Raw genomic sequence first — 57,671 nt, 5'->3', positions numbered from 1 at the left:
TGTCATGCGTTCGCCAACCAATTCGTGTTTATAATCTGCGCCGAGCTGTTTTAGCAAAAGAGGTAAATCGCGAGTACCGAAATATTGGTCCACATCGGGAATTTCGCGCACCAAATCCGGCTTATAACGTTCGGAAAGACATCCGGTTACGAAAACTTTTTCTACTTCACCGCGGTTTTTAGCTTCTACAAATTCTAAAATGGTATTGATGCTTTCTTCCTTCGCATTGTCGATAAATCCACAAGTGTTAATGACCACAATATCACCTTTATCTTCGTGAACGACTTCCTTTCCGTTGGCCTGAAGCTGCCCCATAAGGACTTCAGAATCGTAGACATTCTTCGAACATCCTAAGGTTACAATATTTATTTTCTTTTTTCCGACTGATTTTGTGCGCATTATAAAATTTATTGGGCGCAAAGATAAGGATATAAAAGCGAAAAATTATTCAGATAAATCATGCTGTTTTTTAAATTTTTGAAAAAATCAGGTGTTTTAGCTCGATATTTTTTAAATGAAAGACTAAGCATCAATAGCACATTGGTTAGAAATTAATACCCTGTTTAGTACCGCACATTCGGTACTCTAAAACCGTTTTGGTTTAATGCTTAAAAGTTTACGGCACGGTGTATTAAGCAGAAAGTTTGAACTAAAAAAAAAGCACCTAAAAGATGCTTTTTTTTTAATTTTAAAATTTTTAGTCGACCAGGTTTTTCAGATAATCGCCGTAGCCACTTTTTCCGTATTTTTTAGCGGATTCCAGCAGATGTCCTTTATCTATAAAGCCTTTTTTATACGCGATTTCTTCAATGCAGGAAATTTTAAAACCCTGTCTTTTTTCCAGAACCTTGACAAATTCCGAGGCTTCGTGCAGAGAATCGAAAGTTCCGGTATCGAGCCAGGCTGTTCCGCGCGACATGACGCCGACTTCCAGCTGCCCTTTTTCAAGATAAATGCGATTTATATCGGTAATTTCCAATTCTCCGCGTACCGAAGGTTTCAAATTTTTAGCATATTCCACCACCGAATTATCGTAAAAATACAGTCCTGGAACGGCAAAATTTGACTTAGGATTTTCGGGTTTTTCTTCGATGGAAATGGCTTTTAAATTTTCATCAAACTCCACCACGCCATATCTTTCGGGATCAGACACCTGATAAGCGAAAACGCAACCACCTTTTACTGCAGCTTTGCTTTCCAGCAGCTGAGCCAAACCGGTTCCGTAGAAAATATTGTCTCCAAGCACTAATGCCACCGAATCCTCACCGATAAATTCTTCACCAAGAATAAATGCCTGCGCCAACCCGTCCGGACTTGGCTGAACTTTATACTGAATATTACAGCCAATGGAAGAACCGTCGCCCAAAAGTTTTATGAAACCTTCCTGATCATGTGGTGTGGTAATGATTAAAATATCTTTAATCCCCGCCAAAAGTAAGGTAGAAAGCGGGTAATAAATCATCGGTTTGTCGTAAACCGGCATGAGTTGCTTACTTACAGCAATAGTCAGTGGGTAAAGGCGCGTACCGGAGCCTCCGGCGAGAATAATTCCCTTCATATTAATTATATTGCTTTTCATAATATTTCTGGTAATCTCCGCTAGTCACGTGATCCAACCATTCTTTGTTTTCCAGGAACCAATCGATGGTTTTTCCTAAACCCTGTTCGAAAGTTACGCTTGGTTTCCATCCCAATTCTCTGTTTAATTTAGAAGCGTCAATAGCGTAGCGCTTATCGTGACCCGGACGGTCTTTTACGTAAGTGATTAATTTTTCGGAATATCCAGCTGGTTTGCCCAGTTTTTCGTCCATTTGTTTGATGAGTTCTTTCACTAAATCAATGTTTTGCCACTCATTGAAACCGCCGATATTATAGGTTTCACCAGTTTTTGCTTCAAAAAATATTTGGTGGATGGCTTTAGCATGATCGAGGACGAAAAGCCAGTCGCGTGTATATTTTCCGTCACCGTAGATTGGAAGCGGCTTTTCATTAATGATATTTGAAATACAAAGCGGAATTAATTTTTCCGGGAAATGATTCGGGCCATAATTATTGGAACAGTTCGAGAGGATAAAAGGCATTCCGTACGTGTTTCCGTACGCGCGCACCAAATGGTCCGATGCCGCTTTACTTGCAGAATATGGCGATTGCGGATCGTAAGCCGTTGTTTCCAGGAAAAAGCCGGTTTCTCCTAAACTTCCGTAAACCTCATCGGTGGAAACGTGGTAAAACAGATTTTTTCGCGTTTCATCCGGGAAATTTCCGTGCTGATGATCGGGATTTAAGCTCCAGAATTCGCGGGCTAAATTCAATAAGTTCGCGGTGCCGATGACATTGGTGTTGATAAAGGCATTTGGGTCTGTAATGCTTCGGTCAACGTGACTTTCAGCCGCTAAATGCACGATTGCGTCGGGATTATATTTCTCGAAAACGTTTCGTAATTCTTCAACGTTGGTGATATCGGCTTTTTCGAAAACGTAATTGGGTTCGTTTTCGATGTCTTTTAAATTCTCCAAATTACCGGCGTAGGTTAACGCGTCCAAATTTATAATGCGTGTTTCGGGGTGATTTTTCACAAATTCACGCACCACATGAGACCCGATAAATCCGGCGCCACCGGTGATAATAATATTCTTCATTCTTAAAATTCTAAAAATTGCGTGCTGCAAAGATAGGTTGAATTTTATCTTTGTCTGAAAGCACGATATCTGCCTGTGGTAATTTCCAGTCGATATTTAATTCTTCATCGCTGTAAATTACACCACCTTCTGATTCTTTATTGTAATAATTGTCGCATTTATAAGCAAAAACTGCTGTTTCGGAAATTACCGAAAATCCATGCCCGAAACCGCGAGGAACGTAAAATTGCAGTTTATTTTCAGCGGAAAGTTCCACGCCAAACCATTTACCGAAAGTTGGTGAATTCTGGCGTAAATCTACAGCAACATCCCAAACTGCGCCTTCCAAGCACGAAACAAGTTTTGCCTGTGCGTGTTCACCTTTTTGTAAATGCAATCCGCGTAAAACGCCGTAGGTAGATTTTGAGATATTATCCTGAACGAAATGACCATTTAAACCCGTTAAATCTTCAAATTTCTTCTCATTATATTTTTCAAAAAAATATCCTCTTTCATCCTCGAAAATTGTGGGCTCAATGATATAGCAGTCTTGCAATGGTGTATTTTTAATTTTCATTTAGATTCTTTAAGTACGGAGTTTTTTAAAATATTTAATTTTATAAAAATATAAAGCACTGTGGTTGGCAGCAATATAACTATATAAACAATCCAGTTTGGCAGTGGTGACAATATTACGAAAATATTCATTGACAGCTGAATGAACCCATAAAGCAAGCTAATTGCTAAATGTGATTGTTTCTTTTCATTAACAAAAAGTTGGTAGAGATGCCGGCGATGTGCTTCCAGAATATTTTCCTTGCGGCGGATTCTTTCAATAATCGTCATCACCGTATCTACACCGTAAAGGCTAAGGAAAAGCAGCCATTTAAAATCACCGGTTTTGATGATGAGCAAAGAAATTAATGAGATAATCCAGAAAGCGAGACCCATACTTCCGACGTCACCGAGGAAGCATTTTGCTCTTTTTCTGAAATTAAAAAATAGAAAAACCAAACACGCTAATGTGGGATAAACAATAAAATCTTCAACTACGAAAGGGATAATCTGCTGATTGACGTACCACAATGAAGTGAGCAGGAAAAAGCTGTAAATACCGGAAATTCCGTTAATTCCGTCCATGAAATTATAGGCATTTAAGATGCCAATAAATAATATATATACGAGCGGAATTGCCCAAATTGGGATCAGGGAAAATCCATTTAAAAAGTACAGCAGCAACGATACCGAAATTATATGGAAAAGCAAACGTGTCTTTGTAGAAAGATCGGTAAGGTCGTCCACAAAACTCAAAATGGTAAGGACTAAGAATCCGGCACCAAAAATAAAAAAGTTGGGTTCACCGTTGTCTTGCTGGATGGTTCCGGGACTTAAATACATTTCAGCGCCTATAAAAAGAAGAAATGCAATGGGAAAAATAATTCCACCGCCACGAACCGTGGTGTAAAAATGCGAAGTTCGATGGTTCGGCTGATCGATGATATTAAATCGGGTTGCGATTCTGAAATAAAGATGCAACAGCACGAATAAAATCCCGGTGACTATGAGGTACTCCATTATTTTTGAAAACTTTTGATGGTTTTCCGTAAACCTTGTTCTGCAGTTACCGGCAGGCGATCAATCTGCAGGGCATTTTTAATTTTTTGATTGGAAACAATATAATTTTCGGTCAGTTTTCCTAAACGCTCAGAATTTAGCGGCAAAGAAAAAATATCGCCTATTTTGGCTAAATTTTTAATTAAAGACGCATGGATTTCCCATAGTTTCACGCTCCTTCCACTTGAATCTCCGATAATTTTCACCACTTCTGTTGTTGACAAATTTTGATCATCCGCGAAATTATAAATTCCCGAGGGAATATCCGCATTTTGAAGCATTTTTAAAATTAAAAAATTTAGATTATCGATACTTAAAAAAGATCTGTGGTTTTCGAAAGCGGCCAAAGGCCAGGGAATTCCTTTTTTCACAACTTTATACAGCAAGTTCAGGTTGCCCTTATTGCTAGGCCCGTGAATCATACAGGGGCGAATAATGAAAACCCGCTTGTCTTCGGGCAGTTTTTGAGCAAGCAAGTATTCTTCAGCTGCACGCTTTGATTTACCATAAGGAGTCGCAGGATTTGCAGCGAAATTTTCATCTAAATGACCTTCAACGCTATCGGCGGCAGCTTTCACGGAGCTGAAATAGAAAAAATCCTTAGTTGATGATTTCAAAAACTCATTGAAAAGTTGAATGGTTAAATCGCGGTTAATTTTAAAATAATCATCCGCGTTTGCAGTTTTCCCCAAATCATGCGCAATCCCGGCAACGTGAATAATAGCGTTGGCATCAGGATATTGCCACGAATCTTTCAGTGAAAGACGGCCGACCGAATAATTATTTTCTACTAAATATGACGTGAGGTTTTTGCCAACAAAACCGTTTCGCCCCGTAATGTAAATCGTCTTCATTTATGGTTTATGGTCAGTGCTCAAAAATAGTAAATATTAGTTAAAACCCCAGATATTTGTGGTGGATTGGTTACGGGTATTAAATAAAACTCTGAACGGAAAAAAAGTACCTTTTACCCGAAATTTTTATTATAGCAACACCACTCTTCTTCTAGGTTGAAAACAAGTTTTTTACTTAAATAAGTTTTCGATTTCATTTCTTCAATCTATTTTTGATATCTATCTTCCTGTATCTCCTGTATATTTACAAGCGTGGTGAACTTTTTCAGACCTTCTTCAAAACTGGTTTTAGTTCAAAACCCAAAACGGATTTAACTTTGGAAAGATCGGCAAAACTGTGCCGAATGCTAAAACGGTTACGTTATAACTTTTTGCAATCAACTTTAATGTTAAATTTGATCTTATAAAACCTGCACCGCGGTTATAAGTATATTTTTCATTTTTCTGTATACTTTCATTTATTGAGCACTAAGGAAAAATACCTATTGAAGACCTAAAAAAATTACGCAAGAAAATTAGCTAACCTCTGCGTCGCGTAAAAGGAAGCAACTACAGATTATTAAACGTCAGAAGCTTCGTAAGATGTTTGTGTGCATGCTCTAAGTTTGTTATAGTGCTTTTTATTTGAACTGCGAAAGTGTAGTTTTATTTATTTCGTTTCTATTTTTATCAAAAATCCATCCCCATTTATTAAAATAAGCGATTCCGGACCTTATAAATATTTTGAACAGTCTTTTGTTTTTGTTTGCTCCAGATTCATAACCGTGAACGACCGAGACAAGAGGGAAATAAACGGTTTGATATTTTTGATACATTCTTCGCGACAGATCCCAATCTTCAAAATACATAAAAAATCGATCATCATACATTCCTACTTCTTTTATTGCAGCAACCCTTAACATGGTAAAGCATCCTGAAAGTATTGGAGCATTATAAATGCGACTTTTCTCAACAAATCGCAATTCATACTTGTCAATGAAAGGTTTGTAATAAAACTTTGGCGCTTTTATTTTACGCATTAAAACATCCATAGGTGACGGAAGCAATTTCGGGAGATTTTGAATAGACCCATCCTCATATAAAATCTGTGGCATCAACATTCCTACTTTAGTATTTTCTTCCATAAATTTCAGCATCGGTGCAATGATATCATTTTGAAACGAAACGTCAGGATTTAAAACAAAATGATACTTACTACCCGCCGATATTGCCATTTTAATAGCAATATTATGTGCGGGTCCAAAACCAGGATTTGAAGGGTTAGATATGTACTCTATATTCGGATGGTTAATGAGGGTTTTCAACTCATCGGTGGGTGAGTTGTCGATTAAAAACAAAAAAACAGGAAATGTTGTTTCAGAGTTAATAAAACTTAAAATAGAATCTAAAATAATTTTTCGATCATTTTTATAGCAAACTATACTTGCAGTGACCAGCATAATTAGGTATTTACAATTGAAATAATTTCTTCTGCCGCATGATTCCAGCTATATTTAGTTATCAACGTTGGATACTGGTTTTTGTAAAGACCCAAATTAAATTTACATTTTGAAATCATCTGCAATTTCTCACAAATATCGTCAACGGACAGGGGGTCTACGTATATCATTGAATTTGAAAATACTTCTCTCATTACAGGGATATTAGACACTAAAGATACTGTGCCTAAACTAGCAGCTTCTAAAGGTGGGAAACCAAAACCCTCATATCGACTAATATAAATATTACATAAGGCCTCTTTATATAATTTAGACAGCAATTGATCAGAAACATAATCTAAAAATATAACATTTGGCATATGGTTTTTTTTCGCATAATCCCTAAGTTGCAAACCATACTTATTTGCTTTCCCGATAATTATAAACGAAAAGTTTAAATTATTAAATTTTTTGATTGCTGATAACAAGTTAAATATGTTTTTATGTTCATACGAAGCACCAACCGTTATAAAGTATGGCTTTTTATTAGTCAGATTGTCAAACTCTTGTTCAGTTTTAGAATCCGGACTGTATTGTAAAATATTCGCTCCATTATAAACGACTTTAATTTTGTTCTCTTCCACCTTATAGAACTTTAGTACTTCAGATTTGGTAAACTCTGATATAACAACTATTTTTTTACTTGACCTTATTATGGATGGCAAAATAAACCTAAAATAATAATATTGAAATCGGTGTTGCTTTGGAAAATTAAGACAAATTAAATCGTGAATTGTAATCACCTGATTAGCAATAAACGGAGATCCGTGCGACGAAAAGGAATAAACAGTATTTTTACCAACTTTTAAAGGTAAAATGAAAATATTCCAAAAAATGCGATAAAGCGACAAAAGTCTGACATCTTTAATATATAAAAAAATGAAGTTTGGCGAAAGTTTTTTACTAAGCTCTTGTTTTAACTTGTTGGAATAAATACCCACACCAGTAGGTCTTCTGTTTAGCATAGATAAATTAAAAAAAAATTTCATAGTAAGAAAGGTTTTATAATGAGTTTTAAATCTATCTACACGCATAAGCAGAAAGAAATTATTGTTTTTCCAGGAAGTTTGTCCATTTTTTTAAAATATTTTGCGGATTGTATAATTCGGCATTTTTCCTTCCCTGCCGCCCCATTATTAAACGTAAATGATGATTATTTATTAAAATGCCCAATTTTTTATAAAAATCTTCTTCATTCTGAACCACAAAACCATTTACACCATCTTCAACCAAGCTATCTGTTCCTTCACAGGAATAGCCTAAAACCGGCAGTCCACAATGCTGTGCTTCTAAAATCACCATGGGCATCGCCTCATAATAGCTTGTCATGAGTAAAAGTGAAGAACTAAGATAAACTTCTTTTATATTTTTTACGGGGGTCATAATATGAACGTTGTTTGTAGGGCTATTGTTTAATTGAAGCCTTAACTTTTCTTCGTCTTCGCCTTGCCCATAAATATAGATACACCAATCCGGGTAATCCCGGCACATTCTCTCCGCTATAGGAATAATTCTGTCATAACCTTTTTCTTTGCTGATGCGGCCAACCAAAATTATTTTCTTTTCGACCAACCGTGACACTTCGTCGCTTGAAAATGGCAGTGTGTTTGCAATTATTTCAACATTGGGGTTTAAATGCCCTATTTTCCTTTTAGCTGTTTCGGAGAGCACAACTACAGCGTCCAGTTTTGGGTAAAACCACCTCATTGCCGCTTGTGAGAGTTTTGGGATCGATGTATAGTCAATGTGTTCAAGAGCAATTTTTTTTATCTCCGCAATTTTAAGTAGCGCCATAATTAAACTGATATTATGACCCGCACCAAAAATAATTTGTGGTCGGGATTTTATAAGATAGTTTTTTAGTGCATTATAGAATGATTTGTTCCATTTAGGTTTATGTGATACTTGTCTTGGGATCGATGGTAAGTTTAGAAACTCAAGCTGTACGAGCTCAGAAATACAGAAGAAAGGAGATCCTTTTTCTGAAATGCTTACAACTGTAATTAAATGTTCAGCACAAAGCATGTTCGCCATATTAATTATTGCGCGCTCGGTTCCACCCGCTTTGCGTATGTCTGCGATTACAATTGTTATCCTCATTATCTTTTTATTTTTTTGCGCCTCAGACTAAAAAACAATATTAAATAACACCAAATAAAATAACGGAAAAAGTAAAAATATTCAGCACGTGCCAAATATATTGCGTAAGAAATAAGAACTGAGTATAAAGTAAGTGATGTAACGCTGTTGTAAAAATTATTTTGAGAGAAATGTACAAGAAATCCTAAAAGGGGGAACAAAATGATGATACCTAAAAGGCCAAAAGCTAAGTAAACATCGGCCACTATATTGGTGCCTAAGCCCCAACTTCCCACCTCTCCCAAGGATTCTTTTGTCGTAATTAAAGCAGACCGCATCTTATCTTGGTCCAGATCGAATGTTGAGATTACCGCGGACTGCGCGAAGGGCAATGGTGCAAGAACTGGTGATAGCATAGATTCACCATAGGTAAATCCATTTTTATTTACATAGTCAATTACTACAAAGGTATTACGGTTATTTGCTATTAAGTCTAGGGCAGCATCGTCCATATGAATTTCTTTTTTCTCAGCAAGTTGGTTTCGCAAGATTCCTACCGCAGCGAGAACCACAAATCCCGCCAAAATATATATCACAAAACGTTGGAGTTTGATGGGGTAATACAATACTGCATGTAGTCCTACACATAATAAGAGGATTTGCAGCGGGATGGTTCTGCTACCCACTAAAAAAAACATCAGGAAGACCATTGCGGTTACTGCAACTCCAACCTTGTTAAGATGTTTCAACCTGAAATGTTCAGGGCTTTTAACCGTCATATTAAAAAATTCTGAAATAATACCAGAAATAAGAAAGGCGGGGAAAAACGCAAAAAAATAGCTGCCAAAACCACTGTCATTAGCTTGCAGCCCCCCACCCCCGATATACTCGTTGATAAGCATTTCATAACCGCCAACTACAACGTAAAGTACAACTAGTATAAACGCAGCGATAAACATCCAAGTAGTCCTAATTGGTTTGAAATTATCCGCATAATCCAGTTTAAGAGTACTTATTTCTTTATCTTTTAGCAGGAGAGAACCAAAAATATAACCAGAAATGCCTAAAACAGCTAATCCCGAAGCAAGTGGCAAGGTGTTTTTCTTAAAATAAAGCTGGTAAAATACATACCGGTAAGGATCTGTTTCATACATCACCACTGAGTAGTACAGGGTTACAAAGAAGTAAGTGATAAAAAAAATGCTGTCGAAATCAAAATAGTTTTTTTTATTTCGAATCAACATATAAACTACTACCTGCATCCAATATAACACGCCACAAAAGACCGAATATTCATGATCATATCGCTCGGGGGCAAGAAGACAAATAAAAATTGTGGTTACAAATACTATTAAACCATACAGTTTTGCCATTTAGTTTCTAATAATTTGATAAATTGTGGAAAAGCTTGTCCGCAACGCCATACTGAGCATCATTAATGTATCACTTTTATAAATTGTATTTACAATGGCAGGAACTTCAATTTCATATTCTTTAATCCGCAAATTACATCGGTCAAACTTAATAATACTTCTGCGCAACTGCGACCGTTCTTCTAGCGTTGCTCGGTCGTGTTTCCGGTACATTGATAATAATACGTATTTACTAAAAGAAGAGTACCGTGTATTAATGATTTTTTTAAGTTGTTCGTTAGGGAACCGGAGCAGCAGCTTTTTATATAGCTCGTATTCCTTTTCTATAAATAGCAACAATTCTTTGTAGGGATGGTGCTTTTTTGACAGGGAATTTTCCGAAATCCGGTTGTAGTTGTAGTAGCAGCGGTCAGAAAGAACGATCTGATAGACAAATTGCATATACTGCAAAGTAAAGATTTTGTCTTCACCATAATGTAATTGTGGATTAAACCGAATTTTATTATCATTGATAATTTTTGCATTGAAGATCTTATTGCAAGCGCCTCCGATGCAACGTTTTTTTTCAAGTAATACTAAACAGGCTGGCATTTGGTCTTTGCTATACAGTTGGTTTGGCAGGGTTTCCCGAATGGTTCTGTCTTTGTATTGAGAAGTAAAACTCTGGTATATTAAAGCGTCAGGGGTAATTCGGAGTAAATCATCATAAGTTTCCAGAAATCTGCTTTCAAGGTAATCGTCACTATCTACAAACAAAATGTAATTGCCCCTAGCCATAGTGATTCCTAAATTCCGCGCGCTGGCAACGCCGCCGTTCTGCTTAGAAATTAAGATAATTCGACGGTCCACTTTTGCCAGCTGTTCAAGCGTTGCATAGGTATTATCTGTTGACCCATCATTCACAATAATAATTTCGAAAGCTTTGCAAGTCTGCTTTAAAATGCTGCCCACACAAATTTTTATAGTGCTTTCGGCATTAAAGGCAGGAACAATAATCGAATATTTTGGTACAATTGGTGACATTTAACTTAGCTAAACATTTTCTTTATTCTTAAAAACTCTTCTAAATACCCTCTTCCGAATTTTAGATCCGGCTCCATGTAATTACCCTCACCCCATTCATTCCAGGACTTAATAAAACATATTTGTCTGTCCAAGGGTTTTTGACTTATACATTCAAAAATCTGCTGAAGATGTTTTCCAAATTTCTTTGGATTTGAATTTTGTAATACCAGTCCCGCTCTTCCACTTCTTGGCGTATGGTCCCAGTTAGGAAAAGCAGACGGAAACACATCGGGTCGGTATTCTAACTGTTGTACAAAACCTGAGGTAGCCTGCTCGTAATCAACTACAATAGGCTGATTTAAAATGGACCGTCTTACGCGGTTTACCATTCGAGCCGCACGGCTTCTATTCTCCAAAACATCACGCAATCTGGTGGTGTTAACGGCATCAAAACCCTGCATCTTAAACTTCTTGTAGTGCAATTCCGGTAACGAAGTTTGAGCAATAAAAAATATACCTTCCAAACCATTTTCTCGGGCTAATTTTTGCCATTGGTTCAGAAAATTAGTCACATCGTGAAAATCATCAGGTAAATATATTAAAAAAGCAGGTTTACCGTCAATTCTGATATATCTCGGATCTAGAAATGCTTTTAATACATAATTAAAATGATTAATGACGTCATCTTTATCGTCATACTTTTGCTCAATTAAGACCCTCTTTTCGACAGTTCCGTCATTTTTCCAAAACTTCGAGTGCCAACTTTCATTGGCCCAGCAAAGCATAAACGGGAAATCAGGCAAACCTGACTCTAGCACCTCGTTAAATGGACTCTCCAAAAGCTGCTGGCCACTAAACCAATAGTGGTAATAACAAAAGCCGTCAATCCCATATTTTTGCGCCATCTCTGCCTGCAATAACCTAGTCTCTTCCACTCGCAAATCGTAATATCCTAAATCAGCTGGTACTTTTGGCTGGTAATGACCTTTGTAATATTTTTGCGCTTTACCCACATTAGTCCATTCGGTAAATCCCTCCCCCCACCATTTATTGTTTTCTTTGATAGGGTGATATTGTGGCAGGTAAAATGCAAACGTTTTAATATTGTTTTGTTTCATGAATTCATTTATTGGCGATAAACCAAAGGCTTAAACTTAACTTTTATGACGACTGTTCACGAAGGTAGATGCTTTTCGGACAACTTGGTAGACATTGTTTTTTAAAAATTCATTTTTAAAAAGAAAAATCATTGTCAATAAATAGATAACACTGCTGAAGATTACCGTCAATATAATGACACTAATTGGACGGTCTGAAATATGCAGTACAATCCAGCGCACAGCGATAAATGACAAAGAGGTCAGAAAAGCATGTGCAAGTGTTCTATAAGGTAGAAAAATTCTCGTTATTTTTTTGCTGTAATACAAAAGCAGGGCTGCAACTACAATTTCAGTTATCAAACTGGCGGTTGCGCTGCCTGAACTTTCAAACAATGGTACAAGTAGGAAATTTAAACCTAAGCTAGTACATAGTCCAACAATAGCTGTACTTATCATAAGCCGCTCTTTGTTTAAAGGGAGTAGTACCTGATAACAAACAAGAGCGGTTCCGATTGGAATTATAATAAATGATAGTATCCTTAATGAGTCGATTGATGCTAAAAAATCTGTACCGGCGAAAACATGTACCAGTTCAGGTGACAATGTAAACAATCCTAATGCAATAGGAATACAAAAGAGGTATGTGAAAGAAAACGACTTATTTATAATTGATGCGGTTTGCTGATTATTTACCCCGATACTGCTTAAGGCAGGAATTAACACAATTGTTAGCGACGAAATTAAGGAAATAGGTAATTTGCTAATCCGCATTGACACTGTATAATAACCAACTTCTATGGTGTTTTTTAAAAAACCTAAAATTACAGAATCTAGAAGAACGTACGCATTTGTAAAAATTGACAGCGAAAACAGCATCAAAAGCGGCTTAAAATACTTTTTAAGGGAAAACTTGTTTAGACGTAATACCACAAAATTTCTGGCGTAATAAAAATTAATGCCTGCTGTCGTGACAACTGTTGCTAGCGAAACACCATAATATAAATTTTTGTCTTCAGGCACCTTTATAAAAATAAAAACAGCTATAACACTTAATATTCGAATAATCAAATTAACTTTAGTAATATAAGCAAACTCTTCTAAACCAGAATAAAACCAGGTAATAACAAACGAATTGGAGAGGATCAGTCCTGAACCAATCATGCACAAGGTAAACTCATCGCGAAGAGGTTTAATATTAAACCCCACTACGAGAAATAATAAAGCCAAGCCAAAAGACAATAAAACGTGTAATATTAATAGTTCGCTAAAAATCTGATGAAGTCTTTCCGGTGAGTTTCTAGCCCTTGCAATTTCCCGTGTACCATACAACGGAATTCCCAATGCTGCTACTACCATCAAATATTGTACAATGCTGTCAACAAAGTTCACATCGCCTAATCCCTTTGGCAATAGGACTCTTGTTACATAAGGAAACGTGACCAACGGTAAAACCAGTTGGCTAACCGACAAAATAGCATTATAAAAAAAGTTTTTCTTAATGCTCATCACTGTACTTCTTCCTTTTGGTCAACCGCCTTTTCCATACATTTCCTCCTGGTCCATGATGATGGTAACATTATCCTTGTAAACTTTTTTTGATCTCGTAAGTGTGCTTCTCTTGCAGAATGCATTGTAAGTTCTCATGTAATAAATTGCCTACAATCCATCTCTACTGCTCTTATATATCAAATATTATCATAGTGACGTATCGTCAAAGAATCAGCTATTAAAACCGAAGTATCACTCTGTGACTGATGATTTTATTTTTTCCTTTATTCAAACCAACTTTTTAATTTCAACCACCATCCTTGCTCTTCCGCCTGGTAACCATAACCGTACTTGTTGCCGTAGCCGAAATGGTTTTTATCAACGTCATTTAAAACAAAACCAACGTTTCTGATTTTTTTCGTGGCAATTTGCTTATTGGCGAAATCAATCAGTGGTTTTTCGGTAAAGCCAGAGCGTGTTACATAAATTGTAGCATCAGCCATGTCCGCGGAGAGTAAGGTATCGGTAACAAGCATCAACGGTGCGGTGTCGATAATGATGTAATCGTAGTGAGGTTTCAGCTGATCAACGAGATCTTCGTAACGGCCGTTCGATAATAATTCAGTCGGATTCGGTGGAATACTTCCGGAATAAATTATATCCAAATGCGGATTAAACGTAGACACGTGAATGATGTCCTCTATCTTTTCGTCGGGATTGTAAAGAAATTCGGTTAAGCCGTCCAATCCTTTTCTTTCTGGGTTATATCTTTGAAGCTGTGGATTTCGGATGTCTGCACCGATAATCACCACTTTATTTCGCGATGATGCCAATGTTAAAGCAAGATTCACCGAGGCAAAAGTTTTACCTTCACCTTTAATGGTGGAAGTAACAAAAACCACTTTTCCCTTTTCTTTTTTCGGCAGCATAAAATTCATATTGGTAATAAGAATTCTGAAAGCTTCCGACATCGGCGAAAGATCGTTCAATTGTACAATTTCGCTCTGGCCTTTTAAAACGCGTGGCAATTCACCCACCACAGGCGTTGAAGAAAGTTTTTCAAGGTCGTGTTTCGAGCGGATCTTATTATCCAAAAGTTCTTTGACATAAATAAATGCGAACGGAAGTAAAAGACCAAGTGCTACTGCACCACCTAAAAACAGCATTTTTTTCGGAGCAACCGGTTTTTCAGAAGCATACGCCGCGTCCAGGACCCGGGCTTTAGGCGCAGTCATTGCTAGATTTATGGCTGTTTCTTCCCTTTTTTCTAAAAGAATTAAATAGAGATTTTCCTTTATTTGCTGCTGTCTTTCAATACTTCGAAACATTTTTTCCTGCGCCGGTACTTTCGAAATCTTTGCGGAAATGGAATTTTGCTCCGCCTGAATTTCATTAATGGAAGTTTGCAATCCTGTGCGCGATTTCACCAAAGCGTCCATTACAGAAGCGCGCAGATTATTAATTTGCTTCGTGAGATCACCAATCACCGGGTTTTGCGGCGTAGCGTTTTCCAAAAGACTGTTGCGCTCTAAAATCAACTGGTTATAAGCATTAATGTTCACAGAAGCCGTTGGGTTGCTCAAGCCGACGCTTGATGGCAAAGTTTGGTTACTTCCCAATCTCGACATATAAGAAATCAGATCGTTAGTCAGACTTAATTCCGTTTCTGCTTCTAAAAGTTTCTGACGGCCTTTTGCGGAAGTTTCCAGGTTTAAGGAAGCTTCGGTTGGAATATCCGTAATGTTATTCGCACGTTTGAAATTTTCTTTTTGAGACTCAACATCGCCTAATTCATTCGCGATGATCGCAATACGGTCATCAATAAAGTCCTTCGTTTTTTTAGACTCGGAATTTTTATCGTTTGTCGCGTCGTTGTTATAAGATTCTATGAGCTTATTGAGCAGATTTTTCGCTTTTTCCTTTACAGGATATTTCATCGATAATCCAATGACAGTCGCATCTTTGTCAACTAAATCAACCATCATATTTTCCTGAAACTTGTTTACCGCCGCTTCCAAAGTTTCGTAGGTAAAATATATCTGACCCAAATCTTTAATTTTTGACGGCTCTGCGGCCATATTTTTCCGAATTAAAATATTGGCATACGGCAAACTGATTGTCCGGTTATAAGTTGTAACAATTGGCGCCGAAAATTCGGGTGAATTCAAGGTTATTTTATCACCATCCAAAACTATTTCAACCGGATTTTTTACCGGCTTTTCATACTCTTTTTCGTTAATTACCTGAATGATTATGGGCGCAGTTTCACCATATAATTCAGTTTTCCGGAAGTTTTTTTCAGCAAAAAGTGTGGTTTGTAAACCTAAACGCGACAATGCATCCTTCAAAAGTTTTTTTGATTTGAAAACTTCAATTTCGTTTTCAATGCTGTTGGTTGCCATATTTCCGAATGCGGAAAGGTCGGCAAGCGCACCCATCCCGCTCGAAGGGGATTTTTTGGCATCTTTTATAAGAACTGTAGATTCTATTTGGTAAGACGGTTCTGTGATTTTCAGGTAAATATATGTCACTAAAACCATCAGAAGTACAGAAAGCAAAAACCAGGGCCAGCGCCGCGTATAAGGCTTTATAAGTTCATTAATGTTGATATCATCCGAAGCATCCACGTCGGGGTTTGTGCTCTGACTCATTATTTATTTTTTGAAAATCGTAATGAAAATACCTGCAAGGCCGATGAGTGTACCTGCTACCGCAAGATAGATGCTTGTGTTCGGGTCCTGACGTGCAATTTTTGCTTTTGTTTCATTGGAAGAAACATAAATTACGTCGCCTTGTTTTAAATAAAAATAAGGAGAATTAACAAAATTAGCATCTAATAAATTCACTCTTTCTTTTGTCGGTTGGCCATCTACGTTCCGAACAATTAAAACATCTTCTCGCTTACCGTACATGGTAAGATCACCTGCAATACCAATGGCGCTTAACAAAGTAGGATTTACTTCCGGCAGCGAGTATTGTCCAGGGCGGGTTACCTCTCCAAGTACAGTAACCTTGAAGTTTGCCAAACGTACCGTTACAGTCGGATTTTTAACGTATGCAGTGATTCGCTGCGTAAGATCGTTTTTTACCTCTTCCAAAGTTTTATTTGTGGTATTGATGGTGCCGAGAATCGGAAAATCAATATCTCCTTCGGAATTAACCAGATAGGTTTTTTCGGTAGAATTTGAGCTTGAAGGTGTCGTAGAAATAGAATTTTGCGAGGAATAATAAGCCTGGTTGAAAGGTTTTACCACCTCCATATTTTTCGCTGTCACAAAAATAACCAGTTGATCACCTTTTTGAACAGTGTTAAGTTGCGAAGATGCAGCAGCAGTAGCAATCTGTTCTGCGTTCTGCATATAATTCAGACCATCTGCTTTATCCCTTGTTTTGCATGAATGTAAAAAGAGTAAAATACCGCTAAATAGCAACCAAAATTTCCTGTTCATCATTAAATTTACCAATTTATGCAAATATACAATTCTAAATTACTTGTCCAATACTTCGTAAATTGAATTATTGCTTTTATAGTCTGGCACAATGTCTTTTAAAATTTGTACAACCTCCACTTTTTCTCTACGCATTGTAGCGCGGATAATTTGGTTTGAAAATCGGTCAATCGTGGCAAATTCCATTGTCGGATCTTTGGAAATCATGATTTTTTCGTGATGCGTCGGCATTGTCTTCGCGTCGTCGCTTAACAGTTCTTCATAAAGTTTTTCGCCCGGTCGTAAACCTGTGTAAATAATTTTAATGTCAATATTTGGCTCATAGCCGGAAAGCTTGATCATTCTGGTTGCTAAATCGATGATTTTTACAGGTTCACCCATGTCGAAAACGAAAATTTCACCACCCTGACCCATCGTTCCAGCCTGTAAAACCAAATCGCAAGCTTCAGGAATCGTCATAAAATAACGCACGATTTCGGGATGTGTGATTGTAACAGGACCACCGTTTTCAATTTGCCTTTTAAAATGTGGGATCACCGACCCGTTCGATCCTAAAACATTACCAAATCTGGTGGTAATAAATTTAGTTTCGTTGTTTTTCGTATTCTGAAGTGCCTGTACCAGCAACTCTGCAGTACGTTTGCTGGCTCCCATCACGTTAGTTGGCTTTACCGCTTTGTCGGTGGAAACCATTACAAAACGGTTCACCTTGTACTGCGAAGCTAAAGTACAAAGGTTTTTTGTTCCTAATATATTTACCAAGATCGCTTCGTGCGGATTCTCTTCAATCAACGGAACATGTTTATACGCCGCCGCGTGATAAACCATTGAAAAATGGTATTTCTGAAACAATGGTTCTATGCGGTGCTTATTCGAAATATCCGCTAATACGAATTTGAAAGCAAGCATCGGATAGGTTTCGCGCATTTCCAGCTCAATTTCATACAAAGGAGTTTCTGCCTGGTCGAGAACTACGATCAGTTCAGGTTCAAACAACGCAACCTGACGCACAATTTCAGTACCGATGGAACCGGCGCCACCTGTTACCAAAATTGTTTTTCCGAAATGTCGTTTTTTTACATCTTCGTTTTCAATTTTTATCGGTTTACGGTTCAGTAAATCTTCAATTTGAAGCGCTTTTAAATTTCCGTCTTCATTGTTTCGGAGCTTTTGTAAAGTCGGCGCTTTAAAAATTTGAAGATCCTTTTCTAAAAACAAATTTACCCAGGAATTCATTTCCACTTTACTGAGCATTTCTTTCATCAGCAAAATACCATCGATAACTAATGCTTGTTTTGTGCTGTTTTCGATGAGGTCACGGCTGTAAATTGGTTTTCCCAAAAGGCTTGCTCTTTTGGAATCGGTACGTTGTGTGACAAAACCCGCAATTTGGTACGGAAGGTTTGGATTGTCCAGAACTGCACGTGCAATTGCAACAGACTGTTCGCTGATGCCAAGCACGAGGATTCGTTTCTTCGTACTGCTACGACGAAACTCCCGAACGATATGAAAGAATTCTTTAACTGATAATCTGAAAAGAAATAGCAGGATAAAAGAACTTGCGGAAAAAAGTACAAGAAACGGAATAGACATATAGATGAGCCGCTGCCCTTCCAGGAGAAAATAGCCGAAAGTAACCAAACCTACTACAAGCGTGGTGGAAAAAATAGCTAAAAAAAGCTTAAATAAATCTATAAAAGTAGAGTGCCGAATAATTCCCGCATAGGTGCGAAACGTAAACATAAAAAAGACGGCAATAGAAATAATGAGCAGGTACATATGTACATCATTATAGAAGACGTCTTCTGCCCCAAAAGTAAGTCGTTCAATTATATAGCACGAAAAATATATGGCTACCGCTAAAATGCAGACGTCCAGAACAAGAATTACCCAGCGGGGTAAATACCTGATATCAGAAATGTTTACTAAGTTGTCTCCGCTGTATATTTTGTCGTGAATGCGTTTACGAATGCTCATTAAGAAAAACAATTAAAAATTTTAAAACCTGGTCGTTTTTTTGATCAGTGAGAAGCTTTGGTTATTAATGTGTTTTTTGGCAATTCTATATAAGTAAATTAAATTGGGAGATTTAAGCAAATATTTGATGAACAACTTGTGCTATCCTATTTCGGTCCGCGTCATTTAAGTTAGACCCGGAAGGTAAACACAGACCATTATTAAATAATTTTTCGGCTAACTGACCCCCAAAATAGGCTTCATCATGAAATATCGGCTGTAAGTGCATCGGCTTCCAAATGGGGCGGGTTTCAATATTTTCCTGCTGGAAGCGGTGCATCATTTCCGCGACCGTTACCGGCGAAGTCGGATTGATTTGTACAACGCTCAGCCAATAGTTCGCGAAATAATCTTCGTTTGGCTCTTCGTGCAGTGTAACGTGAGGATTATCTTTGAAAAGATCCTTATAAAAGGCATGCATGGCACGGCGTTGCGCAACCCTTTCTCCTAAAACCTCCATTTGGCCTCGCCCGATGCCGGCACAGATGTTACTCATGCGGTAGTTGTACCCAATACTCGTATGCTCGTAATGTGGGGCATCATCTTTTGCCTGGGTGGAGAGAAAGACTGCTTTCTTTTTAAATTCCCTATCCTTTAAGGTCAATGCGCCACCACCGGAGGTAGTTATAATTTTATTTCCATTAAAACTGAGTACCCCTAAATCACCAAAGGTACCACATTTCTGATTTTTATACATACTACCAAGTGCTTCGGCGCTGTCTTCAATTACAGGAATGTCATATTTTTTTGAGAGTGCGGTAATTTCATCAACTTTATAAGAAATGCCATACAAAGCAACTGCGATGATCGCTTTCGGCTTTTTGCCTTCGGCGATGCCAAATCTTATTGCTTCTTCAACGGCGTTCGGACAAAGATTCCACGTCTCTTTTTCACTATCCACGAAAATTGGCTTTGCACCGATATAAGCAATAGGGTTAGCTGAAGCGGAAAACGTTAAGCTTTGACATATTACGTAATCGCCTGGTTCAACTCCCAAAAGAATAAGTGATAAATGGAGTGCAGCAGTTCCGGAACTGAGTGCTGCGACATGAAGATCTTGACCTAAAAATTTCTCAAGATCATTTTCCAAACCATTAACATTAGGCCCGAGCGGCGCGATCCAATTCTCAGCGAAAGCGTCTTGTATATATTTCATTTCCCGTCCTCCCATATGGGGAGACGACAGCCAGATTTTTTCTTTCATTTTATAGAATTGCCTGAGGAAGGCTTAAATTCGGTACACGAATTATAAGATAAGGTACATAAAATTCAGGTCTATAAATTAGACCTTTTTTAAATCTTAGATTGGGGAGTTTTTACCAATCTTTTTTGATAAACGATAATCCCAAGGGCGATAACCACTAAGACTGGAATATAATCATCTACAGGTACTGGATTTGGCGGATCCACAGGACCACCACGCTGGACTGCGGCAGCAGCTTTTTCACTTGCTGTAGACGGAAGTTCTGGTTTGTTAGATTTATCGCTACCATTTCCCAAACTTTTGGGATTAGAATATCTATTTGACGAGTTATTGTTGGTATTTTCACCTGCAAAGGGATTTGCACTATCCTGAGCGAAACACCAAACTGATAAAAATAGAGAGAAAATTACAAGTATACTACGCATCATTTTATATTTTTACAAAGATATAACATTTATTTAATTCGGAATGGATTAATTAATATTTTGTAAATTTTTTGTAGATGAGTTGGTATCGATAAGCAGTATATTTTTAAATACTATATCAGAATAAATCTACGTCTCCTTTTTTTCCAATAAAAAAAGGATGAGCTTTCACTCATCCTTTTTATTAATTAAGTAAATAATTATTTTAAAAGCTTTTTAGAAAAACGTCCACCACCTTCTAATTGAGCATTCAAAATATAAGTACCATTTAACAAAGCATCAGCATTGAAACGAATTTCTTTTACATCAGGCTTCTGGGTGATAATTATTCTACCACTCATATCATACAATTCAAATCCTGTGATTTTTTTAGTCGAGACTAGCACAAAATACTGTCCTTCTCTATACAACTGAGTTTCTGCTTTCACAGCTGAACCAACTCCTAAAGCAGTTGCCGTGAATACGATTTCAAACCTGTTTGAATATTCACCTGCACTGGCTTTAAAAGTGTAGTTCCCATCAATAAGGTTTGTTATAATTTTAGTTTCTTTATCTCTCAGGTAAATGTTTTGACCTTTTGCAAACGTTCCTTCTTTGTCATCTAAACCAATTGTGTACACACCAGTTTCGAAATGCGTAGTTCCGATAGCAATAACATCTTCTTTATTTAGAGGATAGCTTCTACCTTGAATTCCTAACTTTTCTTCTCCTAAAATGGAATAAAAAGAATCTGAACCAATTTTTAATAAAGGTGCATCAAAATCCAACTCAAAGTCGTTTGTCGCATTTGGAATATATCCAATTAACACCGTGTTTACATTGTTGGAAGGACTTGTTAAAGTCATCCAAAAACGGTCTTTAGCAGAGGTCGCATTTTTGCTGAAGAAAATACTTTCATCTTTTCCATTTCTAACTGAATTGTTAAATACTAAATCAATCGCCTTCTTTGCCTTAACAATAAAACCCTGACCTACTTTGATGAATTGGGTAGGTTTTGCCCCACCATTTGTAGCCGGAATTCCGCCCGTTCCGTTATAGATCGCATAAGCATTACCAGAATAATTTGAATTTCCATTGGTAGAACCCTGCCTGTTTCGATCAACATTTGTCCAGAAGTAGGCACTTTTTTCGATCGTATCTGCATTTAATGTATACAACTGCTCAAAATCAATATTTGAGGAATAAGGATTTCCCACCAAATTGTAGCCCTGATCTACAGACCCACTATAGGTGACCGGAGAAGTGACAACGCCATTATTCGGAATTCCTGTAAATACTCCTTCAAAGGTTTGTAATGTAGTCGTATAATCTGATGGTGCCATAATGGCATATCCGCGAGCGGGAACAAAATTAACTCCAACAGAAGGAACTGTTACAAATAAATTCTTCGCCTCATCATATTTATAAAATCTTGTACTGTTTGTCTTCGGCGAAAAACCTTTCAATTCCTGACCTATTACCGGACTGCTCCAGTACGTGTAATCATTCTTCTGCATTGGTGAATTACGCTTCACCACAATGTTGCCGGAGTTTGCAGCGTTATTATCAACTTGAATAAAGTTACCATCGCTTTCAACTGTAAAAGAACCATTATTTACCAATTTATGATTTAGCTTGACGATCTTTCCTGCACCTACTACAACAGATCCAGTAGATTGTACTTCACACTCGCAAGCCGTAAGATCTCCTGTAAACACTCCAGCAATAATAGCTTTTTCATTAATGGTTGGAGCTGTTGTCGAAACGCCCGCTGCATTAATCCAGCCCGCTGAAGTATATGTTTTAGTAACCGGCTCTATAAAACTGCCTGTGACCTTCACATTATCAATCAGCCAATATTTTTCACTAGAGGTATTTATAGCTGTAATTCTAAAATCTAGATTATTAAAATTGGTGCTATTTGGGAGAGACAATTCAATCAAATTAAAATTACCTATTTTTATTAATGGTACATTATCTCCATCATAGGTTTCTGTTGCCGTGGCTCCAATGGAAAAGTGATATCGCGAACCGTCGTTATCAGAAACACCGTTTCCTTTAATTACTACCTCACTTGACCAAGTAGTAGTACCAGGCTTACGGACTTCAAGCGTCACCTGATCTGCATTAGTAAATAAGGTTTTTTCTGTCGAGCCGAATGCTGCAAGATTAAAAGATATTTTCCTAGCTGTGGCATTAGACACATTAAGAGGTCCGAAACTTACTGTTTTGGAGCCATTATTTATATACCATGAACTGACGTCAGACGAATATAATGGAAAATCTGTATTATTACCTCCTTTCGCGAACAAACGAAGATCAAGGCTATTTACATTATTAGCATTTTTACTCCATCCTGAGACTACTTTATAATCTGTCGGTGTCGTAGGTAAATTTTGAATTCCACCTTCGAAATTATTTAAATATACTTTCGATACTGATTCTGTAAAGCAGCCTGCACTAGTTGTAGTCTGCGAAAATGTCAGAATCCCCAAAAAAAGGGGAACAATAGAAAATAGTTGTTTTTTAATCATAATTGCAATTTATTAAAACGACTTTACGGTTGAAGGTCGTACATTTGGTTTTTTAAAATTATAAGCAGCAAAAGTACATCTTTTTTTTAAATATTAAAATTTTTAACATAGTGGTTTTCATACTTTAATAAATAGATATAACTTCTACGTAAAGCTCTTCTTTTCCATAATATAGCAACATTTGCAATTACAGTAACGTAGTGTCTTTAAAAATTCGCAATATAATACCATTAAAAAAAGGATGAGCTATTGCCCATCCTTTCTTAAATTATTAAAAAACTAATTATTTGATGATCTTTCTTACAACACGCTCACCACCTTCCAGCTGCACATTCAGGAGATAAGTCCCTTTTAACAACTGATCTGCACCGAAACGAATTTCTTGCGCATTCGATTTCTGATTCATAATCATTCTGCCGCTCATATCATACAGTTCATAAGAAGTAATGCTTTTCCCCGTAGATTTCATGACAAAGTCACCACCATCACGGTACACCTGCACTCCTTTTTTAACATCAGCGCCCACTCCCAGAGCTGTGGCTGAATATACAATTTCGAAACGGTTTGTATATTCACCTGCGGAAGCCGTAAATATATAATCACCTTCACTCAGGTTGGTCAATGTTTTGGCATCTTTATCTTTCAGGTAAATACCTTGTTCACCTGCAAAAACTCCTTCTTTTTCGCTTAGACTGATCGTGTATTTCCCGGTTTCAAAATGCTTGGTTCCCAGCATTACTACATCTTTCGTGTCTAATGGATAGGCACGACCCTGAATTCCCAACTTCTCGTCATCCAGAATACTGTAGAACGAATCAGAACCTATAGCAAATAGTGGTGAATCATAATCCCATTCAAAACCATTGGTTGCATTTTGTACATAGCCTATTAAAATCGTGTTCACATTTTCCGCCGGCGTTTTTAACTTCAACCAAAAACGATCTTTCGCGGCCATTTTGCTGAAGAAATTGGTAGCAGTTGTAACGCGGATCGAGTTCCTGAATATAAGCGGTAATGCAGCAGTTGCTTTTACGATAAATCCTTGACCCAATTTAATAAATTTCGTTGGTACGGGTGATACCATTCCTGGCCCACCATCTGGAGATGTCGCAGCTACACCGCCGACTCCGTTGTAAATCGCATAACCGTTGCCAGCATATGCAGGGTCGCCACCGGTCGTTCCTTTTCTGTAAGGGTCTACGTTTGTCCAGAAATATGCCACTTGATTTATTCGGTCACTATTTAGAGCAAATAATAGATCAAAATCGATATTGGAGGGATAAGGATTTCCAACTAAATTATAACCATTCCCATCATTAGAAAGACTCTTAAAACTTGTAACACTTCCAGTGTTTGGCGCTCCTTTGAAAATACCTTTAAAAGCAACTTTGGTCGTGGTAAAGTCACTTGGCGCCATAATCGCATACCCATTTCCCAAATTGAAAGTCGTTGTTTTAACAACTGTTCCAAACTGATCTGTGGCGGTAATATATTCATAAAATCTACTGGTTGCCGTATTCGGGGAGAAACCCACAAGTGTTTGGGCTATAACTGGGCTACTCCAGTAGGCATAATTGTTTTTAGACATCGTGGCATCGCGATTAACGGTGAAATTAGTATTTCCCGAATAAGTTCCGGCATCCAGTACCTGAATTAAATTCGCATCATTTTTAATGGTTATTCCTGTTCCTGTCCCATTATTTATAAGATTGTTGTTAATTTTTAAATAACTAGTTGCTTCCACATCAATTACACCTGTATTGGTAACATTATTTTTAACATCTACGTAGGCATTGGTAGGCAAAATGAATAAAGTTCCATTATTGTTCACATTATTACTTACATTAAGATGATTACCACCATTAACCGTTAAGGCTTTTCCTGCATTGATGGTACAATTGCAGACATCCATGGATGTTGGAATTATATAATTATCATTAATGACAATGGATTCAAATTTCGGAAGTATAGTCCCACCATCCCAGGCAGTTCCAGTATAAGTACGAACTTTATTAACATCTATCGCAATTGATGCATAATTACTTATATTATCATTTTGTTCAGTAACCCGCAAAGAAAAAATATATGTTCCAGCGGCTGTAAAAGTAACAGAACCTAGATTTTGAGAATTTACACCAGTTCCCGGCGAAGAATTAAAAATAACTCCTGATTGTGGCACAATCCAGTGGTAAGATTTCATACCGTTGGGTCCTCCAGTAATATTTACTGGCATCCCTGTACAAATTGTATAAAAATCTGCCTTAGGTTTAGCAGTAGAAGTTCCAGCTTGGTCTGTGATCATTCTAAATGTACGACCCCCTTGCCCTTGCCCAGAACATGTAGCATATATTGTTTCACCAATATTAAATCTCTGCGAACCGTTGCAGTTAGTGCCATAAGGTTCAGGCACTGTTAACCCTACAGAGCCGTTTAAAACGGCAAGATTTCCATCAGATTTAATACTCATAGTTAAAGGATTAGTCGTATAAACAATCTTTGCTTCTGCGCCGGAAATAATCAGATTTAAAGTGCTTGGAAGCAGTAATTCCGCATTTAACATAATTGTTCCGTTTACAATTAAATTCCCAAAATTTATTGATTTTGGAGTTGCATTAGTTACCGTGGTACCCGCACTTATTGTTACGGTATATGTTGTTGTTGGATTTATACCAGGAGCAGTTAGTGCGCCAGGATATTGCCCTATTATCGCATCTTGCCAACCTGTAGTCGTATACACCTGCCATGTTGAAGGTGAAGTCCACAAATAATTTACAAGTGGTGGTTGCGCAGGTTGAATTTTGGAACGGTAATCACCAATATTTTGTCCAGGAATAAGCGAATAAAATAGCGTGAAAACGAAAGAGAGAAAAAAAATATTCCAACAAGGAAAATCTTTTAGAAAAATAAATTTTGTATTCATAACATTTGTTTTTGTGTAAAACAAATATAATCAATAAAAGTTTCATTTCCATACAATTTTTTTTTTAATAATCAAAATTTTTTAAAACAAATGTTTAGATTACTAAATCCTTTCTAACATTAAAGATCTGTGATCATATACTATATTATGAGTAGTATAATATGCGCTAAAAATAATGATTCATTAATTCTATTATAAAATACATATGTCACAATAGGTTTATAAAAAATAATATTAAAAATTTGAACCACTTTCTAACAAAATTTTACCTATTCAAATTCATTACCTTTAATTATAAACAAAACTGAAAAATTTGCAATTAAAGCACGTTATTTTTCCAATTCAGATTTCAATCATTTAAAACTGAAAAAAAATGGCTTTAAAGCCCGATATTTTTTCAAATTGGTGATTCAATAAATTATACCAGAAAAAAAGACCCTTTAAGCAGGATATTTTTCGAATGGGAAACTTCAATAATTTAAAACTGAAAAAAATGCCCATTAAGCACGATATTTTTACTGAAAACTAAATATTCTAAACTGAAAAAAAATGCTTGAAAAGCGGGAAATTTTTATGCGGTACAGCAAGGTTTTTTTTCATTCAGAAAATTTGGCGCAAATCATGTAATTTTGGAAAAAAATATTTCCATGCTGCTTATCGACTCGCCTTCTACCAATGCATATTTCAACATTGCTTCCGAAGAATATCTGCTCACGCATTTCCCCACGGAAGATATTTTTCTGCTTTATGTGAACGCGCCTTCGATCATCGTGGGAAAATTTCAGAACACCTTGGCGGAAATCAATCTCGATTATGTACGCGAAAAGGAAATTAAAGTCGTGCGGCGCATGTCTGGCGGCGGCACGGTGTATCACGATTTGGGAAATCTGAATTTTTCTTTCCACACGCTTTTGGGTCAGAATGATTTCGGCGATTTTTCGGTTTTTACAAAACCCGTTCTTACCATGCTGAATAAGTTGGGTGTGCCGGCAGAACTGAAAGGGCGAAACGATCTGCTGGTGGACGGCAAGAAATTCAGCGGCAACGCGAAACTTGCAAGACACGGAAAAATGATCCAGCACGGCACCATTTTGCTGGACTCTGAAATGGAAGTTTTAGCCGACGCCCTGAAAGTCAATCCACTGAAATTCATCGATAAAGCCATAAAATCAACGCGGTCGCGCGTGACGAACCTCATTGATTATTTACCAGCAGAAACCACGACCGAGCAATTGAAAGATTGGTTGCGCGAAGAAATCCTGGAAAACAATCCGCAGGCAGAAAAATACACTTTAACGCCGGAAGATATTGCAGGAATTGAAAAACTTCAAAAAGAAAAATACGAGACCTGGGACTGGAATTTTGGTTTTTCGCCGCAGTATAATTTTCAAAAAGCCATTAAGATTCCGGCAGGATTTATTGAAATTCACCTCGATGTGGTGCACGGCATCATTGAAAAAGCCAAGATTTTCGGTGATTTTTTCGCTTCGCATCCTATTGAAGATTTCGAAAGCCAGCTCATAGGCAAAAAGCATGAAATTTCTGAAATTGAAAATCTGCTAAAATCAGTCGATTTAACGGCATATTTCGGTAAAGTGACGGTGGAGGAAATCCGGGAGTTGTTTGTGTGAAATTTTCATTTTGTATTGTAAAATACTTTCATCATTTCATTTTTAAGGAAAAGATGAAATGAAAAAATTTGCCAAAATAAGAGCTAAAATTGCCGGAAAAAAGTTTTCGCGATAATTTTCAAATCACCTAGAAAACTGCGATTGTAATAATATTCCAGATTCATGCGCACTTTGTCCGGAAAAAGTATCGTGTCATTGTAGCGCAAAGCATCTTCATGCTGTGCTAATAGCGCATCTTCATCATAATATTTCAGGCTCGCTTCGGAAGTCAGACCCGGTTTTAATTCTAAAATTTTGCGCTTTTCACCCGTCAAAAAATCATAATAACCCGGAATATCCGGCCGCGGACCTACAAAACTCATATCACCGATCAGAACATTAAAAAGCTGCGGCAGCTCATCGATCTTGGTTTTCCGCAAAAACTCACCGAAAGCTGAAATTGTGTGCGTTTTAGCGTGTATGCTTCGAAGTTTAAAAATCTTGAAAAGTCTACCGTGCTGCCCCACCCTTTGCTGCATAAAAAAACCATTTGAATTCGTATCCCACGCGGCAAGCAGGGCCATCAAAAAAAGAACCGGACTTAAAACCAAAAGTCCGAGGAGAGAAAAAACAAGATCAAAGAGGCGTTTTAGGAGCAAAGATTAGTTGAATTTGATGGGTTTTGCGGGAATGCCAACAGCGGTGCAGTTATCTGGTATATCGGCGATTACGACAGCGCCGGAGCCTATGGTGACATTGGAACCTATACTTATATTCTGGATAACATTAGCCCCGATTCCGACATGCGTGCCGCTACAAATCCTGACGCCGCCGCTCAATGCGACATTTGGTGAGATATGTACAAAATCTTCGATAATGCAGTCATGTTCTATGATCGCCCCAGTATTGATGATGCAATGATCGCCGACTACAGCACCAGCGTTCACTACGGCTCCGGCGAAAATTACGGTACCCTTGCCTATTTTAGCATATTTCGAAATTATAGCGGAAGGATGAACAGCTGTAATATACTCGGCTGATAATTCCTCTGCGATTCTTTTTCGGGTAGTATTATTACCAATCCCCAAGATGATTTTTACGTTATTCTGAGATTTTAATTCGGTACGGCGCAGAACCTTATAATTTAAGATTTCATGCAAATCCGGATTATCATCCAGCACGGAAATGATCTCAAACTTATTTTCGCTTTCAATGCAATCGATAAGTACTTTTGCATGTCCGCCACCGCCAATAATGATAACCTTTTCCATAATTTCACTCAATGTTTGAACCTTTAAAAGGAGTGATGGTCGCTTCACCTGCAGCCGAAATCCCCTCTCGGACCACTACTTTTTTCGCCGTTAAAAAGAGTATTTTTATATCGAGAAAAAAGGAGACATTTTCCACATACCAGACATCAAAATTAAACTTTTCTTCCCAGGAAATAGCATTCCGTCCGTTGACCTGTGCCCAGCCGGTAATTCCGGGACGGACCTCATGGCGACGGCGTTGAAAAGCATTATAAAGCGGCAGATATTGCGGTAACAACGGGCGCGGTCCGATAAGACTCATATCACCTTTCAAAACATTGATAAGTTGCGGAATTTCATCTAAGGATGTTTTGCGTACAAACTGACCGAGTTTGGTCAGGCGTTTTTCGTCGGCTAATAAATTGCCGCTGGAATCTTTTTCATCAGTCATGGTTTTGAACTTGACGATCTTAAAAAGTCTTTCATCTTTTCCGGGGCGAATCTGAAAAAAGAAAGGCTTGCCTTTATTTGCAAAAAAAAGACCGGTCATGACAAACAAAAAGATGGGACTGAGAATGAGCAGTCCCAGCAAGGCTGCTATAAAATCGAATATACGTTTAAAAAAGTCTTTATACATCCTGCTCTGCCTTTTTATATTCCTCTAAAATCGCCTGCCAGACCACCGACTGCTCATAATTCTGAACAATTCGGTCTCGCGTTTTAGCCTTTAATTCAATGTACAACTTTTTGTCAGCGACTAACCTTGTCATGGCAGCCCGAAGTTGTTCGGTATTTTTAGGTGGCACAATCAGGCCATTTTCTCCGTCGATGATGATTTCATTGCAGCCGTTAATATCCGAAACTATCGCGGGAAGTTGCATGGCGCCGGCCTGTAAAACGACATTGGGAAATCCTTCACGATAGGACGGAAAGACAAGGGCATCGCTGATGGCAAAATAAGGGCGGACATCATCCTGATATCCTGCGCTGATAATTGATTTGTTATTTTCGATTTCTTTTAATGTTTCGGGAAGTAAAGCATCCAGGTCAGTTTCCATAGGGCCTACAAGCAGAAGTTTTGTTTTGGGCAGGTTGGTTTCCTTAAAAGCCTGCACCAGCTCATTGATTCCTTTATCGCCCACGAGGCGACCGACAAATATAAAAACAAAATCGTCAGTCAGTAGACCTAAAGACTGTCGTAGTGCCTGCAATTGTGTTTCCGGAACATGAGAGCGGTTGAAAAAAGAGGTGTCGATGCCGTTGCTGCTGCCCTCCCCCAGTACTTTCAGTTTAGAAGACCCCGTAAACTTTTCCTTAAGAATAAAGTCATGCAGTCCGCGCGAGTTAGGATAAACTTTGGTCGCGCAAGTGTAAGTGAGCTTCTCCACAAAATTGAGGACTGTTCGTTTAAGACCAGTGGCTTCCATAAGTGGTAATCCCGCCACGGTATGGAAACGATTTGGCACACCGGCTAATTTAGCACCGAGCATTCCGACGATTCCCGCTTTGGGGGTGTGCGAATGCACAATAAAAGGCTTTTCTGTTTTACAGTAACTGTAAAAATGCCAGAGCGCTTTCAAATCCAGAAGTGGCGAAATCTGACGGGTCATTTCAATATGATGATGCTTTACGCCATATTTTTTTGCGACACGCGCTAGCTCCTGCGCGTCTGCGGACACGGCAGTCACGTCAAAATGCGTATTCATAAAGGAGAGCTGCCTGCCGAGGAGTTTATCCAGTGAGAGCGGAACGGTGGTAATGCGGAGGAGTTTTTTCAAAAGGTGATGATGTAGGATGTTGGGGTAAATATTGACAAAGATAAGAACATTTGAAAAATGAAGTTCTGAGAATTTATTGATTTTGACCCTTTCTAGGGATGCGGATAGAGAACACCTCCAAAATTAACAAGTAAATAAAAGGTGCCGCCATGATTTTGGTGCGCAGGATAATGCCATAGTTCGCATATGCGTATACGTACATCAGGGCAAAAAGAAAGAGAAAAAGTCCAGGCAGCACAAAGAGCATCCTATCTTTTAAAATGCGAAAGTATTTTACCACATAAAAGGCAGCACAGGCAAAAAGCACAAGGAGTATGGTATTTTCAATACTGATGACCGCATACATCAACCCTTCCTTTTCGAAAGGCAGCGGCCGGAACCAGAAGGTGAAAATTTTATAAGGCAGCGGATATTCGTCAAGGGGAACATACCCCTCTGTCGTTTTAAAAAATTTAATGTGGGCTTCATATTTCTGAAGCACCTGCTGAAATCCGCCGCTGAAATCCTGGAGGCGGGTGAGCAGCCAAGTAAAAAAACTGGTGACCAATGCCAGCCCAAGCAATAATAATGCTTTTCTTTTTAACGAAAGGGGAAACGTAAACAAAAGTGCCAGGACGTAACTCAGGGTTAAGACAAAAGCCACATGCGGGCGTATGACCGCGACTGCCAACACTGAAATAATGAGCAGTAAACTGAAATACCTTTTCCGGTTGATTTCAGCGCAGAAGACGGTGAGCGGAATCAGAATCAAGGCTTCCTTACCGATGAGGGAAGTCCAGAAGTGGAGATTTGGCAGCAGCAGCAGCACAAAAATCAGAAACTGCAGCTTTATGTTAGCCACCGCGATCCGCATCAAATTGCGGTAAAGAATCAGCACGCCGGCAAAACTGATCAGACTGAAGAGCAGGAATCCACTCCAGAACGGCAGATAAAAAAACTTCACGAGCGGAAAAGTAAGCAACTTCACCACATCAGTACCGGGTTTCAGGAAATCAGTCCAGGAAGAACCTGAAAGGTCCTGTAAGAGAAACCAATACCGTTCTGCATCCCCGTGATGGGTCAGGATGTATTGGTATCCTACCCAGGCGAATATCAGATGGTACGCTAACAACAGAAACGGAAAAATACGGTGGAGGATTTTCATGCCGCAGTAAAAATAGGAAGATTTTTGTTTGGAGTACAGCATTCCACAGGAAAAATGAACTGAAGTTATTGATAGTCCATGCTCACAGAAGAAAAACCGCCTATTCCCTCCTTCCGAAAGATTTCTAATTCTCCCTTTTGTAAAATCCACCTCACAAAAGAAAAACCGCATATTCCCCTCCTCCGGAGGGGTGGCAGCCGCGCCAGCGGATGACGGGGTGGTCTCACGAGGAAATATCCCGAAACCCCAATCTATTCCCCGAATAGATGAACCACCCTGTCCGTGTGCAGGCACACGGACACCCCTCCAGAGGAGGGGAATATCCCGGTGTTTAATATAGAATCGGATAAGGTTGTACGGTGGAATTCTACTGAAAACTACCTTTTAACACGGAAAATAATAAAACGACACTCTCGAAAACTACCCAAAGTGACTTATCAAAATCCACTTAAGAAAAAGAAAAACCGCATATTCCCCTCCCTTGGAGGGGTGTCAGCCGCGAAAGCGGATGACGGGGTGGTTCAATGGGTGGTTTAAGCGGGTGGTTATTCCTTCATCAGTTGCTCTTTGGGCTTCAGCCTCTGCCTCAGTTTCTCGCGGTATGCCAGCATCTGCTCCTTCGCCACCTGCTGCTGATACGAAAACACCCACATGAGGTAGATCAGCATTCCGGGCAGGAACATATTCCGCATGCGGATCATAATCCCCACATTGCCCAAAGACTGTGAAAAGGCAAAGGACCCGAAGAGGAGAAAGAAGACCAGGCCTTTGATCACAAAAGGAGCCTTTCTGAAAGCGGTGATGGGCTTAGTGCGCATGGCTTTTACAAAGACAATGACGAAAATAAGGTTTTCAATGGAGGCAATCAACCCGTTGAGGTTGCGGACATCAAAGAAAAAGGGCCGGAACCAGAAGGTAAGCACTTTCAGAGGAAAAGGCATTGCACTGACATCGATGGCAGACCCTACACTTTTACGGCTAAGTACTGATGCTTTATCTGCAGCAAATTTATCAAATCCCTCTGCAGAGGCTTCTTCAATCTTCGCAAACTCCATCACGGACGGCAGGATTGCCAAACCAATTCCTATAAGGACGCCGGAAAAAAGCACCCGCTGAAACACCGAGACTTTACCGCCGAAAATATAGGCCAGTCCAAAACCTGCCATGAGGAACAGCACGATATGCGGCCGGATGGCCATGGCCAGCAGGATGCTCAGCACCAGAAGCGGAATGCGCGTGATCGGTTTCAGGATGCCATAGGCGAACATGCCGATGCAGAGAAAAAGCGTGGTGTCCTTCCCCACCCCGGCGCTCCAGAAATGGAGATTGGGAAGAAAGAAGATCAGCGGAAACAGAATATAGCCATTGATCATCTTGTTGTAGGGAACGGTCTTGACAACAACCATATAAAAAAAGGTCAGTCCCATAAACCCAAACAGGGAATACAGCAGGGTATTGGAGAGATAGGACATGCTAAGCAGGTTCGAAAAGATGAAATTAAACGCGTACATAAACATCGTCCCCTCGCCATTAAATAAATCTTCCTTAAAAGTATCAAAAGTGTAGGCTTTTGGAACGCGCCAGTATCCTATGGCGTCACCCTGAATAAAAAAACAATAATAGGTCCCAAGCAAGAGATGAAAGAAAAAAAGCTTACGCAACATCTGATGATCCCTTTCGGTCAGCTGACTGCTGAAAAGATTGATGAAACCCAATCCTAACACAATAATAATCGGTATATAAATGAGATCAAGAACCATATTTTTCGAACTTCATTTTGAAAGCAATTACATGCCTTTTATAGATTAAGTAGTAGCACAAGCCCAACGAATAATCATCTTGGTGGCTTTAATGCAAAATCACTTCCGTCCTTTTAAAAAATTTTTAATATAGTATGTAAAACCCGGATGATAATACAGTTTTGAATCAGGCGACACTTTACTGAATGTCTCACTTTTTCCTGAATTTAAATCCGCAATAACCTCTTTTAGAAGACCTATGCCAATAAAATACTGATGCAGGGGATAAGTAATAAATGAATCTTTATTGCGGTCTACTTCAATTTTTTTTTGTCTGTAGATTTTTCCTGTATCAATTCCCGAATCCACTTCGTGAACGGTAACACCACAATGTTCTTCATCTGCATTCGCCAACGCCCAGTAGGCCCCATGAACACCCCGATACTCCGGTGTTATGCCTAGATGGGTATTGACCACCTTTGCATTCTTCAAAATCCTCAGAACTTTGCGGGATATAATCCGGGTCCCGTTAACGATAACAATATCCGGCTGCAACTCCCTTAAAATTGAAAGTGTCGCAGCATCGTTAACTGAGGGCACGCTAATTAATACATTCTCCGGAATCAGCGCATCATTTAACCTATAAACCTTTTTTAATTCTCGCAATCTTCCGGCATACACAAATTTCAAAACCCTGGTCACAATAGTCTGAAACAACAACTGATCGATTACCGTAAGTAATCCCAGCCTTTTTATCCGGTTTCTTATCAGTACACTTTTTGGCACGGGTTCCTCCATGATTACTTTACTGATTTCAAAATCTCCTGCCATCGCATGGTAGAAGTAACGAGAACTGTCTCCCTGACCACATAAAACTACTATTTTCATGGCTGCACCCTATTTGCTGCTTCAAGCATGGTTAATGATTCAAACCCATATTTATCTTTTAGAAACTGATAGTGTTTTAAAATCGTCTCCAATTGGGCAAAATTTTCTTTGGAATTTCGTCCGAAATTATGGGGATGCCACCACAAATGAAAGACTTGATTATTTCTGGCCGCATAAGTCATGGAGTTTATAATCCTTTTCATTTTCAGACTTTCTAAAAAGTTCAGTCTTGGATTATAAGCTCGGAAAAAACGGCTGGACGGAAGATTTATTAAAATTCCTTCCGAACGGAGAGGATAGGTGTGATGTCCTAAAACATTAAAGTAGGAATCCATCAGCCGCATTAAACGCATCGTCCAGGTTTGATCCTTGTTTTTAGAACTGGCAAAAGCTGCACTTTCTTCATTTCCGCGATACACCAAAATCCCTAACTTCCTGCAGGCATTCAGTATCTCTGTATTATACTGATTACGGGGAAATATTATACTTTGCAGCTGTACGTTATAATGGGATGCGACTGCTTTTGCCTTTTTGATATCTGCGATAAATTGTGCTGACGTTACACCATCCTCCAAGCAGTAAAAATGGGAGTAGGTATGGGTGCCTATTTCATGTTTTCCTTCCTTTATAATTTTTTGTATCAAAGATGCTGCATAATGATACGGATCATGACCTTCATCCGTTCCAACAGCAGTTTCTATCACGGGATATGGATTTAATTCACTTTGCCGGTACTGCGGCAATTCACTTGGAAAATCAAGAAATTCCTGCTTATCCCTGTTAAATAAAAACCCAACCGTTGAGAATGTAACCGCAACCTTATAAAGAGAAAAAAGGTGCAACAGTCTGTCAAAGGTTTCTCTCACCCCTAAAATTGCATCACCATAATCAGATATTGTGCGTTTATCCCTTACGCCCCACATTAACTCGAAGTCCAGAGATATAATAAAAACACCGTTATTCATATTTTTTTATTCTGCCGATATTACATCAAGCAATTTATTAAAACTTTTCTCCAGCTGAAAATTTTCTGTGACATATTCCCTGCCCCTTTTCCCCATTTCCTTTCGCACCAGCGGATTATCAGCCAGGTGTCGGATCGCAGCAACCCACTCGTCATGTGAGGAAGCAAGCAGACCATTTACACCATTTTCAACGACCTGCGTATTCATCCCCACCGGTGAAGCAATAACAGGAAGTCCACAAGCCATATATTGTAATAATTTAAAAGAGCATTTTCCTCTCTCAAATGGAGAATCAGGTATAGGCATAATCCCAATATCGAGTTTAGACAAACTGGATACTTCTGACTCCTCACTCCATTTCACAAAGCGAACCCTTTCCCCTTCAAGGCTATCATCGTGGCAACCAATAAAACAAAGATTAACTTTTGTTTCTTCCATAATTCTTAACAAAAGATTCCTATGTGGTTTCACAAAACGATCATACGTAGACTGATTCCCAATCCATCCAATAACACATTCATCTTGCCCACGCTTCTCCAAAGCAATAAAATTATATTTCTTTAAGTTAGGATTTGTATGAATTATTGTAATGTTCTTTGCCCCTGAAATCATAGCAAAGTCTGCAATATATTGATTACCTGCAATAACATGTTTTGCATATTTCATTACCTTTCTAATTTTATTTCCTAAAATTTTTCGAATCACAATATTAGGATTTTGATCATAATTGTGAAAGATAGCATCATCATAATCCACCACATATTGCAGTCCTAAAAGAGATAAAATTCTTTCTGCAAATGCAGGCAAATAAGGAAAAAGCTCTTTTTCAATCACCACCCGGTCATAAGACAACACCGCAAAGAGTTTAAAAAATCTTTTGACATATCCTTTCAAAGCCTCTCGCGCCGTGGACTGTCCACTATACAACTGCTTCAAATACGCCTCACTAAAAAGCGGACTCACCTCCACCCGAAAACCCGCCTCTTCCAAGTAAGGAAAATACTGATAACTGCGGAGTCTGCTGCTGCCAGCGTTGCGGGAATATTTGGTGAAATACAGAATTTTCATTAAGGAAGAAAGATTTCGGTGATTATATTTTTGTGTGCAAAAGTAAAGAAAAATTGAGTAGTAAGATGCAGTGTTATTCCAACGCTTTGAGATAGGACTCTGCTGCAGCTGGTAGCCCAAACCATTTCAGGGCTTTTTCTCTGGTATTGATATCCTTACTGCGTACTTTTTCTATCCAGCTCAGAATTCCAATCTGTTGCAGATCTGCATCTGCATGATGGTCGAACAGAAAACAGTCTTCAAAATGTTTCAGGATTTCCTCCGTGTCGCCAATGCCTTTGCTGGCAATCACGGGGAGTCCGCAGAGCAGATACTCACCTAATTTTATGGGTGCTACCCCCTGCATACTGAAGGTGGGTTTTCTGAGTCCGAATGCTACATCACCGCCGTTGAGGTAAAACGACACCTTTACCGCAGGCACTGATTTTAAGATAATGTGAGCTTTCAACTCTGCGGGAATATTTTGTTGCGCAAATGCTGTATTTCCAGTCAGGATGAGAAACTTTGCCTCCCGCTTTTCGGCGTATGCCTGGAATATTTCCAACATTTCATTCAGGCAGTATTGCGGTCCCAAAGAGCCGGCATACACAAACAGCAATTCGTCTTTCAAGCCCAATTCCTGCCTTACTTCTTCTCTTAAATGTGGTTGATAAGCAAATACATCCTTATCTCTTCCATTAAAAACCACAGAAAACTTTGATCGGTAGGATTCGCCGATATGGGCGATATGGATGTCAATAGCTTTCTGCGATCTGGTGATGACGGCATCTGCTGACTTCAGCATTTTTGTCTCTGCCGACTTCATCAATTTATATTGGAAGGATTCCTTTTTCAGTCCTGCAAAATCAATCCGTTCTTCGATGGGTAAACCGTCTGCATCAAAAATGAGTTTAAATGTTTTGTTTTTGATTTGATTCACGATCATCCCAGGAAAAGTACTTCTCGGCATAACGATGTCTATGTTATTTTCCCTGATGTATTTTTTGATTTTACCCGATGAGGAAAGCACCGTCAAGAGACTTCCTATGGCAACATTAGGTTTCCTAAGAACAGGCCAGGCCGTATAGGTAATTCCCATTTGATCTGCTGCTGCCTTTGTATGCGCAATTTTATCATCATCCGCCCAAGTGAATTGTACCACGTGGAATTGATAATCTCCCTGCTTTGCCATTTCCTGAAAAATAGGCATGAACAGTCCTTCCATATAGGAAGTCTGCGGACCGTCCCAGGTGATAAAGAGGAGGTTTTTCATATAATTCTTTTTTCTATAAGCAACTCATTATACAGTGCTTCCACTTCCTTCACATATCTTTCTTCGGTGTAATTCTGAATCGCTCTTTGGTAGCCGGCTTCGCCCATTGTGGTGACGGCTTCCGGATGATGGTAGAAATGGTGTATTTTTTCTGCCAGCTTTGCAGAGGTATTGGGCGGAACTAAAAAACCGGTTTCTCCATTCACGACTACATTCTGTAACCCTCCGACTTGGGTTGCCAATACCGGAAGGTGGTGCAACATCGCTTCTGCTGCCACCAAACCAAAACCTTCTCGTTGAGAGGCAATACAAAAGACTTTCATTAATTCATAGAAAGGTGCGGTATCATATTGATACCCCGTAAAAATCACTTGCTCTTCAATGCCCAATTCCCGGGCTTTGTCTTTCAATAATTGTTCATCTCTTCCCCCTCCAACGATCAATAGTTTCAAATGAGGCAAATCCAATTGTTTTACCGCTTCTAAAATATCGGTGATTTTTTTGTGGTCATTGAACAACCGCCCCACGGTTCCCACTACAAAATCACTTTCCTTGATGGCATATTCCGCTTTTAAATCCTGAATTTCTTGGGCTGAAACCGCTCTTGGTATTTCGACTCCGTTATTGATGGTGATGACTTTTTTGGGAGATACTTTAGCTTTGTCTCGAAGATAATCGGCCACATTGGGCGCAATGGCAATAAACCGATCGGCTGCCCAAGAAAAAATGCGCAACAGAAAATCCGCTTTTGCACTTCTGTTTTGAGGATCTGAGGTTTCTTCTAAAATCACCACAGGAACTTTTTTGATAAAACCATTGATGGCTGCCATGGTAACGCCTTCGAACACCGCACCATGGATGATATGCGGCTGAAAATCATCGATAATTTTCTGAATTTTCCGATGTTTCTCCCAATGGAAAGGTCCATTAAAATCTCCGACTTCAATTATTTCTACTCCGTTTTCTTCAATCTGCTCTGCAATAGCACCACTCTTGAAAGTCCCTGCGAGTTTCATCTGAAAATTGCTTCCTTTGAAAGCTTTAGCCAAAGAAAGACGTCGGCGTTCTACGCCACCCCCGGTAACGGTGGACATGATATGTAATACTCTAATCATCGTGCAATTGGTGATAAAAACGTTCTAAATTCTCAATATATTTTTCAACCGTAAATTCATTAATGACTTTGTCATAACCCTTTCTTCCCATCATCTTGAGGGATTCGGCATCCATTGAGATTATTTGGTTGAGTTTTACCGTCAGTTCCGCAGTATTTTTAGGATCGAAAAGCCACCCGTTTTCGCCGTCTTTCACAAACTCCGGAATGCCGCCAACCCTAGAGCACAACACCGGGACTTTTAAAAACATAGCTTCTGCTGCAGCGATGCCAAAACCCTCTGAATGAGAAGGTAATACAAACAAAGCGGCATTCGAAAGGTATTTAGACGGTTCTGAAGTGAAACCGGTAAAGGTAATCTTGGAATCCATCTGTAATGTTGAAGTCAATGCTTCCAAATGATTACGCTCTCTGCCATCGCCTACAATGGTCAAATGAGCATGAGTGTGATTGGAATTCGCGAAAGCTTTGATTAAGGTTTCCACATTTTTCACGATTTCTAATCTTCCGACATACACGATTTCGAAATTCGGGCTCTCTTTTTTAGGAAATGGTGTTGGAATGCTTACCGGATTATAAGTGACCTTTCCTTTGCTTTCCGGAATTTCTCCGGTATTCACCAAATGATTTTTTACAGATTGCGAAACACCAATCACTTGATCTGCCAAGCGGTACACCCATCGAAAGACTTTTTGGGCAGTAGAAGAATGATTGGGAATCCCCACCTCTTCTCCGATAATGGTTTTGACCCCGGCTAATTTCGCTGCAATAATGCCATGAAAGTTGGCTTCCGCTGCGGCGGTATGCACGATATCGGGCTTTACTTTTTTAATCAATTGATAGACCTTCCAGATATTGGACATATTCTTGATGGCAAAAGGTTGATTCAGAATATGAACTTCAAATCCTCTTTTCCTTAGGGTTTCTTCAGCATTTCCTCCAAAACCTATGGCCGCAAAAACATAGTGATGCTTGAGCAATTCCGGTTGCTCCGTAAAACTCAAGTATTGTTTTTCTTGACCTCCGAAATCAAGCAGGGTAGTGAGGCGTAGTATTTTCATATTCTTTCTCTTAGCCAAGAAATTTCTTCTTTGATGAGTTTTACTGGATTTCCAGCATATATAGAATTCTCACCGAGATGACCAGTAACGATACTTTCCGCTGCAACAATGGTACCCGAATCTATTGATGTTCCTTTTAGTACTTTCACTCCTCTGCCTAACCATACTCTACTTTTAATTACAACCCCTTTTCCTGGGTTGATTCTTTCTTTAGTAATCCCTTTAACAATGGAATGTGAATCAGATGTCGTAATGTATATTTCTTTGGAAAACATACATCCTTCCTCAATGTAAAGGGAATTATTATCTTCTTTAACATCAATATCTGCTCCTTCAATCGTTGTATTTTTTTCAATCTTTACCCTACAGTTACTATCCTCAATATAAACTGTAGTGTCTTTTAAATAGCATCCATCTTCAATGGTCACTTGATGCCCATTGCCTCTGATATATATTGTACAATTATGTAGTTTAGATTTACCTATAATTACTGTATTTTGGTTTCCTACAATATCATATTTCAAATTGAAATATTGTGCACGATTTTTTATGACATTACCTTTTCCACGGATAGGTATGATTTTCTTTTTAAAATCATGTAACCATAATTTGATGTAATATTTATTGATCATGCTATTTTTATTTTATTATTAAAAGCAATTTATATAGAAGCATCAGTTATTCAGATTAAATTAAATTTGCTTTGCAATGACTCTTCCAAAAATTTCTTGCAACTTCATTATTCTTATACTTAATCACAATAATAAGTTAGATTTTAATCTAAAAATGACTTATTGTAAATTTTTCTTAAAAAAAATTTCAACCATAAACGCATGAGTTTACTACTACGTCGATTAGATACTATTCTGTGACCTATATGAAGAGGGAGATAATATGGCAGATGCAGAAAGAAATAATAGTGACTGTTTTGTTTTAAACTAAGTTGTGCTTTAGCATGGTTTTCAGGACTGAAATAATATGGGTAAAGATTTAGATAAACAAACTTTGAAATAAACTTTGAAAAATCTGAATTTATATTTTTTTCTATGATTGGTTTATATAATTCATTTACTACTCCTACAAAACCATTCTCCACTTTTCCAATTTTTCCTGATGCTTGATTTGGATCTTCATCTGAATAATACATCATCGTATTTTTGATGTAAAATACTTCACCCCCACTTTCTATTGTTCTAATCCAGACATCAACATCCTGTCCGCGTTTTAAAATTGGATTAAAACCATGATTGGTATCAAAAAAACTTTTGTTTATAATTGTTGCCCCTGTAGCAAAAAGGATATTTTTAATTGCTATCTGAAAATAATTATTAACTTCTATGTAGTCATTATAATTATATACCTTTTCCAATATTTCTCTATTCCGAGAATAATGAGCACCAATAATTTTTAGATTTTTATGCTTTTCAATAACTTCATGAGCAAATTGTAAAAACAATGGATTCCAAGCATCATCAGCATCTAAAAAAACAACATATGACATTTTTGCAATAGCAATACCCGCATTACGAGCTACAGAAACCCCTTGATTTTGTTGTTTGATTAAATTGACTTCTGGATATTTTTGATCGATGAGCAGTGCTATATCATCATTAGAACCGTCATCAATTAAAATGATTTCAAAATTTTTAAAAGTTTGATTCAAAACAGAATCTAGACATCTTTCGATGTACTTTCTTTTTTTGTAGTAAGGGATGATTACTGAGAACATTGGTTGATATTTTTTTATACAATTTGGAAGTTGCTCTTTTACTTGATCTAATTATCTTCTTACTAATTTATTTTTGCACAATATTTCTTATTAGTATCAGTTTTTTTTCAATCTTCTACTTTTCTAAACTTCGTTCTAAATAAGAACTCCTATATTTCTTTATTTCCTGATATTTCAAAATCGGATAAGTTATAATTTTCAGCGAAGCTATTACATTAACTTTAGAAAGTTGTTGAAGTGCATATTTCACTATATTACTTAAACAACGGGAATAATCGCTTCTAATATCATGCATTATATTAACTCTATTAATTTCAACAATTCTATTTTGAAAATCAGCTGACATTGCTCCTTTTCTTTCTTCTCTGCAATGATGTATGTAGATACCTGGAACAATAATATTGGTAAAACCAAATTTCCTCAGCCTTCCTATGAAATTAACATCTTCTCCGTAGTGATAAAAAGCTTTGGAAAAAAGCCCCCCTAAATAAGTAATGCGCTCCATCTTAATTAGCCATGCTGCAGCATTGATAAATCCAGGTTCATAATATGCCTTTACATTTCCTAAGGTATGATCAGAAATGTAATTTTTACAAGTTTTTGAATTGATATAGCCTTCAAAATTGCTATCTAATAAATCACCTTTCTCATTTAAATGTATTGGAGAAACTACTCCAACATTATCTATCAGTTGGGACACTTTAATCAATTTAAAAATCGTATCTTGATAACTTACCGTATCCTGATTCAATAAATAAATAAACTCTGCATTATCTTTTTTAGCAATCTCATATCCTAAATTATTAGCACCTCCAAAACCTAAATTTTCTTTTTTCTCAATTAATCTCACAAATGGAAACTCATCTTTAATGATTTGTACTGTTTTGTCAGTAGAATTATTATCAACTACTAAAATAGTAAGATCTAAATTCGGTTCCTCAATCGTTGATAGACATTTTCTTATCCATTTTTCACCATTATAGGTTACTATGATACAATAAACTTTATGCATATCTATAATTATATGTTGTACTTAATAATCGTTTAGAAAAAGAAGCTATATTAATACTCAACCCTACCGCAATGATTTTAATTTTCCTTCTAATATTTTATATATAGCTTGTTTTTCTTTTTGGTTAAGTAAAGTTATATAACAAGAAGCAATAGCTATAATAAATGCAGAACCTGAGTGAAATATTATTGACGAAAATTTATTAGTGATTATAATATTTAAATGTGAGTTAATGATGTAAATAAAAATAATAATTGTGGCTAAAAAAATAATAGGCAATATAACTTCTTTATAAAATTCACTAATATTAAGATTAATTAAATTTTTTAAAAAAAAAATTCTACAGAGTAATGCTATAAATGTAATACATATACTTATAATGAATACAGTATATGGTACATTTAAAAATTTAAGTGCTAAATAAGAAAAAGGTAAATTCAGGAATAATAATATTCCTAATACAATCTGATAATTTTTAATTTTACCGCTTGCATGTACTATAAATCCTAACGGATTAGAAATTGTATCAATTAAGATATTTATGAATGTAAGTTTAACAAAAACCAAAGTTTGAATAGGGTAATGCTTTAACCAAATATCAAAAATATTTTCCAAAGACACCAAAATTGGGAATGCTATTATTAACATTAAACCAAATGAAAATTTTGCACTTTGTTGCATCAGTTTTATAGAACTGCTAATTTCACCCGATGCATATTTTTTAACAATTTGTGGATTTACTGCATTTTGAAAGCTAGAAACAAAGCTTAAAACAATACCTTGTACTTGCATTGCAATTCCATAAGCAGCATTAATTACTGTTCCATAGAATGCATTTAATAATAAGTTTACTCCTTGGTTTTTTGAAACAACAGCAACATTTGTAAAGAGATTCCAGCCCATAAACGAAATCATGGTTTTAAAATATGAAGAATCAAAATAGTATTTATAGTGACTTTCACTAAGATGCTTTCTACAATATATCCTATAAATCATTCTTATAATAAAAGAAGATATAAAGAGTAAACTAGAATACAAAATTAATTTATCATATTGAACTATTACTAGACAATAAAGAATAATTAGTTTAAATAAAATCTCTAAAAAACTAATATAAGCATATACATTAAATTTTTCATGTGCTGATATTAGAGCATTATAAGGCACTTGTATAATACTAAAAAAAGAAGTAAGAACCGAGAACTGAAATACAATATTAACGGCATACATTCGATGTTTTGGCAAATTTAATTTGTTGTTTATATACCATAGCCCAATAGTCTCTAATAATAAAACTATAAGTAAACCTATTAAAAAATGAATTGTTACTGTTGTACTAAAAGTTTTTTTAATTTGTATTTTATCTTTTTTTCCTAAATCATATGACAGAAATCTCTGCGTTGCTTGAGACATCGAACCGTTTAGAAAGCCAAATAAAGAGACAAACCCTCCCACAATGTTGTAGGTCCCATAATCTGTAATTCCTAAAGTATTCAGGACTACACCCGCTGTAAAAAGACTTACTCCCATATTAAGGAACATTCTCAGGTAGAGGAAGAGGGAGTTTTTGGCAATATTTTTAGTAGAAGACATCTTGTCGTTATTTTATTAAGGCAGGGTTTGCAATAGCGTCAATATGCTTGTTCTGTTCATTGGTTAAAGATCAATCATTCCCAAACAAATCCCTCGTATAAACCTTTTCTTCCACATCCGCGAGTTCAGGTGCTTTGCGGTTGGAGATGATGACATCACACTCCTTTTTAAAGCTTTCCAAATCTTTGGTCACGCGGGAACCGAAGAAGGTTTCTTCTTCCATTACAGGTTCGTACACCACCACTTCCACGCCTTTGGCTTTGATGCGCTTCATCACGCCCTGGATCGCTGAAGCCCGGAAATTGTCGGAACCGGATTTCATAATCAGGCGGTACACCCCCACTTTCTTGGGTTTTCTCGCAAGCACCGAATCGGCGATAAAATCTTTGCGGGTGCGGTTGGCATCTACAATGGCCTGAATGATATTGTTCGGCACGCTATCGTAATTGGCCAACAGCTGTTTGGTATCTTTGGGAAGACAGTAGCCGCCGTACCCAAAAGACGGATTGTTGTAATGCGAACCAATGCGGGGATCCAAACCTACACCTTCGATAATCTGCCGGCTGTCGAGCTGATGCGTCTGGGCATAACTGTCGAGTTCGTTGAAATACGCCACCCTCAATGCAAGATAGGTATTGGAGAAGAGTTTAATCGCTTCGGCTTCTGTGGAATGGGTAAATAACACCGGAATGTCTTTTTTGATCGCCCCTTCTTTGAGGAGTTCCGCAAAAATTGCTGCTCTTTCGCTCTGTTCGCCAATGATGATTCTCGAAGGATATAAATTATCACACAACGCCTTTCCTTCCCGCAAGAATTCGGGGGAAAAGATGATGTTCTGAAAATCCAGTTTCTTTTTTAAATCTTCAGTAAAGCCCACCGGAACCGTTGATTTGATGATGACCACAGCTTGCGGTCGGTATTTTTTAACGTCAGCAATCACCGTTTCCACACTGCTGGTGTTGAAGTAATTGGTCTTGGGATCGTAATCCGTCGGAGTCGCCACGATGACATAATCGGCATTTTGGTACGCTTCAAGTTGATCAGTAGTGGCTTTGAATTGTAAAGGTTTATTTTGAAGAAAATCACTGATTTCCTGATCCTCGATCGGCGATACCTGTGCATTGAGCATCGCGACTTTTTCAGGAACAATGTCCAGCGCCACCACCTCATGGTGCTGCGCGAGTAAAAGGGCATTGGAAAGCCCTACATATCCTGTTCCTACAATGGTTATTTTCATTGGATTATAATTTTGCGTCTGCGTGTTGCAGGATGCCTTTCACATCATACACCACTGCATTGTCTTTAAGGCTGAGCTTAAGGTCGAGGTTGAGGAATTCGTTGTGGGCTACTCCGAGGACTACTGCATCGTATTTCTCGATGGATGCTGAGGTGCTTTCCAGCTGCGCGGCGGAAAGAGATTCCTCGCTGCGCCCGGAATGACAGGGTAGAGTATTATAACAGGTCAATCCGTACTCATGTTTTACTTCTTCCGGTTTTGCCCAGGGGTCGTAAATGGTGACCTTCATGCCGTAGTCTTTCAATGCGGCTACAACATCTACAATCTTGGTATTGCGGACATCCGGACAGTTTTCTTTAAACGTTATTCCCAGCATCAGCACTTCGGCACCATTGACCGCAATGTCTTTTTTGATCATGGCTTTTACAACCTGAGAGGCGACATAGGCGCCCATGGAATCGTTCATGCGTCGTCCCGCTAAGATGATCTCGGGATGATAGCCAAACTCCTGCGCTTTCTGCGCCAGATAATAGGGATCCACGCCAATGCAGTGTCCACCCACAAGGCCGGGTTTAAAGGGAAGGAAATTCCATTTGGTGCCGGCTGCTTCCAGCACATCATGGGTATTGATGTCCATGAGGTTGAAGATCTTCGCCAGTTCATTCACAAACGCGATATTGATGTCGCGCTGGGAGTTCTCAATGACTTTTGCAGCTTCGGCTACTTTAATGGTGGGTGCCAAATGCGTACCGGCGGTAATTACCGATTTATATAAAGCATCAACAATTTTTCCAATTTCAGGGGTGGATCCTGCCGTGACTTTTAGTATTTTTTCAACGGTATGCTCCTTATCGCCCGGATTTATGCGTTCCGGAGAATAACCGGCGAAAAAATCCTCGTTAAATACGAGGCCGGAGGTTTTTTCTACGACTGGAATGCAATCTTCCTCGGTCGCACCAGGGTAAACGGTGGATTCATAAACTACGATATCACCTTTTTTCAAAACCTGTCCCACCGTTTCACTGGCTTTTATTAAAGGAGTAAGAACCGGGCGGTTATTTTTATCCACCGGTGTTGGGACAGTAATTATGTAAATGTTGGCATCTGCTATATCCTGCATCTCACTGGAACAAAAAAGTCCTTTTTCGTCGAATGTCGGATTGGAGGTAACCAGAGCAGATTTCAATAACTCGTCGGAAACTTCCAAAGTGTCATCATGTCCGCTATTAAGCTCCTCCACTCTTTTTCGGTTAATATCGAAGCCGACGACCGGATATTTTGTGGCGAAGAGACGGGCTAAAGGCAGGCCTACATATCCTAAGCCGATTATTGCGATTTTGTAATTCATCAGTATTGTCAGTTTGCAAGCAAATTATATCTTGAAAAAAAAATTAAGGTGCTTAAAAAAAGTGGTGCAAAAGTACGCATATTTTTTTTTAAACAAATTTTTCGTGCTATTTGTTTACTTTTTTTTAAAATTATTATGTTAAATCAAATATATAAGAGGGAAATGAAAACCAGAAAAAACAGTGATTTAGCAGGCAAAAAATCTGCACGGTTTGCCACAGTTCTAATAATCTCATATAGCATGTCGGTTTTCTTCAACATCTTTTCTCTAAAAGCTGCATCACTGATATTTCAGGCCGCAAGCTTCTTGCAATATTTATCTGAGATTATCCCAATACCAACTCACCGCTTCTTTCAGACCGGATTTAATATCATGAGAAGGATGATACCCGAGAAGATTTTTTGCCTTTTCCACGGAGGCCAAGGAGTGCGGAATGTCACCCACACGATTAGGGCCATGAATGCTTTCAATGTGCGAAATTTCCGGATCGTAAAGCGATAAAAACTCCTTTAGATAGTCAATCAGCATATTTAAAGTGGTACGGTCACCCACCGCCGTGTTGTATACTGTATTGACCGCCTTTGGATTCTCAGAAGAAAGGGCCAGCGCGTTCATTTGAATTACATTATCAATATAGGTAAAATCACGCGAAAAATCACCCGTACCATTGATGACAGGGCTTTCGTGGTTCATGAGTTGGATAACAAACTTCGGAATGACCGCCGCATAGGCACCCTCAGGGTTTTGGCGCCGACCGAAAACATTGAAATAGCGCAGACCGATCGTTTCAAGACCATAAGTTTTGCTGAAAACATCTGCATATAGCTCATTCACATATTTGGTAATGGCATAGGGAGAAAGTGGTCTCCCAATAACGTCTTCCACTTTAGGCAGGGCTTCCGAATCGCCATAGGTAGAAGAACTGGCAGCATAGACAAACCGTTTTACTTTGGCGTCGCGTGCCGCAACCAACATATTGAGGAAGCCTCCAACATTCACATCGTTGCTCGTAATAGGATCATTAATCGAGCGCGGAACCGAACCGAGAGCCGCCTGGTGTAAAATATAATCCTGTCCGTCCGCGGCTTTTTGGCAGGTCTCCAAGTTGCGGATATCACCTTCAATAAGTACGAAGTTAGGATCAGCCTTTAAATGGTCGATATTATGATGAAAGCCTGTGGAAAAATTATCCAAACAGCTCACTTGAACTCCCTGCCCAATAAAATATTCGCATAAATTGGAGCCGATAAAACCGGCTCCGCCCGTTATTAAAATCTTTTTATTAGTTAAATCCATTTTCTCCAAAATTTTACTTTTTCTTCTTCATGCGTGTAAGAATAGTACCCATAGCCATACCGTTTACCATATCGTGTATTTTCTGGTTTTACGCCGTTGAGAACAAATGCTAAGTTTTTGATTCCATTTTCCTTTTGGAAGCCATCAGCGAAAGTTATCATCTCTTTTTCAGTAAAATCTGATTTTACGGCGTAAAGTACGACATCTGAATTTTCAACCAGATGTAGAGTATCACTCACGAGCATCACCGGCGCGGAATCAAGAACGACATAATCGTAGCGACCTTTTAGATAGTCAATAAGGTTATCGAACTTGGTCATATCCAAAAGATCGTTAGGATTTGGAGCTATTTGTCCACTAAAAAAAACATCCAGGTTGTCATTGACTTTAGAAGGTATGATAAACGAATTGGGATCAGTATCTTCAGAGACCAGAAAATCGGTTAAACCAATATTTTCACCCGAAATGAAACGATGCAGTTGTGGATTTCTAATGTCCGCGCCCACCACGATAACTTTGTTTTTACCAGCAAGCGTTAACGCTAAGTTCATTGAAATGGTGGTCTTTCCTTCGCCTTTCACGGACGAGGTGACCAGAATTACGCCGCCGTGTGCCTGTTCTTTAGCACGCAGCACATATTTGAGATTGGACGCTAAGATACGGAAGGATTCGGCGAAAACTGAAAAATCATTCGGGTGTACCATCATAATTTCCTCTTTATGGAAAGGAATCTCTGCGACGACAGACGCTTCAGGTATTTGGTTCAAGATATGAAGCTTGGAATGTACCCTTGTATCCAAAACATTTGCTCCAACAAGAAATAAAAGAGGAAGTAAAAAACCTGCAGCTAATGCACCGTAGACAATTTGAGTGCTATTTGGTTTGACCACTCCTGTTGTGTAAGCTGGATTGACAATTTTCGCTTTAGGAGCTGTGACGGCAAGTGTAATGGCATTTTCTTCTCTTTTCTGCAGTAGGTAAAGATAAAGCTGTTCTTTCAGATTTTGTTGTCGGTCAATACTACGAAATATCTTTTCCTGAGTTGGAAACTTACTGATATTCCCTTTTGCGATATTCAGCTGGCCCTTTGCTTGGGCCACTTGGAGCTGCAATGTTTCCTTTGATTCCATCAAATTTTGACGGATGAGATTCTTTAGAGAAGCGATCTGCTTATTCATTTCGATTACGGCAGGATTTTCCGGCGTTGCTTGTTTCAAAACCCTGTTCCGGTTAATAACAAGATTGTTATACTCAGAAATGGCAGTTTCAGAACCTGCGGGAAGGCCCATTCCGGAAGGGATGAGTTGGTTTCCTGCGCTTGCGGCCAAAACTGAATTAATTAAATCCAGCTGCATCGTATTGGTAAGAATGGCTTTTGTATTTTCTTCGACATTTGTCAGGGAAATACCCGCCTGAGCTTCCAAATCCGTAATCTGGTTGGTGCGTTTGAATGTTTCTTTTTCGCCTTCAATACCAGACAGATCATCAGTAATAATAGCCAGACGATCATTGATAAAGTTTTGGGTGTTCTGGGCCTCCTGATTTTTATCGTTAATCCCGTCAATAATATACTGTTTAGAAAGCTCGTTTAATATATCTTCAGATTTTTGAGGTGTAGGACCTACAAAGGAAAGCTCCATCAGCAAACCTTTTTCAGGAGGTAATGAAACGCTGATTCTATTTTCCAGATTGGCGATAGCATTTCCCAGGGAGCGGAAAACAACCTTTAACGGTGAATTTAAAGTAAAGCCAGGTTTCGCATCTAGTTGTACTGTTCCAAAGTTTAATCTGACGGGACTACCAAAGCCGTAAACTTTGTCGGAATCGCTAAGCTTATACGAATTTTTACCTACGGGTGTTACGATGAAGCTGGTTTCCCGAAATGTAGAAGTATTATCGAGAGTTATAATCTTACCATTTAAAGGGGAGTCAGCATAAAGTTCAATTTCTTTGATGGTTCCAATACTAAAAAAACTAACATTTAGGCCAAGATTTTTTGCCACTTCAGTTAGGATCGGCTTTGAAACAATAATTGTCGTTTCTCCCTGAAGCTCGGCATCACCACTTATTCCCACTCCTAAGGTTTTAAGATCACTTAAAGCCGCAGTACTGTTTCCTTTGGTTTCCTGAAGTTTTAGGGAGGTAGTTGTGTAATACTGAGGTTCTGCGTAGCGAAGATAAATTTTTGCAGCAGCATAGAATAGAGCCATGCTTAAAAGAAACCAAGGCCAATAGCGGAAATATTTCCCGATTTCCTTTTTAATATTGATAGGCTGTACCGGCTTTGAAAGCGAAGAATTTTCCAGAAGTTCCATAGCCAGTATTATCGGGTTAAGGTAAGAATTAAGGTGACAAGACCAAGGGCTACACCACCGTATCTGATCCACTGCTCGACGGCGGAATTGGTTTTGACAGCTACCTGTTTGTTTTTATCCGGCTCCACATAGAGAATATCATTTTGTTGGATATAGTAATAAGGTGAGTTCACAATAGAAGCTTCAGAAAGGTCTAAGGAGACCACCTTATCTTTTTCATCCTGCTCAGAATAGCGAATCAATTTCACGTTGGTTCTGTTGGCATCATAAGTGGCATCACCCGCAAGAGCCAATGCCTGGAAGATATTGAGCTTTTCAGTGGTACTGGTCCTTTGACCGGGACTATTCACTTCACCCAAAACGCTGAAATTAAAATTGGCCAGGGTTACGGTAACCATGGGATCTGTAAGATAACGAAGTAAACGGTTTTCCAAGTCCTGCTGGAGCTGTTTTTTGGTCATGCCTTCGCAATAAATAATCCCTAAAACAGGGAAGGTAATGGTTCCTTCAGAGGTAACCATATATTCAGCTGGACTTATTACTTGATTTGTACCCGCATCACCAGAACTAGCAGAACTTGTTCTGGACATCGTAGAAATATTAAAGGGCCGCACTGCAATTTCGTCTAATGCAGATACCAAGATTTGCAATCTGTCGCCTTCCTGAATATGGAGGCCTTCATATTTCGCTTTCGAAACTTCCTGCTCGAAATTATCATTGGAAAGGTAAACAACATTTTCTTTAGGTTTGCAGGAATGTATAAAAATAGCGAATATAATAAATACCGTTACGTATTTCTTCATTTTTGTGTTTTTCGACTCAGTATAAAATTTGGAAGTTGTTAAACGTCTAAAGATTTACCTATCTATTATTTCTTATATAATAATTAACCCCAACACTTAACTGTCGGTTATAGGTTACCCCATTGGTATTGTTGGGATAAACTTTTGAAAATCCGCGGTCAAACCTTAGTACGGCTTCTAAGTCATCGGTTACGCGGGCACCAGCACCTACCGATAGACCAATTCCAATATTATTTAATTCGTCATCGTGATTAAATTTAAAATGATCAGCATCATAAAGCGCACTCACTTGCCTATCCTCTCTTACTAAGAACTCCACACGTGGCCCTAAAAAAACAAAATAATCACTTAAATTATTGTTTGGGTGGAAAAAATATTTAATATAAAGCTGCGCGGCAATATAATCATGATTAAATTTCTGACGATCATATTTACCAACATTTGCTTTGGCATGTTCTCCCTGCATACTATATTCGATCTGCGGCACAAAGAAAAGCCACTCGCCACCACTAATGTCTGATCTTAAAATTGGAATTTCTGCCAGTACCCCCAGAGTACCACCATAACGACCTACGGATCTGTCATGTACATTTACAATTGATCCTCTATGAAAATTTCCGGTAACACCGAATCTTGTTTCACCAGAGTTCTGAGCGCTTAAGGTTATAAAAAGCACAAGTGCAATTATTAAATTTATTTTTTTCATAAGTAGTTTTTTTCAATAGTATGTGTTCCCAGTTTTTAGAAATATCCCGCAAATTAATTAAAAATTTTTGAACTGGAAAGTTTTTTGTAATTTGAATGATTCTCAAAGGCTCATAAAGACAATCATATACTAATTCGTTTTTTATATATTATATTTATGTTACCAATAATTTTAAATAAAAATAATCAGAAATTATTCTTAAAAATATATGAATTTATTTTCCAATTTCACTTAGGGTTTGCTGAATAACTTCATATTCAAAACCCTTTCCTAAAAGGTACTTTATCGTCTTCGATTTTTTCTGGTATTCCTTAAAACCTTTCTGCTTGTAATAATAATCGTGCCAGAGCTTCTTTAAAGTCTTTTCGTAATCAGCTTCATCAATTTCATCGAAACTTTTATTGATCAGCTTTGCCGGTACACCTTTAAATTTCAAATGATTCCGTATTTTATTCCGTCCCCAGGATTTGATATAAAACTTTCCCCGGATATAACTGCGCGTAAAACGTTCTTCATTCAGATAATTTTCCCGCATCAGATAAAGCAGAATTTCTTCCTTTGCCTCGGGCACCAGTAAAAAATCACGCATTTTCTGCTCAACTTCCTGATGGCAACGGTCCTGGTAAACACAGTAATTAACCATCTTCTGTTTGATTTCCAAAAACGTATAAGACTTGTGATCCAAACAGTTATACTACAATTAAATTAAAAAAAATGCTTACTTCTTATCAAACTTAAAATAAAATTTCAAAAAGATCAGCAACTTTTTTTAAAAATTAAACAAGGCCTTTCCTTCCATCATCTTATTGACTTTTTTCCGTACTTCAGCAATGGTTTTTTCATCATTAATATTCATCACCACATCATTGATCAAACCTGCAAGAATTTCCATGTCAGCTTCTTTCAAACCGCGTGTGGTGATCGCTGCCGTACCTAAACGGATTCCCGACGTCGTAAACGCTGATTTATCATCAAAAGGCACCATATTTTTGTTACACGTAATATCAGCTTTCACCAATGCTTTTTCGGTTTCTTTGCCATTAACATTTTTATTCCGCAGGTCCACCAACATCAAATGATTATCCGTTCCACCGCTCACAATATCAAAACCATTGTCAATCATTGCTTGAGCCAACGCACGCGCATTCGCTACCACCTGTTTCATATAAACCAAAAACCTGTCATCAAGCGCTTCCGCAAAAGCCACTGCTTTACCGGCAATCACATGCTCCAGCGGACCGCCCTGAATTCCCGGGAAAACCGCGCTGTCAAGCACCTGGCTCATCATTTTAATATCGCCTTTTGGTGTCTTATGGCCGTACGTATTTTCAAAATCTTTGCCCATCATAATCAGTCCGCCGCGCGGACCTCTCAAGGTTTTATGCGTCGTAGTTGTCACCACATGGCAATGCTCAAACGGAGAACTCAACAGACCTTTTGCAATTAAACCGGCCGGATGTGCAATATCTGCCCATAAAGTCGCTCCCACTTCATCCGCAACTTCACGGAATTTCTTAAAATCCAAGTCACGCGAATAAGCCGAGTACCCCGCAATAATCATTTTTGGCTTTACTTCCAACGCTTTTTGGCGCATCGCCTCATAATCGATCAGTCCGCTTTCTCTTTCCACGCCATAAAAATGCGCATCGTACTGAATTCCCGAAAAATTCACGAAAGAACCGTGCGTTAAATGTCCGCCCATCGAAAGATCCAGACCCAACATTTTATCACCAGGTTTCATGATCGAAAGATAAATCGCAGCATTCGCCTGCGATCCAGAATGCGGCTGAACATTCGCATAATCCACACCGAAAAGTTCTTTCGCACGATCAATAGCCAGATTCTCCACCTCGTCCACGACTTCACATCCGCCATAATAACGTCTGCCAGGATAACCTTCCGCATATTTATTGGTCAAAACGCTACCAACTGCTTTCATCACGTTTTCCGAAACAAAGTTCTCGGATGCAATTAGCTCCACTCCTTGCGTTTGTCGCTGTCTTTCCTGCTCAATAAGGTCAAAAATAGGATCCATTCTTTATCTAATATTTTTTATTTTAATATCAATTTCTCTGAAATTCAAATTTATGGAAATTTTCCTGATTTGTCGTTCTTTCAAAATGTTCATATTCCCCACTTTTGCTTTTTTGAAAAATTACCTGCTTTAAGGGCCAAATTTTTTGAAATAACTTCCATCAATTTATATCCAAAAAATTCCCGGCTATTTGCACCTTTTTTTTAATTTTAAAAAAAGCGGACTTTTATTTAATTAATGAATAAATCATAATTTTGTACACTATGAAAATTGGTGATAAAGTTTCGGTGATCGATGATAATTTAAAAGGAAAAATTACCGCCTTAAACGGCAAAAAAATTACCGTTGAAGATGAACACGGCTTTTCCCACGTTTATAATGAAAATGAAATCGTGCTTCAAAATCCTGAAATTTATAATCAGCTAAAAACTGTTCATAAAGAAGATACTTCAAAATCAAAATCAAAGAAACATCAAAAGAATCCTTTAGTTCTGGATTTACATTTTGAAACCTTCGGAAAGAATTCCGGAAAAATTGATGCTTTTGAGCGGTTATTTTTACAAAAGGAAAAACTGCTGAAAACGCTGGATTTTTGTCGCGAGAATAATTTAAAACGCCTCGAAATCATCCACGGAATCGGCGACGGCGTGCTTCAACAAATGGTTCACGAGGTGCTGGAAAGCCAAACCAATCTGGAGTTTCATAACAAAGAAATACTGCACCATCAGTCTGGTACAGTATTGGTTTATTTTCGTTAAAATAATTTTTTCGCTGCTATTTGGGCAAAAAATTCGGAATTAATTCACGTATTTAAAGCTTGTCGCGTAAAATTTGTCTTTCTTGATTTCGCCGCTCACCACTGCTTTTTTCATGATTTTGCAGTAACCATCGGCAGCGTGTGCGTCACCAAAAGTTTTTTTGTCAAGACCTTCAACGTGGTAAATTTTCCCATCGATTTTCACCGCCATTGCGCAACCTTTATCGGTTTTTACTTTAAACATGCACATTCCGCACGCCGCGTCCACCGTTTGATTCTGAATTTTCTGCGCGAATATCGTCACAGAAAACATCAGCATAAAAATCATAATTAGTTTTTTCATATTGTACTTATTTAATTTTTCTGGTTTAAATTAATGAAAAAATTACCGCTTAAAATGGCATTTTTTTTCATATTTAAATTATTGAAATTTCATTTTCCAAAATCGAAATTTTCCGGCTTATGTCTTTGAAAATTAATTTCCTGACAAAGATATAAATTCTGATTTATCATTCGCAATGACATTGCTCAGCTGACCACAAATCCGGAATTTCGCAAGCCGATTTATTTTAATAAATTTGTGGCTCTAAACATGGAAAATCTCAAACTACTTTTTACCAAAGGCGGCATTCAATACCAGATTCACCGGCAAAAAAACGTGCTCAAAGAAGAAATATTGCTTTGTGGCGAGGAAAATCCGGAAGAATTTTGTGCAGATCAAATCGCGCGGATTTTAAAGCTGCAAAAATTCAAAGAAATAAATGTTATTTCGGCGCTTAACCACTTCACGATGATGCCGGAAGGTTTTTCGCAGCACGACTTCGGTTTTGATTTAATCGCCTACAACGCGCCTGTAGAGAAGGAAAACGAAGAATTGATGTTGGCGCTGAATAAAAAATTTGATGTTCAGTTTTATTACGCTTTTCCGAAAGTTTTCTACCATGAGATAAAATTTCTGGCAATTCCGACGAAATTTAATTTTTCAGGTGAAGAATTTTTGAACAGGATTTCGGTGAAAAATCAGAAAGAAATTCACATCAATTTGTATCATCAGCAATGCGAATTTTTCGCGTTTGATCATAAAAAAATTATACTTTACAATAATTTAGACGTAAATTCCGAAGTAGATTTTTTGTATTTCATCATGTTTACTTTAAGCAAAATCGGTTTTGGCATCGATGAAACTCAGTTTTTCGTCTATGGCGAAACCACTGAAAACGAAACATTTATTTCAGAATTGAAAAAATTCGTGAAAAAGCTCAAAATAAATTTTGATAATATTCCGCAAAAGAATTTTCTTCTTAAATAGTTACCAATTGTTAATTGTGAATGGTTAATGGTTAATGGTTAATTACTAATGATTAAATTTTTTAGCTTTTACAATTAATCGAAAGCATTATCGTTTTAAAACCTTTAAACTACTCACTGTCAACTGACAGCTGATTATTGACAACTATCAACTAAATCCGATGTATCGAATTATAAGCGGCCAGTGGAAAGCCAAACGAATTTCCGCACCGAAAAATTTTACGGTAAGACCAACCACCGATTTCGCTAAAGAAGCGCTGTTCAGCATCCTTGAAAACCGTTACAGAATTGATTTTGCGTCGATTTCTGTGTTGGATTTGTTCGCGGGCATTGGTTCTTTGAGTCTTGAATTTGCATCGCGTGCTTGTAACGACATTACAGCTGTAGAAATGAACGTAAAACATGCGGCTTTCATTAATTCTACGGCCGCGGAGTTGGATATGAGCTTGCAGGTCAGCGTGCAGCGTGCTGATGTTTATGATTATTTGAAGAAAAACCGCAACCGGAAAACCTTTGATTTAATTGTTGCTGATCCGCCGTTTGATACCGACGATAAAAAATACCAGGAATTGCTCTCGCTGGTGTTAAACAATAACTATCTGAAAGAAGACGGAATTTTCGTGCTGGAACATCAAAGCCGAAATTTGCTGCAACATCCCAATTTACTGGATACCAGAAAGTATGGGAACGTGAGCTTTTCTTTTTTTAAAGCTAATGAAACTGCGCCTGCGGAAGAAGAAATTGTAATTGAAGAATAACTTTTTTTAAAGAACTTTCAGCTCCAGATCGATGGAGTTTCCAAAGAATTTTCGGGATATTTTCTCGAAATTTTTGGTGATATCCGAAAGGTAAAACTGGTAAGTCGCTTCGTTATTATCTTTGTTCAGCAAACGGTGTTTTTCCAGAATTACTTTCAATTGGTTCGCCACAATACTCGGCGAATCGATGACGCGCACGCGGTTTCCGTAAAACTGTTTGATTTCATTCAGCAAAAGTGGATAATGCGTACAACCTAAAATCAAAGTTTCGATATTTTTTAATTTACTGTTGCTCAGGTAATTATAAACAATCGCATGCGTGATGGGGTGATTTTTAAAACCTTCTTCAATCGCCGGCACCAAAAGCGGCGTCGCGAGTTCATCAACCTTGATGAATTTATTGTGCTTCCGGATGGTTTTTCGGTAAAGACCGGACGAAACCGTTGCTTTTGTCGCAATTACGCCCACATTGTTATGAATTTCGTAGGAAACTTTTTCCGCAACGGGATTAATAACATCGATGACCGGAACTTTCTGATTCACCAGTTCTAAAACTTCTTTCAGCGCGTTTGCCGTCGCGGAATTGCACGCAATTACAATTGCCTTACAATTTTTTTCGAGCAAAAAAGAGGTAATTTTTGTGGAATAGCCAATAATCGCTTCACGCGATTTTTCGCCGTACGGCAGATGTTTCGTATCACCAAAATAAATCAGGTTTTCCTGGGGTAAAAGCCGTTTAATTTCTTTTGCGATGGTCAGCCCGCCGACA

50 protein-coding genes (2 of these 50 running past the window's edge) are annotated in these 57,671 nt (G+C 38.2%); 4 read left to right on the top strand and 46 right to left on the bottom strand.

Annotated elements, in window-relative coordinates; translation table 11 throughout:
• The 20 genes from rimO to BMZ55_RS10380 all read right to left on the bottom strand — a co-directional run.
• Positions 1-399, bottom strand: partial view of a 30S ribosomal protein S12 methylthiotransferase RimO gene (rimO, locus tag BMZ55_RS10475; protein ID WP_089820300.1) — the start only. The gene continues 903 nt to the left of window position 1, outside the view; only the first 399 of its 1,302 coding nucleotides appear in the window; it begins with the start codon at positions 397-399; its stop codon lies off the left edge, out of view.
• Between the two features lie 298 nt (positions 400-697).
• The gene (gene rfbA / locus BMZ55_RS10470; protein ID WP_089820353.1) at positions 698-1,558 is read right to left on the bottom strand and encodes a glucose-1-phosphate thymidylyltransferase RfbA; all 861 of its coding nucleotides are present in this window, start codon (positions 1,556-1,558) and stop codon (positions 698-700) included.
• A gap of 1 nt (position 1,559) precedes the next feature.
• Positions 1,560-2,639 carry a dTDP-glucose 4,6-dehydratase gene (rfbB, locus tag BMZ55_RS10465; protein ID WP_089820299.1) on the bottom strand — a complete coding sequence of 360 codons (1,080 nt, stop codon included), beginning with the start codon at positions 2,637-2,639 and terminating at the stop codon, positions 1,560-1,562.
• Positions 2,640-2,649: 10 nt separating this feature from the next.
• On the bottom strand, positions 2,650-3,195 hold the full coding sequence (gene rfbC, locus BMZ55_RS10460; RefSeq protein WP_089820298.1) for a dTDP-4-dehydrorhamnose 3,5-epimerase: 546 nt from the start codon (positions 3,193-3,195) through the stop codon (positions 2,650-2,652).
• Complete coding sequence (locus BMZ55_RS10455) at positions 3,192-4,193, bottom strand: MraY family glycosyltransferase (protein WP_089820297.1); 1,002 nt, start codon at positions 4,191-4,193, stop codon at positions 3,192-3,194. Before BMZ55_RS10455 ends, rfbC begins: the two co-directional genes overlap by 4 nt.
• Positions 4,193-5,086 (bottom strand): NAD-dependent epimerase/dehydratase family protein, encoded by an 894-nt coding sequence (locus BMZ55_RS10450; RefSeq protein WP_089820296.1) that lies wholly within the window; start codon positions 5,084-5,086, stop codon positions 4,193-4,195. The genes BMZ55_RS10455 and BMZ55_RS10450 overlap by 1 nt, the downstream gene beginning before the upstream one ends.
• 620 nt (positions 5,087-5,706) lie before the next feature.
• Positions 5,707-6,525 (bottom strand): glycosyltransferase, encoded by an 819-nt coding sequence (locus BMZ55_RS10445; protein ID WP_089820295.1) that lies wholly within the window; start codon positions 6,523-6,525, stop codon positions 5,707-5,709.
• A 2-nt stretch (positions 6,526-6,527) separates the two neighbouring features.
• A complete protein-coding gene (locus tag BMZ55_RS10440; protein WP_177179808.1) occupies positions 6,528-7,553 on the bottom strand; it encodes a glycosyltransferase family 4 protein in 1,026 nt (341 codons plus the stop codon).
• A gap of 58 nt (positions 7,554-7,611) precedes the next feature.
• Entirely contained in the window at positions 7,612-8,664 is a 1,053-nt protein-coding gene (locus BMZ55_RS10435; RefSeq protein ID WP_089820293.1) for a glycosyltransferase, read from the bottom strand.
• The gene (gene wzy, locus BMZ55_RS10430; protein WP_089820292.1) at positions 8,664-10,016 is read right to left on the bottom strand and encodes an O-antigen polysaccharide polymerase Wzy; all 1,353 of its coding nucleotides are present in this window, start codon (positions 10,014-10,016) and stop codon (positions 8,664-8,666) included. The genes BMZ55_RS10435 and wzy overlap by 1 nt, the downstream gene beginning before the upstream one ends.
• A complete protein-coding gene (locus BMZ55_RS10425) occupies positions 10,017-11,039 on the bottom strand; it encodes a glycosyltransferase family 2 protein (protein WP_089820291.1) in 1,023 nt (340 codons plus the stop codon).
• Between the two features lie 5 nt (positions 11,040-11,044).
• A complete protein-coding gene (locus BMZ55_RS10420) occupies positions 11,045-12,139 on the bottom strand; it encodes a glycosyltransferase WbsX family protein (RefSeq protein WP_089820290.1) in 1,095 nt (364 codons plus the stop codon).
• Positions 12,140-12,175: 36 nt separating this feature from the next.
• A complete protein-coding gene (locus BMZ55_RS10415; RefSeq protein WP_089820289.1) occupies positions 12,176-13,627 on the bottom strand; it encodes a flippase in 1,452 nt (483 codons plus the stop codon).
• A 266-nt stretch (positions 13,628-13,893) separates the two neighbouring features.
• Positions 13,894-16,260, bottom strand: a complete 2,367-nt coding sequence (locus BMZ55_RS10410) for a GumC family protein (protein ID WP_089820288.1) — start codon at positions 16,258-16,260, stop codon at positions 13,894-13,896.
• A 3-nt stretch (positions 16,261-16,263) separates the two neighbouring features.
• A complete protein-coding gene (locus BMZ55_RS10405) occupies positions 16,264-16,968 on the bottom strand; it encodes a polysaccharide biosynthesis/export family protein (RefSeq protein ID WP_233701940.1) in 705 nt (234 codons plus the stop codon).
• Between the two features lie 129 nt (positions 16,969-17,097).
• Positions 17,098-19,035 carry a nucleoside-diphosphate sugar epimerase/dehydratase gene (locus BMZ55_RS10400; protein WP_089820286.1) on the bottom strand — a complete coding sequence of 646 codons (1,938 nt, stop codon included), beginning with the start codon at positions 19,033-19,035 and terminating at the stop codon, positions 17,098-17,100.
• Positions 19,036-19,147: 112 nt separating this feature from the next.
• Positions 19,148-20,278, bottom strand: coding sequence for a DegT/DnrJ/EryC1/StrS family aminotransferase (locus BMZ55_RS10395; protein ID WP_089820285.1), 1,131 nt, complete (start codon positions 20,276-20,278; stop codon positions 19,148-19,150).
• A gap of 89 nt (positions 20,279-20,367) precedes the next feature.
• Positions 20,368-20,706, bottom strand: coding sequence for a hypothetical protein (locus tag BMZ55_RS10390; RefSeq protein WP_089820284.1), 339 nt, complete (start codon positions 20,704-20,706; stop codon positions 20,368-20,370).
• Positions 20,707-20,903: 197 nt separating this feature from the next.
• On the bottom strand, positions 20,904-23,216 hold the full coding sequence (locus BMZ55_RS10385) for a T9SS type A sorting domain-containing protein (RefSeq protein WP_089820283.1): 2,313 nt from the start codon (positions 23,214-23,216) through the stop codon (positions 20,904-20,906).
• 283 nt (positions 23,217-23,499) lie between these two features.
• Complete coding sequence (locus BMZ55_RS10380) at positions 23,500-26,136, bottom strand: T9SS type A sorting domain-containing protein (RefSeq protein WP_089820282.1); 2,637 nt, start codon at positions 26,134-26,136, stop codon at positions 23,500-23,502.
• 647 nt (positions 26,137-26,783) lie between these two features.
• On the opposite strand from BMZ55_RS10380, the gene BMZ55_RS10375 reads away from it, so the two are divergent.
• Complete coding sequence (locus BMZ55_RS10375) at positions 26,784-27,767, top strand: lipoate--protein ligase (RefSeq protein WP_089820352.1); 984 nt, start codon at positions 26,784-26,786, stop codon at positions 27,765-27,767.
• A gap of 83 nt (positions 27,768-27,850) precedes the next feature.
• Here BMZ55_RS10375 and BMZ55_RS10370 read toward each other — a convergent pair whose 3' ends face one another.
• The 24 genes from BMZ55_RS10370 to glyA all read right to left on the bottom strand — a co-directional run bounded on the left by BMZ55_RS10370 (position 27,851) and on the right by glyA (position 54,079).
• Positions 27,851-28,405 (bottom strand): sugar transferase, encoded by a 555-nt coding sequence (locus BMZ55_RS10370; RefSeq protein ID WP_089820281.1) that lies wholly within the window; start codon positions 28,403-28,405, stop codon positions 27,851-27,853.
• Between the two features lie 3 nt (positions 28,406-28,408).
• The gene (locus tag BMZ55_RS10365; protein WP_089820280.1) at positions 28,409-29,017 is read right to left on the bottom strand and encodes an acetyltransferase; all 609 of its coding nucleotides are present in this window, start codon (positions 29,015-29,017) and stop codon (positions 28,409-28,411) included.
• A gap of 4 nt (positions 29,018-29,021) precedes the next feature.
• Positions 29,022-29,633, bottom strand: coding sequence for a sugar transferase (locus BMZ55_RS10360; RefSeq protein WP_089820279.1), 612 nt, complete (start codon positions 29,631-29,633; stop codon positions 29,022-29,024).
• A complete protein-coding gene (locus tag BMZ55_RS10355; RefSeq protein ID WP_233701939.1) occupies positions 29,626-30,774 on the bottom strand; it encodes a glycosyltransferase family 4 protein in 1,149 nt (382 codons plus the stop codon). Before BMZ55_RS10355 ends, BMZ55_RS10360 begins: the two co-directional genes overlap by 8 nt.
• A 73-nt stretch (positions 30,775-30,847) precedes the next feature.
• Complete coding sequence (locus BMZ55_RS10350; protein WP_143068771.1) at positions 30,848-31,918, bottom strand: hypothetical protein; 1,071 nt, start codon at positions 31,916-31,918, stop codon at positions 30,848-30,850.
• Positions 31,919-32,463: 545 nt separating this feature from the next.
• The gene (locus BMZ55_RS10345) at positions 32,464-33,678 is read right to left on the bottom strand and encodes a hypothetical protein (RefSeq protein ID WP_089820277.1); all 1,215 of its coding nucleotides are present in this window, start codon (positions 33,676-33,678) and stop codon (positions 32,464-32,466) included.
• Between the two features lie 99 nt (positions 33,679-33,777).
• Complete coding sequence (locus BMZ55_RS10340; protein ID WP_089820276.1) at positions 33,778-34,545, bottom strand: formyl transferase; 768 nt, start codon at positions 34,543-34,545, stop codon at positions 33,778-33,780.
• Positions 34,542-35,510, bottom strand: a complete 969-nt coding sequence (locus BMZ55_RS10335; protein ID WP_089820275.1) for a polysaccharide deacetylase family protein — start codon at positions 35,508-35,510, stop codon at positions 34,542-34,544. Before BMZ55_RS10335 ends, BMZ55_RS10340 begins: the two co-directional genes overlap by 4 nt.
• Before the next feature lie 6 nt (positions 35,511-35,516).
• Positions 35,517-36,578: a glycosyltransferase family 4 protein gene (locus BMZ55_RS10330; protein WP_089820274.1), complete on the bottom strand. Its 1,062-nt coding sequence runs from the start codon at positions 36,576-36,578 to the stop codon at positions 35,517-35,519.
• Between the two features lie 73 nt (positions 36,579-36,651).
• Positions 36,652-37,830, bottom strand: coding sequence for a glycosyltransferase (locus BMZ55_RS10325; RefSeq protein ID WP_089820273.1), 1,179 nt, complete (start codon positions 37,828-37,830; stop codon positions 36,652-36,654).
• Positions 37,827-38,945, bottom strand: a complete 1,119-nt coding sequence (locus BMZ55_RS10320) for a glycosyltransferase family 4 protein (RefSeq protein WP_089820272.1) — start codon at positions 38,943-38,945, stop codon at positions 37,827-37,829. The genes BMZ55_RS10325 and BMZ55_RS10320 overlap by 4 nt, the downstream gene beginning before the upstream one ends.
• Entirely contained in the window at positions 38,938-40,005 is a 1,068-nt protein-coding gene (locus BMZ55_RS10315) for a glycosyltransferase (RefSeq protein WP_089820271.1), read from the bottom strand. Before BMZ55_RS10315 ends, BMZ55_RS10320 begins: the two co-directional genes overlap by 8 nt.
• The gene (locus tag BMZ55_RS10310; RefSeq protein WP_089820270.1) at positions 40,002-40,637 is read right to left on the bottom strand and encodes an acyltransferase; all 636 of its coding nucleotides are present in this window, start codon (positions 40,635-40,637) and stop codon (positions 40,002-40,004) included. The genes BMZ55_RS10315 and BMZ55_RS10310 overlap by 4 nt, the downstream gene beginning before the upstream one ends.
• Before the next feature lie 143 nt (positions 40,638-40,780).
• Complete coding sequence (locus tag BMZ55_RS10305; protein WP_089820269.1) at positions 40,781-41,734, bottom strand: glycosyltransferase family 2 protein; 954 nt, start codon at positions 41,732-41,734, stop codon at positions 40,781-40,783.
• A 115-nt stretch (positions 41,735-41,849) separates the two neighbouring features.
• Positions 41,850-42,746 carry a glycosyltransferase gene (locus BMZ55_RS10300; RefSeq protein WP_089820268.1) on the bottom strand — a complete coding sequence of 299 codons (897 nt, stop codon included), beginning with the start codon at positions 42,744-42,746 and terminating at the stop codon, positions 41,850-41,852.
• 63 nt (positions 42,747-42,809) lie between these two features.
• Positions 42,810-44,339: an MATE family efflux transporter gene (locus BMZ55_RS10295; protein WP_089820267.1), complete on the bottom strand. Its 1,530-nt coding sequence runs from the start codon at positions 44,337-44,339 to the stop codon at positions 42,810-42,812.
• Positions 44,340-44,409: 70 nt separating this feature from the next.
• Positions 44,410-45,576, bottom strand: coding sequence for a nucleotide sugar dehydrogenase (locus BMZ55_RS10290; protein ID WP_089820266.1), 1,167 nt, complete (start codon positions 45,574-45,576; stop codon positions 44,410-44,412).
• A 4-nt stretch (positions 45,577-45,580) separates the two neighbouring features.
• On the bottom strand, positions 45,581-46,924 hold the full coding sequence (locus tag BMZ55_RS10285; protein WP_089820265.1) for a nucleotide sugar dehydrogenase: 1,344 nt from the start codon (positions 46,922-46,924) through the stop codon (positions 45,581-45,583).
• A gap of 315 nt (positions 46,925-47,239) precedes the next feature.
• On the bottom strand, positions 47,240-48,220 hold the full coding sequence (locus BMZ55_RS10280) for an SDR family oxidoreductase (RefSeq protein ID WP_089820264.1): 981 nt from the start codon (positions 48,218-48,220) through the stop codon (positions 47,240-47,242).
• The gene (locus BMZ55_RS10275; RefSeq protein WP_089820263.1) at positions 48,211-50,535 is read right to left on the bottom strand and encodes a GumC family protein; all 2,325 of its coding nucleotides are present in this window, start codon (positions 50,533-50,535) and stop codon (positions 48,211-48,213) included. The genes BMZ55_RS10280 and BMZ55_RS10275 overlap by 10 nt, the downstream gene beginning before the upstream one ends.
• 8 nt (positions 50,536-50,543) lie before the next feature.
• The gene (locus BMZ55_RS10270) at positions 50,544-51,338 is read right to left on the bottom strand and encodes a polysaccharide biosynthesis/export family protein (protein WP_089820262.1); all 795 of its coding nucleotides are present in this window, start codon (positions 51,336-51,338) and stop codon (positions 50,544-50,546) included.
• A gap of 58 nt (positions 51,339-51,396) precedes the next feature.
• Positions 51,397-52,044: an outer membrane beta-barrel protein gene (locus tag BMZ55_RS10265; RefSeq protein WP_089820261.1), complete on the bottom strand. Its 648-nt coding sequence runs from the start codon at positions 52,042-52,044 to the stop codon at positions 51,397-51,399.
• A 214-nt stretch (positions 52,045-52,258) separates the two neighbouring features.
• The gene (locus BMZ55_RS10260) at positions 52,259-52,687 is read right to left on the bottom strand and encodes a regulatory protein RecX (protein ID WP_089820260.1); all 429 of its coding nucleotides are present in this window, start codon (positions 52,685-52,687) and stop codon (positions 52,259-52,261) included.
• A 126-nt stretch (positions 52,688-52,813) separates the two neighbouring features.
• Positions 52,814-54,079, bottom strand: a complete 1,266-nt coding sequence (gene glyA, locus BMZ55_RS10255) for a serine hydroxymethyltransferase (protein WP_089820259.1) — start codon at positions 54,077-54,079, stop codon at positions 52,814-52,816.
• A gap of 263 nt (positions 54,080-54,342) precedes the next feature.
• Here glyA and BMZ55_RS10250 point away from each other — a divergent pair, with 263 nt between their 5' ends.
• Entirely contained in the window at positions 54,343-54,837 is a 495-nt protein-coding gene (locus BMZ55_RS10250) for a Smr/MutS family protein (protein WP_089820258.1), read from the top strand.
• A 39-nt stretch (positions 54,838-54,876) separates the two neighbouring features.
• Here BMZ55_RS10250 and BMZ55_RS10245 read toward each other — a convergent pair whose 3' ends face one another.
• Positions 54,877-55,179 (bottom strand): DUF6370 family protein, encoded by a 303-nt coding sequence (locus tag BMZ55_RS10245; RefSeq protein WP_233701938.1) that lies wholly within the window; start codon positions 55,177-55,179, stop codon positions 54,877-54,879.
• 249 nt (positions 55,180-55,428) lie between these two features.
• Here BMZ55_RS10245 and BMZ55_RS10240 point away from each other — a divergent pair, with 249 nt between their 5' ends.
• Positions 55,429-56,145, top strand: a complete 717-nt coding sequence (locus tag BMZ55_RS10240; protein ID WP_089820257.1) for a DUF3822 family protein — start codon at positions 55,429-55,431, stop codon at positions 56,143-56,145.
• Between the two features lie 160 nt (positions 56,146-56,305).
• Entirely contained in the window at positions 56,306-56,902 is a 597-nt protein-coding gene (locus BMZ55_RS10235; protein ID WP_089820256.1) for an RsmD family RNA methyltransferase, read from the top strand.
• A gap of 6 nt (positions 56,903-56,908) precedes the next feature.
• Here BMZ55_RS10235 and murI read toward each other — a convergent pair whose 3' ends face one another.
• Positions 56,909-57,671: the 3' portion of a glutamate racemase gene (gene murI / locus BMZ55_RS10230; RefSeq protein WP_039343123.1), read on the bottom strand. The gene runs 62 nt beyond the window's last position; only the last 763 of its 825 coding nucleotides appear in the window; the start codon falls outside the window, past its right edge; its stop codon occupies positions 56,909-56,911.

It is taken from the genome of Kaistella treverensis (assembly GCF_900114045.1).
GTDB lineage: Bacteria > Bacteroidota > Bacteroidia > Flavobacteriales > Weeksellaceae > Kaistella > Kaistella treverensis.
The sequence above is the reverse complement of the archived record's forward strand: the minus strand, read 5'-3'. Positions and strand labels throughout refer to the sequence as shown.

Excerpts from the sequence above, each read along its gene's own strand:
- rfbB (WP_089820299.1), bottom strand. The coding sequence starts at position 2,639 with ATGAAGAATATTATTATCACCGGTGGCGCCGGATTTATCGGGTCTCAT.
- BMZ55_RS10440 (WP_177179808.1), bottom strand. The coding sequence starts at position 7,553 with ATGAAATTTTTTTTTAATTTATCTATGCTAAACAGAAGACCTACTGGT.
- BMZ55_RS10350 (WP_143068771.1), bottom strand. The coding sequence starts at position 31,918 with ATGAAAATCCTCCACCGTATTTTTCCGTTTCTGTTGTTAGCGTACCAT.
- BMZ55_RS10320 (WP_089820272.1), bottom strand. The coding sequence starts at position 38,945 with ATGATTAGAGTATTACATATCATGTCCACCGTTACCGGGGGTGGCGTA.
- BMZ55_RS10340 (WP_089820276.1), bottom strand. The coding sequence starts at position 34,545 with ATGAAAATAGTAGTTTTATGTGGTCAGGGAGACAGTTCTCGTTACTTC.
- BMZ55_RS10250 (WP_089820258.1), top strand. The coding sequence starts at position 54,343 with ATGAAAATTGGTGATAAAGTTTCGGTGATCGATGATAATTTAAAAGGA.
- BMZ55_RS10260 (WP_089820260.1), bottom strand. The coding sequence starts at position 52,687 with ATGGTTAATTACTGTGTTTACCAGGACCGTTGCCATCAGGAAGTTGAG.
- BMZ55_RS10445 (WP_089820295.1), bottom strand. The coding sequence starts at position 6,525 with ATGCTGGTCACTGCAAGTATAGTTTGCTATAAAAATGATCGAAAAATT.
- BMZ55_RS10295 (WP_089820267.1), bottom strand. The coding sequence starts at position 44,339 with ATGTCTTCTACTAAAAATATTGCCAAAAACTCCCTCTTCCTCTACCTG.
- BMZ55_RS10315 (WP_089820271.1), bottom strand. The coding sequence starts at position 40,005 with ATGAAAATACTACGCCTCACTACCCTGCTTGATTTCGGAGGTCAAGAA.
- rfbA (WP_089820353.1), bottom strand. The coding sequence starts at position 1,558 with ATGAAGGGAATTATTCTCGCCGGAGGCTCCGGTACGCGCCTTTACCCA.
- BMZ55_RS10455 (WP_089820297.1), bottom strand. The coding sequence starts at position 4,193 with ATGGAGTACCTCATAGTCACCGGGATTTTATTCGTGCTGTTGCATCTT.
- BMZ55_RS10240 (WP_089820257.1), top strand. The coding sequence starts at position 55,429 with ATGGAAAATCTCAAACTACTTTTTACCAAAGGCGGCATTCAATACCAG.
- BMZ55_RS10330 (WP_089820274.1), bottom strand. The coding sequence starts at position 36,578 with ATGAAAATTCTGTATTTCACCAAATATTCCCGCAACGCTGGCAGCAGC.
- BMZ55_RS10300 (WP_089820268.1), bottom strand. The coding sequence starts at position 42,746 with ATGCATAAAGTTTATTGTATCATAGTAACCTATAATGGTGAAAAATGG.
- BMZ55_RS10365 (WP_089820280.1), bottom strand. The coding sequence starts at position 29,017 with ATGGAAAAGGTTATCATTATTGGCGGTGGCGGACATGCAAAAGTACTT.
- BMZ55_RS10420 (WP_089820290.1), bottom strand. The coding sequence starts at position 12,139 with ATGAAACAAAACAATATTAAAACGTTTGCATTTTACCTGCCACAATAT.
- BMZ55_RS10325 (WP_089820273.1), bottom strand. The coding sequence starts at position 37,830 with ATGAAAAACCTCCTCTTTATCACCTGGGACGGTCCGCAGACTTCCTAT.
- glyA (WP_089820259.1), bottom strand. The coding sequence starts at position 54,079 with ATGGATCCTATTTTTGACCTTATTGAGCAGGAAAGACAGCGACAAACG.
- BMZ55_RS10415 (WP_089820289.1), bottom strand. The coding sequence starts at position 13,627 with ATGAGCATTAAGAAAAACTTTTTTTATAATGCTATTTTGTCGGTTAGC.
- BMZ55_RS10285 (WP_089820265.1), bottom strand. The coding sequence starts at position 46,924 with ATGAATTACAAAATCGCAATAATCGGCTTAGGATATGTAGGCCTGCCT.
- BMZ55_RS10380 (WP_089820282.1), bottom strand. The coding sequence starts at position 26,136 with ATGAATACAAAATTTATTTTTCTAAAAGATTTTCCTTGTTGGAATATT.
- BMZ55_RS10280 (WP_089820264.1), bottom strand. The coding sequence starts at position 48,220 with ATGGATTTAACTAATAAAAAGATTTTAATAACGGGCGGAGCCGGTTTT.
- wzy (WP_089820292.1), bottom strand. The coding sequence starts at position 10,016 with ATGGCAAAACTGTATGGTTTAATAGTATTTGTAACCACAATTTTTATT.
- BMZ55_RS10305 (WP_089820269.1), bottom strand. The coding sequence starts at position 41,734 with ATGTTCTCAGTAATCATCCCTTACTACAAAAAAAGAAAGTACATCGAA.
- BMZ55_RS10360 (WP_089820279.1), bottom strand. The coding sequence starts at position 29,633 with ATGTATAAAGACTTTTTTAAACGTATATTCGATTTTATAGCAGCCTTG.
- BMZ55_RS10395 (WP_089820285.1), bottom strand. The coding sequence starts at position 20,278 with ATGAAAGAAAAAATCTGGCTGTCGTCTCCCCATATGGGAGGACGGGAA.
- BMZ55_RS10425 (WP_089820291.1), bottom strand. The coding sequence starts at position 11,039 with ATGTCACCAATTGTACCAAAATATTCGATTATTGTTCCTGCCTTTAAT.
- BMZ55_RS10275 (WP_089820263.1), bottom strand. The coding sequence starts at position 50,535 with ATGGAACTTCTGGAAAATTCTTCGCTTTCAAAGCCGGTACAGCCTATC.
- BMZ55_RS10245 (WP_233701938.1), bottom strand. The coding sequence starts at position 55,179 with ATGAAAAAACTAATTATGATTTTTATGCTGATGTTTTCTGTGACGATA.
- BMZ55_RS10435 (WP_089820293.1), bottom strand. The coding sequence starts at position 8,664 with ATGAGGATAACAATTGTAATCGCAGACATACGCAAAGCGGGTGGAACC.
- BMZ55_RS10235 (WP_089820256.1), top strand. The coding sequence starts at position 56,306 with ATGTATCGAATTATAAGCGGCCAGTGGAAAGCCAAACGAATTTCCGCA.
- BMZ55_RS10375 (WP_089820352.1), top strand. The coding sequence starts at position 26,784 with ATGCTGCTTATCGACTCGCCTTCTACCAATGCATATTTCAACATTGCT.
- BMZ55_RS10270 (WP_089820262.1), bottom strand. The coding sequence starts at position 51,338 with ATGAAGAAATACGTAACGGTATTTATTATATTCGCTATTTTTATACAT.
- BMZ55_RS10335 (WP_089820275.1), bottom strand. The coding sequence starts at position 35,510 with ATGAATAACGGTGTTTTTATTATATCTCTGGACTTCGAGTTAATGTGG.
- BMZ55_RS10265 (WP_089820261.1), bottom strand. The coding sequence starts at position 52,044 with ATGAAAAAAATAAATTTAATAATTGCACTTGTGCTTTTTATAACCTTA.
- BMZ55_RS10390 (WP_089820284.1), bottom strand. The coding sequence starts at position 20,706 with ATGATGCGTAGTATACTTGTAATTTTCTCTCTATTTTTATCAGTTTGG.
- BMZ55_RS10450 (WP_089820296.1), bottom strand. The coding sequence starts at position 5,086 with ATGAAGACGATTTACATTACGGGGCGAAACGGTTTTGTTGGCAAAAAC.
- BMZ55_RS10410 (WP_089820288.1), bottom strand. The coding sequence starts at position 16,260 with ATGAGTCAGAGCACAAACCCCGACGTGGATGCTTCGGATGATATCAAC.
- rfbC (WP_089820298.1), bottom strand. The coding sequence starts at position 3,195 with ATGAAAATTAAAAATACACCATTGCAAGACTGCTATATCATTGAGCCC.
- BMZ55_RS10345 (WP_089820277.1), bottom strand. The coding sequence starts at position 33,678 with ATGGTTCTTGATCTCATTTATATACCGATTATTATTGTGTTAGGATTG.
- BMZ55_RS10290 (WP_089820266.1), bottom strand. The coding sequence starts at position 45,576 with ATGAAAATAACCATTGTAGGAACAGGATATGTAGGGCTTTCCAATGCC.
- BMZ55_RS10400 (WP_089820286.1), bottom strand. The coding sequence starts at position 19,035 with ATGAGCATTCGTAAACGCATTCACGACAAAATATACAGCGGAGACAAC.
- BMZ55_RS10385 (WP_089820283.1), bottom strand. The coding sequence starts at position 23,216 with ATGATTAAAAAACAACTATTTTCTATTGTTCCCCTTTTTTTGGGGATT.
- BMZ55_RS10310 (WP_089820270.1), bottom strand. The coding sequence starts at position 40,637 with ATGATCAATAAATATTACATCAAATTATGGTTACATGATTTTAAAAAG.
- BMZ55_RS10405 (WP_233701940.1), bottom strand. The coding sequence starts at position 16,968 with ATGCAGAACGCAGAACAGATTGCTACTGCTGCTGCATCTTCGCAACTT.